This is a genomic window from Ruminococcus sp. 8Y-12 (assembly GCF_058119865.1).
On the sequence record NZ_CM176623.1, the window covers coordinates 230,685 to 288,355 of the forward strand.

Annotated in this window: 50 protein-coding genes, 1 tRNA gene and 1 riboswitch (2 of these 52 cut by a window edge); of the genes, 8 read left to right on the forward strand and 43 right to left on the reverse strand. The window is 46.2% G+C overall.

The window, feature by feature from the left end:
- The 7 genes from AC0THY_RS00870 to AC0THY_RS00900 all read right to left on the reverse strand — a co-directional run.
- Window positions 1–299, reverse strand: partial view of a class I SAM-dependent methyltransferase gene (locus tag AC0THY_RS00870; RefSeq protein ID WP_489992593.1) — the start only. The gene continues 307 nt to the left of window position 1, outside the view; the window shows 299 of its 606 coding nt (coding positions 1–299); its start codon is at window positions 297–299; its stop codon lies off the left edge, out of view.
- A 130-nt stretch (window positions 300–429) separates the two neighbouring features.
- Window positions 430–663: a polya polymerase gene (locus AC0THY_RS00875; RefSeq protein WP_489992594.1), complete on the reverse strand. Its 234-nt coding sequence runs from the start codon at window positions 661–663 to the stop codon at window positions 430–432.
- A 95-nt stretch (window positions 664–758) separates the two neighbouring features.
- On the reverse strand, window positions 759–1,595 hold the full coding sequence (locus tag AC0THY_RS00880; protein ID WP_489992595.1) for a CvfB family protein: 837 nt from the start codon (window positions 1,593–1,595) through the stop codon (window positions 759–761).
- A gap of 12 nt (window positions 1,596–1,607) precedes the next feature.
- Entirely contained in the window at window positions 1,608–2,315 is a 708-nt protein-coding gene (locus AC0THY_RS00885) for an acyl-[acyl-carrier-protein] thioesterase (RefSeq protein WP_489992596.1), read from the reverse strand.
- A gap of 126 nt (window positions 2,316–2,441) precedes the next feature.
- A tRNA-Gln gene (locus AC0THY_RS00890) sits at window positions 2,442–2,513 on the reverse strand.
- 75 nt (window positions 2,514–2,588) lie between these two features.
- Entirely contained in the window at window positions 2,589–3,101 is a 513-nt protein-coding gene (locus tag AC0THY_RS00895) for a hypothetical protein (protein ID WP_489992597.1), read from the reverse strand.
- A 9-nt stretch (window positions 3,102–3,110) separates the two neighbouring features.
- Window positions 3,111–3,524, reverse strand: a complete 414-nt coding sequence (locus tag AC0THY_RS00900; protein ID WP_489992598.1) for a DUF4430 domain-containing protein — start codon at window positions 3,522–3,524, stop codon at window positions 3,111–3,113.
- A gap of 157 nt (window positions 3,525–3,681) precedes the next feature.
- On the opposite strand from AC0THY_RS00900, the gene AC0THY_RS00905 reads away from it, so the two are divergent.
- The 3 genes from AC0THY_RS00905 to AC0THY_RS00915 all read left to right on the forward strand — a co-directional run bounded on the left by AC0THY_RS00905 (window position 3,682) and on the right by AC0THY_RS00915 (window position 7,036).
- Complete coding sequence (locus AC0THY_RS00905; RefSeq protein ID WP_489992599.1) at window positions 3,682–4,860, forward strand: cation diffusion facilitator family transporter; 1,179 nt, start codon at window positions 3,682–3,684, stop codon at window positions 4,858–4,860.
- 18 nt (window positions 4,861–4,878) lie between these two features.
- Entirely contained in the window at window positions 4,879–6,348 is a 1,470-nt protein-coding gene (locus AC0THY_RS00910) for a nicotinate phosphoribosyltransferase (protein ID WP_489992600.1), read from the forward strand.
- Window positions 6,349–6,460: 112 nt separating this feature from the next.
- Complete coding sequence (locus AC0THY_RS00915; RefSeq protein WP_489992601.1) at window positions 6,461–7,036, forward strand: M15 family metallopeptidase; 576 nt, start codon at window positions 6,461–6,463, stop codon at window positions 7,034–7,036.
- On the opposite strand, the gene spoVT is transcribed toward AC0THY_RS00915, so the two are convergent.
- From spoVT to pth, 10 genes are all read right to left on the reverse strand, one after another.
- Window positions 7,011–7,559, reverse strand: a complete 549-nt coding sequence (gene spoVT / locus AC0THY_RS00920; protein WP_489992602.1) for a stage V sporulation protein T — start codon at window positions 7,557–7,559, stop codon at window positions 7,011–7,013. The two genes, AC0THY_RS00915 and spoVT, sit on opposite strands and share 26 nt — an antisense overlap.
- A gap of 89 nt (window positions 7,560–7,648) precedes the next feature.
- A complete protein-coding gene (locus AC0THY_RS00925; RefSeq protein ID WP_489992603.1) occupies window positions 7,649–8,872 on the reverse strand; it encodes a hypothetical protein in 1,224 nt (407 codons plus the stop codon).
- A gap of 200 nt (window positions 8,873–9,072) precedes the next feature.
- Window positions 9,073–11,184, reverse strand: a complete 2,112-nt coding sequence (locus tag AC0THY_RS00930; protein ID WP_489992604.1) for a GGDEF/HDGYP domain-containing response regulator — start codon at window positions 11,182–11,184, stop codon at window positions 9,073–9,075.
- A gap of 13 nt (window positions 11,185–11,197) precedes the next feature.
- Window positions 11,198–11,554 (reverse strand): Hpt domain-containing protein, encoded by a 357-nt coding sequence (locus AC0THY_RS00935; protein WP_489992605.1) that lies wholly within the window; start codon window positions 11,552–11,554, stop codon window positions 11,198–11,200.
- A 137-nt stretch (window positions 11,555–11,691) separates the two neighbouring features.
- Window positions 11,692–12,537 carry a riboflavin kinase gene (locus tag AC0THY_RS00940; protein WP_489992606.1) on the reverse strand — a complete coding sequence of 282 codons (846 nt, stop codon included), beginning with the start codon at window positions 12,535–12,537 and terminating at the stop codon, window positions 11,692–11,694.
- Window positions 12,538–12,664: 127 nt separating this feature from the next.
- Entirely contained in the window at window positions 12,665–13,324 is a 660-nt protein-coding gene (locus AC0THY_RS00945) for an energy-coupled thiamine transporter ThiT (protein WP_489992607.1), read from the reverse strand.
- Window positions 13,325–13,412: 88 nt separating this feature from the next.
- Window positions 13,413–13,511, reverse strand: a riboswitch (TPP riboswitch).
- Window positions 13,512–13,997: 486 nt separating this feature from the next.
- The gene (locus tag AC0THY_RS00950) at window positions 13,998–14,558 is read right to left on the reverse strand and encodes a manganese efflux pump MntP (protein WP_489992608.1); all 561 of its coding nucleotides are present in this window, start codon (window positions 14,556–14,558) and stop codon (window positions 13,998–14,000) included.
- A gap of 324 nt (window positions 14,559–14,882) precedes the next feature.
- Window positions 14,883–16,040, reverse strand: a complete 1,158-nt coding sequence (locus AC0THY_RS00955) for a peptidylprolyl isomerase (RefSeq protein WP_489992609.1) — start codon at window positions 16,038–16,040, stop codon at window positions 14,883–14,885.
- Between the two features lie 93 nt (window positions 16,041–16,133).
- Entirely contained in the window at window positions 16,134–19,664 is a 3,531-nt protein-coding gene (gene mfd, locus AC0THY_RS00960) for a transcription-repair coupling factor (RefSeq protein WP_489992610.1), read from the reverse strand.
- Entirely contained in the window at window positions 19,661–20,236 is a 576-nt protein-coding gene (pth, locus tag AC0THY_RS00965) for an aminoacyl-tRNA hydrolase (protein ID WP_489992611.1), read from the reverse strand. The genes mfd and pth overlap by 4 nt, the downstream gene beginning before the upstream one ends.
- Window positions 20,237–20,660: 424 nt before the next feature.
- Here pth and AC0THY_RS00970 point away from each other — a divergent pair, with 424 nt between their 5' ends.
- Window positions 20,661–23,189 carry an FAD-dependent oxidoreductase gene (locus AC0THY_RS00970; RefSeq protein WP_489992612.1) on the forward strand — a complete coding sequence of 843 codons (2,529 nt, stop codon included), beginning with the start codon at window positions 20,661–20,663 and terminating at the stop codon, window positions 23,187–23,189.
- A gap of 232 nt (window positions 23,190–23,421) precedes the next feature.
- Here the strand turns inward: AC0THY_RS00970 and spoVG are convergent, their stop codons facing one another.
- The 3 genes from spoVG to AC0THY_RS00985 are packed head-to-tail and all read right to left on the reverse strand — an operon-like array spanning window position 23,422 to window position 26,128.
- Window positions 23,422–23,703 carry a septation regulator SpoVG gene (spoVG, locus tag AC0THY_RS00975; RefSeq protein ID WP_489992613.1) on the reverse strand — a complete coding sequence of 94 codons (282 nt, stop codon included), beginning with the start codon at window positions 23,701–23,703 and terminating at the stop codon, window positions 23,422–23,424.
- 35 nt (window positions 23,704–23,738) lie between these two features.
- Window positions 23,739–24,857 (reverse strand): glucose-1-phosphate adenylyltransferase subunit GlgD, encoded by a 1,119-nt coding sequence (gene glgD, locus AC0THY_RS00980; protein ID WP_489992614.1) that lies wholly within the window; start codon window positions 24,855–24,857, stop codon window positions 23,739–23,741.
- Window positions 24,854–26,128, reverse strand: a complete 1,275-nt coding sequence (locus AC0THY_RS00985) for a glucose-1-phosphate adenylyltransferase (RefSeq protein WP_489992615.1) — start codon at window positions 26,126–26,128, stop codon at window positions 24,854–24,856. The genes glgD and AC0THY_RS00985 overlap by 4 nt, the downstream gene beginning before the upstream one ends.
- A gap of 374 nt (window positions 26,129–26,502) precedes the next feature.
- Between AC0THY_RS00985 and murC the strand changes: the two genes are divergently transcribed.
- From murC to AC0THY_RS01005, 4 genes are all read left to right on the forward strand, one after another.
- A complete protein-coding gene (gene murC, locus AC0THY_RS00990; RefSeq protein WP_489992616.1) occupies window positions 26,503–27,876 on the forward strand; it encodes a UDP-N-acetylmuramate--L-alanine ligase in 1,374 nt (457 codons plus the stop codon).
- A 424-nt stretch (window positions 27,877–28,300) separates the two neighbouring features.
- Window positions 28,301–29,323, forward strand: a complete 1,023-nt coding sequence (locus tag AC0THY_RS00995; RefSeq protein ID WP_489992617.1) for a DnaD domain protein — start codon at window positions 28,301–28,303, stop codon at window positions 29,321–29,323.
- 20 nt (window positions 29,324–29,343) lie between these two features.
- Window positions 29,344–30,345 (forward strand): ATP-binding protein, encoded by a 1,002-nt coding sequence (locus AC0THY_RS01000; protein WP_489992618.1) that lies wholly within the window; start codon window positions 29,344–29,346, stop codon window positions 30,343–30,345.
- Between the two features lie 122 nt (window positions 30,346–30,467).
- Window positions 30,468–31,640: a ribose-phosphate pyrophosphokinase gene (locus AC0THY_RS01005; RefSeq protein WP_489992619.1), complete on the forward strand. Its 1,173-nt coding sequence runs from the start codon at window positions 30,468–30,470 to the stop codon at window positions 31,638–31,640.
- A gap of 63 nt (window positions 31,641–31,703) precedes the next feature.
- Here the strand turns inward: AC0THY_RS01005 and AC0THY_RS01010 are convergent, their stop codons facing one another.
- From AC0THY_RS01010 to ald, 23 genes are all read right to left on the reverse strand, one after another.
- Complete coding sequence (locus tag AC0THY_RS01010; RefSeq protein WP_489992620.1) at window positions 31,704–36,803, reverse strand: leucine-rich repeat protein; 5,100 nt, start codon at window positions 36,801–36,803, stop codon at window positions 31,704–31,706.
- 71 nt (window positions 36,804–36,874) lie between these two features.
- On the reverse strand, window positions 36,875–38,449 hold the full coding sequence (locus AC0THY_RS01015) for an ATP-binding protein (RefSeq protein ID WP_489992621.1): 1,575 nt from the start codon (window positions 38,447–38,449) through the stop codon (window positions 36,875–36,877).
- Between the two features lie 3 nt (window positions 38,450–38,452).
- Complete coding sequence (locus tag AC0THY_RS01020; protein ID WP_489992622.1) at window positions 38,453–39,505, reverse strand: metallophosphoesterase family protein; 1,053 nt, start codon at window positions 39,503–39,505, stop codon at window positions 38,453–38,455.
- 105 nt (window positions 39,506–39,610) lie between these two features.
- Window positions 39,611–40,891 carry an O-acetylhomoserine aminocarboxypropyltransferase/cysteine synthase family protein gene (locus tag AC0THY_RS01025; protein ID WP_489992623.1) on the reverse strand — a complete coding sequence of 427 codons (1,281 nt, stop codon included), beginning with the start codon at window positions 40,889–40,891 and terminating at the stop codon, window positions 39,611–39,613.
- Between the two features lie 48 nt (window positions 40,892–40,939).
- Window positions 40,940–41,872, reverse strand: coding sequence for a cysteine synthase A (gene cysK, locus AC0THY_RS01030; protein WP_489992624.1), 933 nt, complete (start codon window positions 41,870–41,872; stop codon window positions 40,940–40,942).
- Between the two features lie 65 nt (window positions 41,873–41,937).
- Entirely contained in the window at window positions 41,938–43,983 is a 2,046-nt protein-coding gene (locus AC0THY_RS01035) for a glycogen debranching protein (protein WP_489994126.1), read from the reverse strand.
- Between the two features lie 75 nt (window positions 43,984–44,058).
- Window positions 44,059–44,523: a low molecular weight protein-tyrosine-phosphatase gene (locus tag AC0THY_RS01040; protein WP_489992625.1), complete on the reverse strand. Its 465-nt coding sequence runs from the start codon at window positions 44,521–44,523 to the stop codon at window positions 44,059–44,061.
- A 218-nt stretch (window positions 44,524–44,741) separates the two neighbouring features.
- The gene (locus AC0THY_RS01045; protein WP_489992626.1) at window positions 44,742–45,119 is read right to left on the reverse strand and encodes a tyrosine-type recombinase/integrase; all 378 of its coding nucleotides are present in this window, start codon (window positions 45,117–45,119) and stop codon (window positions 44,742–44,744) included.
- A gap of 340 nt (window positions 45,120–45,459) precedes the next feature.
- Window positions 45,460–46,173, reverse strand: coding sequence for an ATP-binding protein (locus AC0THY_RS01050; protein ID WP_489992627.1), 714 nt, complete (start codon window positions 46,171–46,173; stop codon window positions 45,460–45,462).
- Window positions 46,174–46,187: 14 nt separating this feature from the next.
- On the reverse strand, window positions 46,188–46,445 hold the full coding sequence (locus AC0THY_RS01055) for a hypothetical protein (RefSeq protein WP_489992628.1): 258 nt from the start codon (window positions 46,443–46,445) through the stop codon (window positions 46,188–46,190).
- Window positions 46,446–46,860: 415 nt separating this feature from the next.
- The gene (locus tag AC0THY_RS01060; RefSeq protein WP_489992629.1) at window positions 46,861–47,421 is read right to left on the reverse strand and encodes an ATPase; all 561 of its coding nucleotides are present in this window, start codon (window positions 47,419–47,421) and stop codon (window positions 46,861–46,863) included.
- A complete protein-coding gene (locus tag AC0THY_RS01065) occupies window positions 47,421–47,600 on the reverse strand; it encodes a hypothetical protein (RefSeq protein ID WP_489992630.1) in 180 nt (59 codons plus the stop codon). Before AC0THY_RS01065 ends, AC0THY_RS01060 begins: the two co-directional genes overlap by 1 nt.
- Before the next feature lie 296 nt (window positions 47,601–47,896).
- Entirely contained in the window at window positions 47,897–48,349 is a 453-nt protein-coding gene (locus AC0THY_RS01070) for a hypothetical protein (RefSeq protein ID WP_489992631.1), read from the reverse strand.
- A gap of 69 nt (window positions 48,350–48,418) precedes the next feature.
- The gene (locus tag AC0THY_RS01075) at window positions 48,419–48,547 is read right to left on the reverse strand and encodes a hypothetical protein (protein ID WP_489992632.1); all 129 of its coding nucleotides are present in this window, start codon (window positions 48,545–48,547) and stop codon (window positions 48,419–48,421) included.
- Window positions 48,504–49,640, reverse strand: a complete 1,137-nt coding sequence (locus tag AC0THY_RS01080) for an AAA family ATPase (RefSeq protein WP_489992633.1) — start codon at window positions 49,638–49,640, stop codon at window positions 48,504–48,506. Before AC0THY_RS01080 ends, AC0THY_RS01075 begins: the two co-directional genes overlap by 44 nt.
- A gap of 140 nt (window positions 49,641–49,780) precedes the next feature.
- On the reverse strand, window positions 49,781–50,458 hold the full coding sequence (locus AC0THY_RS01085; protein WP_489992634.1) for a transposase: 678 nt from the start codon (window positions 50,456–50,458) through the stop codon (window positions 49,781–49,783).
- Window positions 50,459–50,671: 213 nt separating this feature from the next.
- Window positions 50,672–51,163, reverse strand: a complete 492-nt coding sequence (locus AC0THY_RS01090; protein ID WP_489992635.1) for a PDDEXK nuclease domain-containing protein — start codon at window positions 51,161–51,163, stop codon at window positions 50,672–50,674.
- 166 nt (window positions 51,164–51,329) lie between these two features.
- The gene (locus AC0THY_RS01095; RefSeq protein WP_489992636.1) at window positions 51,330–51,629 is read right to left on the reverse strand and encodes a PDDEXK nuclease domain-containing protein; all 300 of its coding nucleotides are present in this window, start codon (window positions 51,627–51,629) and stop codon (window positions 51,330–51,332) included.
- Window positions 51,630–52,222: 593 nt separating this feature from the next.
- Window positions 52,223–53,482 (reverse strand): hypothetical protein, encoded by a 1,260-nt coding sequence (locus AC0THY_RS01100; RefSeq protein ID WP_489992637.1) that lies wholly within the window; start codon window positions 53,480–53,482, stop codon window positions 52,223–52,225.
- 30 nt (window positions 53,483–53,512) lie between these two features.
- Complete coding sequence (locus AC0THY_RS01105) at window positions 53,513–54,451, reverse strand: AAA family ATPase (protein WP_489992638.1); 939 nt, start codon at window positions 54,449–54,451, stop codon at window positions 53,513–53,515.
- A gap of 12 nt (window positions 54,452–54,463) precedes the next feature.
- Window positions 54,464–55,288, reverse strand: coding sequence for a hypothetical protein (locus tag AC0THY_RS01110; RefSeq protein WP_489992639.1), 825 nt, complete (start codon window positions 55,286–55,288; stop codon window positions 54,464–54,466).
- 4 nt (window positions 55,289–55,292) lie between these two features.
- Window positions 55,293–57,149, reverse strand: coding sequence for a DNA adenine methylase (locus tag AC0THY_RS01115; RefSeq protein ID WP_489992640.1), 1,857 nt, complete (start codon window positions 57,147–57,149; stop codon window positions 55,293–55,295).
- Between the two features lie 379 nt (window positions 57,150–57,528).
- Window positions 57,529–57,671, reverse strand: partial view of an alanine dehydrogenase gene (gene ald, locus AC0THY_RS01120; protein WP_489992641.1) — the 3' end only. It continues 982 nt past the right edge of the window; 143 of the gene's 1,125 nt are visible here — the last part of the coding sequence; its start codon lies beyond the right edge, outside the window; it ends in the stop codon at window positions 57,529–57,531.

Below are 57,671 nucleotides of genomic sequence, written 5' to 3' on the forward strand. Positions count from 1 at the left end.
CAGATGCCGTCAAATACCTCGTCAAAATCCATCTCCTCAAAGGTCATATTCAGCACCTCTTTGTCCGTGTGGATCTCAGCCAGCTTGCACATCTCCTTGGAGCCGTCCAGCAGGGTTGTATAGCAGCCCCTGTCCTCCAGATAAAGGCTGTCCCTTCCGGAACCGCAGCCTAAATCCAGCACCTCCGCATTTTCAGGGAGCAGATCCAAAAAACGGTCCAGAACCTCCCCCAGATCCAGGTCCGCCGTATTTTCATAGTATACGCCTGCATACCGTTCATAATAGTCTATCGAGTCCAATTTACCTCTCCTTCTAACTTTCTCTCGTAAAAATCTTTTGCTGCGTTCTGCTTGATACCGGTTGCCTTTACAATGGTAAAAAAGCTGCCAGGAAACAACGCCTCCGGGCAGCTAACTTGCCGATCACTTCTTAGTTATTTACCATAAAAGAAATCAATTTATCAATATCTTCTTTTTCATACGCGATGATCTCCAGCTCAGGGATCTCCCCGTTAGAGAAGATATTTGCCATGGAAACGTACTGGGAAAGTTTGGATTTCAGGTTCAGTCTGTCACCCTCCCCTGTAACCAGCTCTACCTTTCCCTCGCAGCTGTCGATCACTTTGAAAAACTTTTCAATATCTGTAATATTTTGCACTTTCATTGCTAAAACCCCTTTCTATAGAAATTCTGATGTTTTTATGTTTATTACCTATAATATAAACTATATACCATTATAAATCAAATATTTTTTCTGTTTTACTTCACTTTTTTTATGCGGTTCTCCAGAAGCTCGATTTTTCCCTGGCTGTACAGGCGGCCTACACCTCTCTTAAAAGCCGCTTTACTCATGCCGAACTCCCGCTTGATGATCTCCGGGGAGACCCGGTCTCCAAAGGGCAGGACGCCCTCATACTCCTCAATCACTTTCATGATCGCCTCTGCATCCCGGTCAATCTGCACCTCCACCTTCTCTCTGGCGCTCAGATCCAGCTTTCCATCCTGCTTCACTTCCGTGACACGCAGGGAAATGCTGTCCCCAATCCGGTACTGACCTGCAGCCTCTCTCTGAGGTATCAGACCGGAGTACCTGTTGTCCACTGCCACAAACACTCCGAATTCACTGCTGGTCTGGTAGATGGTTCCCTGCACCCGGTCATCCTTGCGGTATGGGGAATCCGTGCTCAGGTACTCATATACATTCATGGTGGCACACAGCCTCCCACTCTTATCCTGGTAAAGCGCCACCAGGCAGCTCTCCCCAGGGCGCACTTTCCTGGTCTGCTGTTTAAACGGCAGCAGCAGGTCTTTTTCCAGGCCCCAGTCCAAAAATGCTCCGATCCGGCCCACATCCGCCACCTTCAGCACAGCCAGGCCGCCCAGCTCCAGCACAGGCTCCCGCAGTGTGGCGATCATACGGTCTTGGGAGTCCATGTACAAAAACGCGCACAGCTTGGTTCCTGTATTGGCATCCTCAGGTACCTCTTTCTTTGGAAGAAGCACCTTGTCTGAGGCATCCATTGCCTCCGCAAGATAGACGCCGAAATTTACTTTTTTTACAATCACTAGATCCTGCTTTTTCCCAACCTGTAACATATTCCTCTCCTGTTATTCCTCAAATGAGACCACCGCGTATGGGGTCCTGTCCTCACCGCAGAGCACCACGGTACAGCTTTTTTCCTCTAGTTTCACCCATGGTACCAGATGATCGTGCAGTTTTGCCTGCTTCTTATACTCCGCACGCATCTGGCGCAGCACAAACTGCTCCGGAAGGAACTCGTAGGCCATCTGCACATACTGACCGTTGTTCACATGGTTGTTGGTGTCCAGATGATGATTCTGGACCGTAATCTGCCCCATCTCTTCCATCTGCTTTGGAAGAGCAATTTTCCTGGGCGCATATTTCATGGGAAGCTTCTCCTCCAGCACATATCCCCGAATCTGTTCCGGAGCAACCTTTACCGGCCTGCCTGTCCCTGCATCTAAAAAAGACCAAAGAGAATTGGCGCTGACCACACGCTTCCCCTCCTCATCCAGGAGGGCAAAGTTTCTGCTCCCCATAAACCCTTTAAAGTCATAGGGCCAAGTCTGCACAGTGATAGGTTCCCCGAACTTTAGGTTCCTGTGAATCACAATCTGCCAGGAGGATAGCACCCATGCTTTCTGATGTTCCTCCATATAAGAGAGTCCCAGGCCAATATGCTCTGAGTGGAAGGTGCTGCAGTCCTGAAAATAATTTATAATTGCATTTAGAGTCAGATTCTGGTGCCTGTCCACTTCACTGTAGCGCACACGGCTCTCAAACTGGTAAATCATTCTACGCTTCCTTTCTTCTAGGTAAAAATGAATCCCGCCCGGAGGGCTTTTTATATCATAGGGAATTCCGAAGGACTTTCCTATGATATAAACAAAAGGCTGCTTTTTTCAAAGCAGCCTTAGCAGCTGGGCTACAAGGATTCGAACCTTGAAATGACGGAGTCAGAGTCCGTTGCCTTACCATTTGGCGATAGCCCATCGTTCACAACAAAACGTATTATAAAGGATTCTTTTTAAAAATGCAAGTCCTTTTTTCAAATTTTTTCAATTTTTTCAAAAATTGTTTTTCATACCCGTCCTCTGTAAATCCGTCAGCCTTCTCAAAATCGCAGAGACAGGTTTATAGAGAACCAAAGTAACCCCCACATTTCCCACACAGTGCAGAATGTCGAATGGTATTCCGGTAACCCAGTAAGAAAATCCGGCCCCGGCCCCTCCGGTTATATAGTAGGGAATTGCACACAAAAACCCATAGGAGAGACCATAGATACCTGAAATGACAGCCCACACAGGAACAGGCTGTTTCTTTGGAACTAAAAGTACCACAACCGCCAATATACTCCATATATAGAGGTAATTGATCCACCATATTCCAAATCCGTATATTACACCCTCCAAAAACGCAAAGAGGTAAATGATCAAAAACACTTTTTTTCGATATAACTGTGTGTAGAGGATAACGAGCAGAGATACGATCTCAATATTGGGAAGAAAGGCCATCCCCACCTGTCCCACAAACATGATGGCAGTGAGGAAAGCCATAGTCACAAGCTCCCTGGTTTTCATGGCAGCACCTTAATATCCTTCTGTAAGCGTCAGTTCATAGGTATCTCCATCGCTGATGGGAGTCTGGTCCGCAGAAGTGTTGACCTGTTCCCCCTTTTTGGTGAGACACCACCACTGCTGCTTTGTGTCATCCGCCTTTTCACCGTCTACAGAGGTGATGAACATACCAAACTGCCCCTCATCCCCTTCCGCCAGCTTGTCCGCCTTCAGCACCGCACCCAGGTACTCCTCATCCGTCTGGTAAACAAAGGTCCTTTCTGTCTGATCCCCGTGTATTACCTTAACCGTAATCTTCTTGTCACCGCTCTGTCCCCCGGGCATAAAGGTCCGGTAAACCCAATAGAGCACAAGGATCGCCAGGACCAGGAATATCAGCCCCACCAGAATCTTTTTAAAGTTTTTCTGTTCCTTCGTCTGTTCCATCTTTTGCAGTCCCCTTCTTATATAATCCGCTGTCTACTATGCTACCATTGATTTTCTTCCCTGTCAATTTACAATAGAAAAGGAAAATTTTTATCCCATCCTGGCAGAATATGGAGTATAATCACATTGATATTATAAGTAGAACAGGAGCATAACCATGACGGATCTGTTAGTTAAACTTTTTGTAAAGGACTGGAAGGAAACCAACCGTATCTCCGTGCGCACAGCCTACGGTATACTGTCCAGCATTGTGGGTATTTTATGTAATGTACTGTTGTTTGTGGTCAAGTTCATCATCGGAATGGTATTGAACAGCATCTCTGTCACAGCGGATGCCTTCAACAATCTCTCGGATGCCGGTTCCTCCATTATCAGCTTCATCGGGGTAAGGATGGCCGGCAAGCCTGCAGATGAGGATCATCCCTTTGGGCATGGGCGTATTGAATATATCTGCGCTCTGGTTGTAGCCTTTTTGGTAATCCAGGTGGGCTTTTCCTTTTTCACGGATTCCATAAAAAAAATCATGAATCCGGAGGAACTCAACTTCAAGCTTGTGTCCATAGCCATTCTCGGTCTCTCCATCTGCGTCAAGCTCTGGCTGGGTGCCTTCAACCGCAGACTTGGAAAGCGCATCAACTCCCAGGTAATGCTGGCCACAGCGGCGGACGCTCTGGGGGATGTGTTTACCACAACCGCCACGATTGTATCCCTCCTGGTCTTCCACTTTCTGGGAATCAATGTGGATGGCATTGTGGGAGTGGTGGTGGCCGCTGTGGTGCTCTGGGCAGGTATCGGCATCGCCAAAGACACCCTTGCCCCGCTGATCGGCTCCCCGGCAGACCCGGGGCTTGCCAAAAAAATTTCTGTCCTCGTGGAGAGCTATCCGGGTATTATGGGCAGCCATGACCTGATCATACATAACTATGGTCCGGGCCGCAGCATGGCCTCCATACACGCTGAGGTTCCAAAGGATGCGGATATTCAGGAGATCCATGAGACCATTGACAGGATAGAGCGGGAGGTAGGACATGAACTGGGGCTTTTACTGGTCATCCATATGGACCCCATAGAGACCAGGGACGAGCATATCCTGGCTGTGCGCTCCCAACTGGATTCCGTTTTAAGGGAGGTAAACCCTGAACTTTCCATGCACGATTTCCGAATGGTGGACGGCAGGCAGCAGATCAACCTGATCTTTGATCTGGTTGTGCCCTACCAGTGCAGTCAAAGCGAGCAGGAGGAGCTTAGGCAGAAAATTACTGATAAAATATCAGTCTTGGATAAAAGGTACCAATGTGTTATAACTATAGAAAAGAGTTTTGTTGCCACAAAATAGAGAAACGGGGAAAATACTATGAGTACTATGAATTTGACGCTGTTAACAGATCTGTATGAACTGACGATGATGCAGGGCTATTTCAAAAGTCAGGCTCGTGAGACCGTAATCTTTGACGCTTTTTACCGGACCAATCCCTCCGGGGGCGGTTACGCCATTGCAGCAGGTCTGGATCAGGTGATTGACTATATTAAAAACCTGCATTTTTCCGGTGAGGATATCAGTTATCTGCGGGGACTGGGCATTTTTGAGGAGGATTTTCTGGAGTACCTCTCAAGCTTTCGCTTCTCAGGAAATATCTATGCCATTCCTGAGGGAACAGTGGTCTTCCCCAGGGAACCACTGATCAAGGTGGTTGCCCCCATCATGGAGGCACAGCTGGTGGAAACTGCCATACTGACCATCATAAACCACCAGAGCTTGATCGCCACCAAGGCTTCCCGTGTGGTTTACGCAGCTAAGGGAGACGGTATCATGGAGTTCGGGCTGCGCCGGGCCCAGGGTCCGGACGCCGGGGTGTACGGAGCCAGAGCCGCCATGATAGGAGGCTGTATCGGTACTTCCAATGTATTGGCCGGACAGCTCTTTGATGTCCCTGTAAAGGGAACCCACGCCCATAGCTGGATCATGAGTTTCCCAGACGAGTACACCGCTTTCAAAGCCTATGCATCCCTCTATCCGGATGCTTGCTGCCTCCTGGTAGACACCTATGACACCTTAAAGTCCGGTGTTCCAAACGCCATCCGGGTATTCCAGGAGATGAGAGACGCCGGCATTTCCCTGAAGAACTATGGAATCCGCCTGGACAGCGGAGATCTGGCCTACATGTCTAAGAAAGCCCGCGTTCTGCTGGATGAGGCTGGCTTTGAGGATGCCTACATCTCTGCCTCCAGCGACTTGGATGAGTACCTGATCGAGAGCCTGAAGCTCCAGGGCTGCAGGATTTCCTCCTGGGGTGTGGGGACCAATCTGATCACCTCCAGAGACTGCCCCGCATTCGGAGGTGTTTACAAGCTGGCAGCGATCAAAGACGAGAAGACACAGACCTTTATCCCCAAAATTAAGCTTTCCGAAAACACAGAGAAAATCACAAACCCCGGTGACAAAACCATTTTCCGCATTTACGACAAGACACACCGCAAGATTAAGGCGGACTTGATCGCACTCACAGACGAACAATTCGACACTGACAAAGACATGATTATCTTCGATCCCCTTGCCACATGGAAGAAGACCAAGATCCGGGGCGGCAGCTATACCCTGCGTAAACTGCTGGTTCCTGTCTTTCAAAATGGGGAGTGTGTCTACACTTCCCCCAGCGTGATGGATATCCGCAGTTACTGTCAGAAAGAGTTGGACACCCTCTGGGATGAAACCAGACGTTTCGTAAATCCCCAGGAGGTCTATGTGGATCTCTCTGATAAGCTCTACCGTCTCAAAACGAACCTGCTGGAGGAGATGAGTACGGAAGCGCTCAACAAAAACTAAGGTAACTGCGCAGACCTGCTGAATAATTACAAACTAAGCATAATTTACATCCCCCTCTCATAGTTATAGTACTACGCAGCTTTTATGCGATGACTGTGAAAGGGGGATTTTTATGTACTGTTTTGAATATGAAATGCTGGTCAACAAAGAACATCGGCTGGCACCTTCATATATTCCCGACAATCTGATGGAGCCCTCCATCCCGTTTATTGCCCCTGAGGGGGACCCGAAACGCCTTTTGGAATACCGTGCCGCAAAAGCCGCAGAACAGCTCTTCGCCGGGGCCCTGGGAGCGGGTCTGTCTCTCTATGGAATCTCTGGTTACCGCTCCTATGAAAGACAGCGGGAAATCTATGACAATGCGGCGGACACCAGTTACATTGCCCCGCCCGGCGGCAGCGAACACCAGACCGGGCTGGCCCTGGACGTCTCCTGTCCCGGTGTGGACCTGGATCTGATTGAAGAGTTTGCGGACACTGCCGAGGGAATCTGGCTTAAGCGTCATGCCCCTCTCTATGGATTTATTCTGCGTTATCCGAAAAGCAAAGAAAAAATTACCGGATATGCCTGCGAACCCTGGCATATCCGGTATGTCACCAGATCATTGGCCCTCTATCTGACGCTCACTGGGCTGACCCTGGAAGAATATCATGTCCAGACGCCTACTGTTCCATCTGGCGCCCCATAAAACCTGCCGCGCACCTGGCCAGAACCTGCTCAGTCTCACCCATTCTGCGTTTTGCGTCTTTACCAATCAGAATCACCGCCCCGATGGCGTCGCCTTCACAGAGGATAGGGCAGACCACCTGGGGAAGGCTCTCCTCACTCTCCTCACCGGTCACCTTCACATATTTGCTGTCATCTCCCGATGACAGTATCTGCTCACGATCGTTAATAGCGGTTTCCAGTTGTCTGCTGATGGGTTTCCCAATGTATTCTTTACGCATCCCGCCTGCGGCGGCAATGACCTGGTCCCTGTCCGTAATGCAGATCACATGCCCGGATGCCTGGGCCAGGGCCTCTGCATATTCCTTAGAAAAAGCGCTCAACTCCCCAATTGGAGAGTATTTTTTCAGAATGATTTCCCCTTCTCTGTCCGTAAAGATCTCAAGCGGAGCTCCCTCTTTAATGCGCAGTGTCCTGCGGATCTCTTTTGGTATCACCACTCGTCCGAGATCATCAATCCTCCTGACAATTCCTGTTGCCTTCATAAAAATTCCTCCATCTTACATTTATCATAATCCGTATTGCTTACCCGGAATTATTATCTGTAAAATGGAGGAAAATATTCAAAATTCTATTAATAGGGATAGAAATTTCCAGAAGAATCCGTCACGCCCGTATCCCCGAAGGTGTAAACCGTTCCGGCACTGTCCACCCAGTTGCCGTTGCTATCCTTGGTAACCGTCACATAATTTCCGTCTTTGTCATAAAAACCATTGCTTTCATCTGTCCCTTTGTAAGGGAAATAGTTTCCGGCATTGTCCGTCACTCCATTTTCGCCGAAGTAGTAAACCGTGCCGTAGCTGTCCACCCAGTTGCCATTGCTGTCCTTGGTCACTGCAATATAGTTGCCGCTCTGATCGTAAAATCCACTGGTCTCGCCGCTGCTGTTGGTTTCTTTATTGTCGTTGTCCGTATTGCTGTTGTTGTTGTCCGATGAGGAGCTGTCATAAGTATACCAGTAACCATCGCTTCCCAGGGCACCATACTGCTGCATTTCATAGGTCTTTCCATTGCTGTCCTTCCACACACCGCTGGCATCCTGTGTCACATAGATAGGATTTCCATTGCTGTCATAGATTACTGTGGTCTTCCCTGCTGACGAGGAACTGCTGTCCGTGGAGTCTGTACTCTCGGACTGGCCGGTGGTACTGCCGTTTTTCTTAGTGCTTGATGACTTTTTCAGTACCTGGAAGCTCTCCACAGATACCTGAATCTGACGCATCAGCTCTTCATCTTCCTCCTCAACCACGCCTGTCACAGAGTAGATATCCGTGTCAGACACAATATCGTACCCCACTGTGTATGCATATTTCTCCGTTGAATCCGTACACTTAACAATCGTATGGTATTTATCCGAGGTTCCCACTGTCTGCTTCGTAAAGTTGATCACCTCGTACTTTTTGATGTCTTTCCCTGCTGTTTCCAGATTATCCAGAACCTCCTCCTTGGTAGAGGGCAGCTTCACTTTGGAAATATCCGTACCGGTGATGTGATTCACCGTGATCGTACCCTTTCCATCAGACTCAAATTCCAGGGTATCATCCGCGTCCTTTGTATTCTTCCAGGATTCATCCGGCAGCTTTATAGACATTGTCTTATCCTTAGATGTATATGTTTTTGTGGTTGTGATCGCTGTTCCGGGTTTTTCTTCAACCTTTTCCGTTGGTTTCTCCGTCGTCAGTTCCGTCAGCTGATCAGCTACGGACTCTGTCTCCCCCTTTTTGCTGCATCCCATGAGCATAGCCGCCGCAGCCAACGCAGCAACCAGCAGTACAGCACTTTTCTTCATCCTATTCATTATTCATCCTCCATTGCTGCAGCCAAACCGAGCTCCCCCAGTCCGGCCTGCTCTTTGTTCCATTGCCTCTGGCTACACCCATGATTATATAATGCCCCTTGGGGTATGTCAAGTCAACAACCCCGCTGCTTTGCAGCGGGGTTGTCGACCAGTAACGTTAACCCATGCGCCAGCGGTTAAGCTGCCGCGCAAGCAATGATTTATTTCCCCTTTTCCAGCCATGAACTGCTGCACTCTATCTCTTCCAGCTCAGGGCTGTAAAACTCATAGCAGTTCTTTCCCCTATTTTTTGCAGCGTATAGCGCTTTATCCGCTTTTTCTAAAAGCACCTGCAGGTCCTTACCATCAGCGGGATATCTGGCAATTCCGATACTACAGGAAACCTGCTCGGAATTTCTGTTCTCGCAGATCAGGGTACGAATCCATTCCGCCTTGTTGGCAATCGCTTCCTCCCCTTTCATGCCCTCCAAAACCACAATAAATTCATCACCCCCAACCCTGGCCACAATATCGCTGGCCCTCACATTGTCCTGCAGAATTCTGGCAATCTGCTTTAAGACCCTGTCTCCTGTCAAATGCCCCATCGTGTCATTTATGTTCTTAAAGCCGTCCAAATCCATAAAGAGAATGGCAAACTCGTCCTGTATATCCCCTTTCAGCAACAGCTCCATCTGATTCCAAAGCGCATGGCGGTTCATAGCGCCTGTGAGATAGTCATGAAGCGCTCTCTGCCGCCACTGCTGGGTCTCTTTCTGGAATTTACGCACACTGACAATCTTCCCTATATATCCCGCACAGGCATACTCATCATGGGGGCTGCTCCCCCATATGACCCGCAGGTACAGTTCAAAAAGTTCTCCCTGGTGTTTCAGGGTATCCAGAGACAGTCTTGTCTTGTATAGAGGATTTTGGGGTGTCAGAAAAGCGACTTCCCTCTGTATCCGTTCCATATCTGTCCGGTCTGCAAAATTGCATCTCTCTATGTAATCCCTGGCATGATGAATGTGGGTGCACTCCCCAAAAACCTCATGAAATTTTTCTGTAAACTCAATCTCATCTATTATCTTATTGTAGTCAAACAGAATCTCTCCGGACATCTCATTAAACCACTGGGTCTTCTGGCGTTCCCTCTCAAACATCTCCAGGGCATAGTCGGAAAGGCAGGTCTGAACAGGCGCCTTTGCCGCAACCGGAACAGTCAGTCTGTGCAGAAAACCGGATTCCTGTTTATCCTCCTTTCCGTACAACTCCCTGTCCAACTCATCCGCCATGTTTAAAAAGCATTCCAGAATCTTGGGATTAAAGTTTCCGCATTCCCCATTTTGTATCATTGCAATGGCCTCTTGGTGGGTACAGGCTTTTTTGTATACCCGGTCAGAGACCAGGGCATCATACACATCCGCTATGGACACCACCTGGGCCGCCACAGGAATCTCCTCCCCCTTCAGGCCATCGGGATACCCCCGTCCGTCATAGCGCTCGTGATGGTGGCGGCAGATCTCATAGCCATAGCGAAAGGTGTCCTCCTCCCGGAAAAAGGGAATGCTGGCTATGATTTCACATCCGTATATGGTATGTTTTTTCATCTCATCAAACTCTTCTGCAGTAAGCTTTCCCGGCTTGTTCAATATATAATCCGGTATGGAAATCTTGCCCACATCGTGCATAGCTGACGCATTTGAGATCATCTCAATCTCCTCGTCCGTAAACGGGTACTCCTCATATTCCTGTCTCAGCTTCTGCAAAATTTTCCGGGTCACCATACGGATATGGCGCACATGCTGTCCTGACTCATTGCTTCGAAACTCAATCACGGAACTTAGAATGTCGATCATTGAAATATTGATTCCATTGAGTTTCTCTGTCTGCCTGCGAATGGTTTCCACCTGTCTGTCCACAAGATTCTGAAGATGGTTTTTGTTGCGAAACAGCTCCACCGCATTGTTCACACGCTTTCTTACAATTACCGGATTGATAATCGGTTTGTTGATGATATCCACAACACCGTTTTCATACCCCCGCAGGGCTGTGTCCACGGAAGTTTCAGCAGTGATGAGAAACACCGGAATCCGCTCCATCAGTCTGCGCTCATTCAGAAACCTGAGCACACTGAAGCCGTCCATTTCAGGCATCACAATATCCAAAAGAATCGCTGTAATCTCCTCTCCCTGCTCCTGGATCTTCTCAAGCGCCTCCCTGCCGTTCTCCGCTTCCTGTATCTCATACTCCTGGTAAAACAGTTCCGCCAGTATTGCCCGATTGAGCTCTGAATCATCTACAATAAGAATTTTTCCGGAATCCTTTCCCTCCATAATTGCGGACCTCTCAATTTCTGTTTTTTTCAATATCCTCCGTAACCCTTTTATACTCTCTCTGCACTCCGGTCCACTTCTCATCGACCAGTGACCACTCAGCGTCCGAGCGAAGGGCTTCCACAATCTCGCTGCACGCTCCAAACAACTGCTGAAATCCCAAATTTCCCGCAACGCCCTTCAGGGTATGGGCTTCCTCAAAAGCTCTTGTCTTCTGCCTGCTCTCCATTGCGCCTTGCAGTCCCTGGAAAGTCTGGTCTTCCAGGAACTTTACCGCAAACTTTTCCCACAGCTTTTCGTTATTCATAAAACGAAGCATTACCGCTTCCTTCTCCAACAGATTCGGGTTCATATTTTCAAATAGTGACATAAGCTTTTCCTCCATAACCCCGTGTATTTACGCCATTATAACATATACACAGAGCCTTTTCAATGTGTGACCCTAATATGACCAGCTTGTTTTCCCTAAAATTTTCTGTTCACTTCTTGACCGGCAGCAGTACGCAGCTACCGCTTGTCAAAATATTCTTTCACCTGCACAACGTCTCTCTGAACCTGCTCCCTCACTTCTTTTATGCCGGAGAATTTACGAATGTCCCGAATATGCTTATGTATCTCAAGCACCATGGGTTCCCCGTAGATTTCCCTGTCAAAATTTTGAATAAAGGTCTCTACCGTTATTTGGGGCAGGTCATCCACAGAGGGTCTGGGACCTATATTGGTAAGCCCCCGATAGACATGACCGTCCACTCTTGCCAAAGACGCGTAGACTCCGTTTGGGGGATACTGTTTTTCAGACGGCACTGCCAGATTTGCAGTGGGCATACCCACGGTTCTTCCGATGGCTTTTCCATGCACCACTCTGCCCATCATTATATAAGGATATCCGCAGAGCTGCGCTGTGTACTCCATATCTCCCAAAATAAGGGCCCTGCGCACCCGGTCGGTACTGATCCTTCCCTTCTCATCGCAGACCTCCCGAACTCTGCACAGATCTGTGCCCTGCAGTCCCGGCCCAGCCGTATTCCCGGAAACCACCAGGGAACTCCCCAGCCTGCGCAATATCTCTGTCTCCAGCTCGCCAGAGCCTTTTTCCAACTCTTCTATGTCCAAAAACACCATTACGTCCACGCCGATCTTCTCCATCAGCCACGCCTTTTCTTCCTGGTTGGTCAGCACCTTTTGCCCTTCTGTGCCTCCCTTCCAGGTCACTGCCACAGCCTCCCTTCCCCGCTTTCTGCTCTCCTCTACAAGCTGTCTGAGCACAGCCCTGTGCCCCAAGTGCATCCCATCAAACGCTCCTATGGCGGCACAAGTGTTTTTTCTATTGATTAAGTGATTATAAATCTGCATGCGTTATGATTCCTTACCTTTACCTTTTTTAATCGTATCTTTCTACATTTTACGCAATTCAAAGAAATTTATCAATGGTCCTTTCAAAAATAAAGAGCCTGGCTAAGCCAAGCTCTAACATGTTGTGTCACTCCACCGCCGTTCTTTTGACCTGGTCAAATCCGTGGGCCACTGCGGGGATTGCCAGGATAATCACTGTGACCACCCCCTCTGAAAATATGTACGCTCCGTTGTAAGCCAGAGAATAGGGAAGTGCTCCCCAGCCCTCCCAGGCATACTCGCCAAAGAAAATCCATCCTGAGATTACGGAAAACACATATCGCCCGCAGATCCCCAGCAAATAGCCTTTTACCAATCCATTTTTCGATCTGTAAAACAAGCCGGAAAGCCCCAGGGCTCCGAAGGCCAGTACATAATCTACCAGCACCTGGGCGGGGAACAGAATGTACGGATCAACTAAAAACTGCAGAACCCCATAGGCCACAGCAGTGAGTATCCCGGTAGCCGGGCCGTAAAAATAGCCGGCCAGACACACAAAAAGCATACTGAAAAGCGTCACTGCCCCGCCGAAGGGAAACTCAAAAACCTTCATCATAGAGGTGATGGTTCCCAGCGCAATTACCATAGCGCAGAACGCCAACTGCTTGGCATTCATCTTTTTTCTCTCTTTTTTCTTGGCTGCCAGCGCTGCTATCACAACCAGCGCTACCAGCAGAACGGCAACAAGGGCATACCCTGCAGTGGTAAGGGCATACCCCTCCTCCGATGCGGTTACAAAAAATGACATAAAAAAACCTCCTTTTCTCTGCACCCGGTTCCATTAAAGAGGGATATCCTTCTCTCTTTTGGGTAAACCGGACATATCCAGGAGGGGACTACTGATTATTTTGCTTCCTTACGCCGGTATGGTCCGGATCAAGTAGTGAGGGTCAACACAATGTTCTCTCAGCCCGAAGGCTCCCCTAGCTGAATCTTCTGTTATTTAATTTATCAAAAATATTGTATCATCCATGCGGAAAATGTCAAGCTTTTGCATAGAGGGAATTTGCTTTTATGGTATTTTATCGTAATTGTTCAGACGGGTCGTTACTACCCAGAGCGTTGCACGTGTTTGCGTGAGAGCTGCCAACGCCCAAGCGACTGCTTTCTCCAGAACCTAGTGGAACATAAAACTTCCCCAAAGCCGTTCAGAAATCGTCTGAGTGGCACCATCTCCCGCCTATAGGAAACAGCTTCCACCGGCGCAGGGCTATGCTTCGGGGACAATTGGCGTGCGTTTTTAATGAAGATGAGATCCTCTGCCTACGGAAACTTAGAGACGAAGGCTCTCCTGAGTCTCTTAGTTGTAGTTGGCAGATAGCTCATCGCAATGCTGCACGCGTCCCCGAAGCATAGCCCTGCGCCGGTGGAAGCGTCCCCCTCAGCCCAAAACGGACAGGCCCTGTCTAAACTGTTACATTTTATCCAAGAACCCCAAGGTGCTCTAGCAGGATTTTAAATCCCATAACAACCAGTACAATCCCACCCAGAAGCTCCGCCTTGGACTTGTACTTGCATCCGAATACATTCCCCACCACAATCCCTGCCCCGGAAAGCAAAAAGGTGGTAATTCCAATAAAGCTCACTGCCGAAAGAATGTCCACCTTCAGAAAAGCAAAGGTTACCCCCACAGCCAGGGCATCGATGCTGGTAGCCACTGCCAGGGGAAACATCTCTCTAGCTCCAAATCCCCCGTCTATCTTTTCATCCTCCCCCCTGGCTTCCCGGATCATATTGATCCCAATGAGAACCAACAGTACAAAGGCAATCCAATGGTCTACATTTACGATAAGCGCCTGAAATCGAACCCCCAGTATGTAACCGATCAAGGGCATCAGAGCCTGAAACCCTCCAAAATAGATTCCAACCGTCAGCACATGTACGGGTTTCACCTTGGGCACTGACAGTCCCTTGCAGACAGACACTGCAAAAGCATCCATTGAAAGCCCCACCGCAAGCACAAGCAACTCCCACAACCCCATCTCTTATCTCCTCCTGTTATCCATATTGGTTCATCCACTTTACAGTGTATTGTAAGTTCCTGAGAACTTTCCCCTGAAAGAAAAAAAGAGCCCTATCTGCCCAAAAAACAGATAAGTCTCGTCATTTAATCCAAAGCCAGGGAGATCTCTCCCAGTATGTTGGCTATGTCACGTTTTACGCTGACTACTCCCTTACATTGGAGGTATTATACTATGTATTGATAGAATTTGTCAATAACATTCCAGTATAAAAAAGGGACTATACAGAATGAAAGCTTCATTCTGCAACCGTCCCATTTTTGTTCAAACATAATTGGTTTTGTTCTATTTTGCCGCGGTTTCTGTCTCTGCGGCTGACTCACTCTGAGGTTCATCTGCTGCTGTCTCAGTAGTGGTCTCTGCTGCCTCTGTCTCACTGCCCGCTTCTGTAGCTGCCTGTGAAACCGCTTCGGTAGCCGATTCCGACCCTGCCTCTGTGGCAGCCTCCGTTGTCTTCACCTCAAAGGTATCTACAAAATCAATCTTTTCCAACAGCTTTTCATCTGTGGTAAAGGTCACTCCCTCTTTCCAGGCATTATAGACTTCCTCGAATTTGTCACTCTGTCGCTGTGAGACAATCGTTGCCTTCTGGTTCTGTGTTGCCTCCTCATCAAAGGTGGACTGCATCTGTACCACATAGTAGCCATTCTCTGTCTCTACCACACTGTCCGCAACCTGACCGTCCTCCAGGGCGTCCGCAGCTGTCTTGACCTCATCCGGGATGGTTCCGTTATCTGTTCCGTAGGAGGATGTGGAAGCGGCTTTACTCTCATCCACAGCCTTTGCGGCAGCGTCCAGCTCTTCCCCGCCCTTTACAGCATCCAACACCTGCTGGGCCTGTTCCTTCATTGCCGTCTTCTCCTCGTCTGTGAGAGTAACGGTATTGCCCTCTTCATCAGTGGAATCTGCTGTACTGAACAGTACGTACTGAATGGTCTTCTGGGCAGCCTCCTCATCAGAAACCTCCGTATCCACATCCGCAATAATAGCCTTCTGCATCTTGGACTGGATCAGTGTGAGTGTGAGCATACGCTCAATCGTCTCCTGGGAAGCGGTCATGGCATCCAGCACCTTTTCGTCATTGGTCTCCAAAAATTCCTTTGCAGCCTCGGTAATCTGTGCCTTCTCCTCATCGGATATGGTCACCTTGTATTCATCCATGTGCTTTTCCAGAATCAACTGCTGCTCAATTGTTTCCATGATGCCGCTCTTGGTTGTCTCTCCGTAGCTGCTCCACATATTGTCCCCGAACATTGCGCCGTAAGCGCTCTGCATCTGGGCCTGATTGTAACGCACCATAAAGTTAGCCAGGGCAAAATCCACTTTTTCTCCGTCAAGTGTGGCAATTGCCTTTCCCGCATTGGAACCGCACCCTGCCAGCAGGGCAGCTGTCATGGCAATACACAGTCCTGCTGTGAGCAGTCTTTTTCGTAGCTTAATCATAAACAAATTTCCTCCTAATCTCTTTATCCCATTTGCATATTATAGCCCTTTTTGAGCTCTGCCGCAACTTTTTTATGCAAATTAACAGTTTTTTCACACTTCATTTGACAAAAACCGCAGCTCTTCCAAAATATCCTTCACCACAGTCAGCACATCGTCATTATCCTTCAGGCTTTTCCTGGGTTTACTGTACAGAAAGTAGGGGTTGGTGTCCACGGTGAACTTCAGTCTTCCCCGGCTCCTCTTTACCAGCTCCTCGATTTTCTGTGGATCTGCTTTTGTCCTCTCAAACATGGTAAATTTGATAAAATCGCCCTTTTGCGAGACCTCCGTCACAAAGGCTTGGTGAGCTAAGGCCTTCAGATTGGCAATGGCCAGCAGATTCTGGACTGATCTGGGCGGCTCTCCGAACCGGTCCATCAGCTCCTCCAGCATGTCATCGTACTCCTCCTCATTTTCTATCCCTGCAATGCGCTTGTAGATATCCAGCTTCTGCGCCTCATTCCGGATATATTTTTCAGGAATAAAGGCATCGATATCCAGATCCACTGCGGTATCATAGGCCTCCTGGGGCTCTTTCTCCCCCTTCTGTTCCTTCACAGCCTCATTGAGCATTTTACAGTATAGGTCATATCCCACCGCCTCCATATGCCCGTGCTGCTGGGCCCCTAAAAGGTTTCCGGCACCGCGAATCTCTAAGTCCCGCATGGCAATCTTAAACCCGCTGCCCAGGTCCGTGAATTCCCTTATGGCGTGCAGCCTCTTTTCCGCCACTTCCTTGAGCATCTTATTGCGCTTATACATGAGAAAGGCGTAGGCAGTCCGGTTGGAACGTCCCACACGCCCCCTCAGCTGGTAGAGCTGGGACAGGCCCATGTTGTCCGCATCGTGGATGATCATCGTATTCACATTGGAGATATCCAGACCTGTCTCAATGATTGTGGTGGACACCAGCACATCGATCTCCCCGTTTATGAACTCATACATGATCTTCTCCAGCTCTCTCTCCCTCATCTGGCCATGGGCAAAAGCCACATTCGCCTCCGGAACCAGCTTGGCAATGGTGTTGGTCATCTCCACAATGGTGTTGACCCGGTTGTATACATAGTATACCTGCCCGCCTCTGGCCAGCTCACGGCTGATGGCCTCCCGCACCATCTCATCGTTGTATTCCATCACATAGGTCTGGATGGGCATACGCTCCATGGGGGCCTCCTCCAGAACGCTCATGTCCCGGATACCGATCAGGCTCATGTGCAGCGTCCTGGGGATGGGGGTTGCGGTCAAGGTCAGTACATCAATATTCTCCTTCAGCTTTTTAATTTTTTCCTTGTGTGCGACTCCGAAGCGCTGTTCCTCGTCAATAATCAGTACGCCCAGATCCTTATACTCCACATCCTTGGACAAAACTCTGTGGGTACCGATCACAATATCCACCAGACCCTTTTTCAGATCCGTGATCGTCTTTTTCTGTTCCGCCGCCGTCCGGAATCTGCAAAGCAGGTCCACACGCACCGGAAAGTCCTTCATCCTCTGTACAAAGGTGTTGTAGTGCTGCTGAGCCAGAATGGTAGTAGGCACCAGGTAAACCACCTGTTTCCCCTCCTGGACAGCTTTGAAGGCCACGCGGATAGCGATCTCAGTCTTTCCGTATCCCACATCCCCGCAGACCAGTCTGTCCATGATCTTGGTGCTCTCCATGTCCTTCTTGGCCGCCTCAATGGCCAAGAGCTGGTCCTCCGTCTCCTCAAAGGGGAAGGTTTCCTCAAACTCTTTCTGCCATACCGTGTCCTCCCCGTAGACAAAGCCCTCCTTCTGCTGGCGCACTGCATAAAGTTCCACCAGGTCTCTGGCAATATCCTTTACCGCTCCCCGGACTCTGGCCTTTGTCTTGCCCCACTCTTGGGTTCCCAGTTTGTTCAGCTTTGGCCTCTTTGCATCCGCGTCCGCATACTTCTGAATCACATCCAGCTGTGTAGCCAGTATATACAAATTGCTACCGCCTGCATACTCGATTTTCATGTAGTCCTTGATGACTTTGTCAACCTCTACCTTTTCTATTCCCCGGTAGACACCCAGTCCGTGATTTTCATGTACTACATAGTCCCCTATGGAAAGTTCGGTAAAGCTCTGGATCTTTTTGCCCTCATAGGTTTTCCGCTTCTTCTTTTTTCTCTTCTCTTTTCCAAAGATATCGCTCTCTGAGATAACCACAAACTTAATCAGGGGATACTCATACCCCCGATGTGCATTACCGTAGGCCACCAGGATTTCACCTGGCGCCACCTCCCGGTCCAGATCCTCTGTGTAGAAGCTGTTCAACTCATATTCCCGCAGATCTGCTGCCAGACGCCCCGCCCTGGTCCTGGAACCGGAGAGCAAAATCACCTGATACCCGTCCTTTTTCCATTTCTTTAGATCCTTGACCAGCAACTCAAAGCTATTGTTGTAAGGGTTTACTGCCCGTACATCCAGGCTGAACCGCTCCCCCACCTGCCAGTGGCCTTTGGGCGCTTCCAGGGTACACAGGCCCATACAGGCTGTCCTGTTCAGCCGCCCCACCGTGTCCTGGGCTCCAAAGAGAATATTCATCTGTCCGGGCAGCACATAGCCCTTTTCCAGGCGGTTTGACATACTCTCCCGAAATTCCTGCTCAATGGCCTGGGCCTCCTCCATCAGACGGTGAGGTTCGTCCAGCACAAACAATGCCTTTTTGTCCCGAAAATAGTCGATAAAAGACACCGTATCCTCATACAGGTAGTCTACCAGGGCATCCAGGCCCATGGTTCCCTGAAAATCCAGCAGCCTCTCCTTAGTCTCCTCCAGCAGTGTCTTCAGCCGAAAAGCTTCCTCCGTCTTCATCTCTCTGCGGAAGGTCTCGTACAGCCTTGCGACCTCCTTCTCCATCCTGGCTATGGCGCGGTCTATGCGTTCTCTGCCGCCGATCACCTCATTTGCGGGATAGATGTGCACCTGGTCCAGGTTTTCTATGGACCGCTGGCTCTCCACATCAAAGCTGCGGATGGAATCCACCTCATCCCCCCACAACTCAATGCGCACCGGATTCTCCTCAGTGAGAGGAAAAATATCCATGATTCCCCCGCGCACGGCAAACTGTCCGCTGCCTTCCACCTGGGAAACCCGCTCATACCCCATTTCCGTCAGTTTTATCTTTGCAGCGTCCATATCAAATGGACTGTCGCTCTCAATGTGCAATACCTCAGCCCCAAGACGCTCCAGCGGAAGCAGATGGTCCATGCATCCCCCCATGGTAGTGATGACTGTGACCGGCTCCCCCTGGGCCAGCGCCTTCAGGACTGTAATCCGCTGCTGCACAAGCAAATTGCTGTGGATATCCGCACTGTAGAAGATCAGGTCTTTTGCAGGGTACAATAGGGCGCCCCTGTCAAAAAACCTGTAGTTTTCATATAGTTCTTTAGCTCTCGTCTCACTGTAAGTGATAATGACCTTACAGGGAAAATCCACACCTGTCCCGTAGACAAAGTGCGCTTTCTGGGCGTCAATGCAGCCTGATACCTGCACCATCCCCTTTTCTCCCCCCAGAGCATTCCGGATTTCATTGTATTCAACCAGCTTTGTTAACGGTGAAATTAAGGCTTTCATTTTATTACCTTCTTATTATACTCATTCATAGCAGCGTCCATATCACCGGCAATGATCTTCACCACCGCGTCCGCCGCCCGCTCCAGTGACTCGCCCACCAGTTCCCTCTCTGCTTTGGAGAAACGGCTCAGCACATAATCCGCCAGATCAAAACCTCTCGGTTTCTCCCCGATTCCCACCTTTACGCGCTTAAAGACCTGTCCCCCCAGATGGGCAATAATATTTTTGATTCCATTGTGTCCCCCTGCACTCCCCTTTGCCCGAAGCCTGAGCTGCCCCGGTTCCAGACTGATATCGTCGTAAACCACAATCAGCTCCTCTGTCTCATCGATCTTATAAAAGTCTATGAGTTCTCTCACGCTTTCACCACTCAAATTCATGAACGTCTGGGGTTTCGCCAGAATGACCTTCTCCCCCTCAATCACGCCTCTGCCATACAGAGCCTTATGCTTCTTTGCGTCTACCGGTATCCTGTACCTGTCCGCGAGAACGTCAATGGTGTCAAATCCCACATTGTGCCTGGTATGGGCATACTGCCTTCCCGGATTCCCCAGACCTACAATAATATACATATTTTCACTTCCTTATCTTTATTATTCTCTCCTGTTCTGGCTTGGTCGAACATTGCCCGAATGTACCACCTATTTTACAGTATGGTTTAAAAAATGTCCATTCATTTGCATAACTGCCGTATATTTGTGGTAACAGTTCAGCCAACTGCCCTGTTACTGCATAAATCCATTAAAATCACCTGCGGTGATGGGATTTATGCACTCTTGAATCATGTTCTTGCGGTCTGCGCAGTAAATGCGGACACCTGTTTGAACTGTTACTATTTATCTGCAGGTCAAATAAATGGTTAAAAAATACCGGCATAGGTGAATAATACTAAGAGGGAAGGAGCGAATAATTTTTATAATAACAGTAATTATTACTGGTTTTTTACACATGGTTATGCTATAATAGAGAAAACGCAAATTATGAGGAGGGATTTATATGGATAGCCTGAAACTGAGGGATGATTTTTACTGGGTTGGTATCGTAGACCAGGATCTGCGGGTGTTTGACATTATCATGTATACTGAGTTTGGAACCACCTACAATTCCTATCTTTTGAAAACCGGGGATAAGACAGTCCTTTTTGAAACTGCAAAAGCCAAATTCTTTGATGAGTACATTGAAAAATTGAAGGAAATTACGGACATATCCACCATTGATTATCTGGTGGTCAGCCACACGGAGCCGGATCATGCGGGAAGTATTGAAGGTCTCTTAAACATGAATCCCAATATAAAAATTGTGGCCACCCCCTGTGCCATTGGATTTCTAAAGGAAATTGTAAACCGGGATTTTTACAGCATTCCGGTGAAGGACAACTACACTATGGAGATCGGGAACAAGACGCTGCGTTTCCTGGCAGTGCCCAATCTGCATTGGCCTGATACCATGTACACCTACATTGAGGAAGAGCAGATTCTGGTCACCTGTGATTCCTTTGGTTCCCACTATGCCTTTCCGGAGGTGTTGGTAAGCAAAGTGAAGGCGCACGAGGATTATATGAAGGCAACGCGCTATTACTTTGACTGTATCATCGGACCCTACAAGTCTTTTATGCGTACTGCCCTTGAGAGGGTTCGCAAGCTCAGCCTTTCCATGATCTGTACCGGACACGGCCCTGTATTGGATGACAATCTGGACTTTATTTTAAATACTTATGAGGACTGGTGCAGGTCGGATAATCCCAACCCCAGAAAGACTGTCATCATCCCCTATGTGAGCGCTTACGGCTACACCAGGGAACTGTCCCAGAAGATCGCGGAGGGTATCCGGGACAGCGGAGAGATTGATGTGAGAAGCTATGACCTGGTGGAAACCCAGCAGGATGAGGTGCTAAAAGAACTGGAGTTTGCAGACGGGATTCTCTTTGGAACGCCCACCATTTTAGGTGAGGCGCTCAAACCCATCTGGGACCTGACCACCTCCATTTACCCTCCCACCCACGGCGGCAAGCTGGCCAGCGCTTTTGGGAGCTACGGCTGGAGCGGCGAGGGGGTACCTCATATTCTGGAGCGCCTTCGCCAGTTGAAGCTAAAGGTGGTTGAGGGCTTCCGCGTCCGCTTCAAGCCGGATGACAACCAGCTTCGGGATGCCTATGAATACGGCTTTGACTTTGGCTGCACTCTCCTTGAAAAGGAAAATCCCAAGAAAGCTCCCTCCGGTGCCAGGAAGCTGGTTAAATGTCTGGTCTGCGGTGAAATCTTTGACTCCTCCCTGGAGATATGCCCGGTCTGCGGAGTAGGCAAGGAGCACTTTGTCCCCGTGGAGGAGGACTCCTCGGATTTCAGGAAGGATACAGATCACTTCTATGTGATCCTTGGAAACGGCGCCGCCGGGGTCAATGCGGCGGAAGCCATACGCAAACGGGACAAAACGGGTTCCATTGTCATGATCAGCGATGAGCCCTATTTCCCCTACAACCGCCCTATGCTCACCAAAACTATGATGGCCGGGCTGAGCCCGGAGCAGATTGCAATCCATGAGGAGAGCTGGTACGAGGACAATAAGATCATTCAGGTGCTGGGCAAAACCGTCACCTCCATTGACACGGACAGTCACGAGGTACTGCTGACGGACGGGACCAGGCTGCGGTACACGAAACTGATCTACGCCTTGGGCAGCGAGTGCTTTATCCCGCCGATTCCAGGCCGCGATAAGCCTGAGGTCATTGCTATCCGCCGTCTGGCTGATGCCAGGAAGGTGGGACATATGCTGGACAGTGTGAGGGAAGCCGTGGTCATCGGAGGCGGAGTGCTGGGCCTGGAAGCTGCCTGGGAGCTGAAAAAATCCGGCTGCAAGGTAACTGTTTTAGAGGCTGCCCCGCAGCTTATGGGACGTCAGTTGGATGAAGAGGCCGGAAATATGTTAAAGGCCATCAGCCAGGGGCAGGGTATCCGCATTCTGACCAGTGCATCCATTGAGCAGATCGAGGGAGAAGAGCATGTCACTGGGGTGAGGCTCTCAGCCGGGGAGGTCATCCCCGCCCAGTTAGTGATCGTCTCCGCCGGTGTCCGCCCCAACATCCGGATTGCACAGGAGGCTGGACTGTCTGTGGACCGTGGCGTGCTGGTAAACAGCAATATGCTCACCAACACTTTCGATGTTTACGCCTGCGGAGACTGTGCCCAGTTTGATGGAATTAACTATGCCATCTGGCCCCAGGCTGTGGAGCAGGGAAAGACAGCCGGTGCAAACGCTGCCGGGGAGACTGAGGAGTACACCACAGTCCCCGCTGCGCTCACCTTTAACAGCATGAATACCTCCCTATACGCCAACGGGGACACTGGAAAGAATCCCAACCTGATCTATAAGACTGTGGAGTTTAAGGATATGGGACGAAAGCAGTACGAAAAATGCTATTTTCTGAACAACAAGCTCTGCGGTGTGATTTTGATTGGAGACATCTCCAAAATGGCCAGATATGCGGAGGCGATGCAGAAGAAAGCTACCTTTAAAGAATTGTTCTAATGCAAATACGCCTCGGTGTATTTGCAGCAAAGGCTTTATCTTCCTTCAAGATGAAAAGAATCCCGCTCGCGGGATTCTCCGCCTGCGGCGGGTCGCTTTAGCGACATGATTCCTTTCCGCCCCAGTGCATATATCATAGGGAATTCCGAAGGACTTTCTTATGATATAATAAAGCGGCACAGCTGGTTATGGCTGTGCCGCTATTGCTCTTTTCATTCTATATATCTTATATCTACTCAGCCGCTTCCTCAGGCATCTGGGCTGCAGCAATCTCATACTGCTCCAGTATAATCTTTTGAATCCGCTCCCTGGTATCCGAATTGATGGGATGTGCAATGTCACGGTATTCCCCGTCAGAAGCCTTGCGGCTCGGCATTGCGATAAACAACCCTTTCTCCCCCTCGATTACCTTGATGTCATGAACTACAAATTCATCATCAATGGTAATGGAAACGACTGCTTTCATTTTTCCTTCTTTTGCAACTTTTCGCACTCTAACGTCTGTAATTTTCATAACTTTTGAGCCCCTTTCGCCAAATCGTCCTTATGCTATAGTACGTATCTCTCGTTCTTTTCTATAACAATCTTGATCCCATCCTCCCCTACATGGTGAGAGTTGGCACGAATCGTATCCCTGCTCTCCACGATGCAGTTTTCAATGTAGGTATTGTCTCCCAGATATACGTCATTTAAAATGATAGAATTCTTTATTACACAGTTTTCTCCCACAAACACTGTCTTAAAGAGAACAGAATTCTCCACATACCCATTGATGATACAGCCGCTGGATATCAGACTGTTCTTCACTTCAGATCCCGGATTGTACTTTGCGGGGGGAAGATCATCCACCTTGGAGTAAATGTCCGGATACTGGCGGAAGAAGTAATCCCGCACTTCCTTTTTCAGGAAATCCATATTTGTCTTATAATAGGACTCTACAGAGGCGATGTTGCTCCAGTAATCATTAATCTTATAACCATAGATTCTCTTCAGGTTCTTATAGCGGATTAAAATGTCCTTTACAAAGTCATGCCGGTCTTCCTGCGCACACCTCTCAACCAGCTCAATGAGCTGTCTTCTGCGGATAACATAGATTCCGGTAGAGATGGTATTGGAGGTGGAAACCATGGGTTTTTCCTCGAACTCTTCAATCCGGCTGTCCTCATTCATCTTCACCACACCAAATCTGGTCACATCCTCTTTGGCCGGCATCTCCTTGCAGACAACCGTGATATCTGCCTTTTTCTCAATATGGTATTCCAAAACCTTGTTGTAATCCAACTTATAAATTCCATCGCCGGATGCTATGATTACATAGGGCTCATGGCATTTTTTGAGAAAATCCAGATTCTGGTAGATAGCGTCCGCGGTTCCCCGGTACCAAAAACTGTTGTCCGAGGTGATTGTTGGTGTAAACACATACATACCGCCCTGTTTTCTGCCGAAATCCCACCATTTTGAGGAACTCAGATGTTCATTCAGGGATCTGGAATTATACTGAGTCAGTACAGCTACCTTCTGAATGGAAGAGTTGCTCATATTACTGAGTGCAAAGTCAATGGCGCGGTAGCTGCCAGCTACAGGCATTGCTGCGATAGCGCGTTTGTTTGAAAGTTCTCTCATCCGGTGGCTATTTCCACCCGCTAATATCATTCCTACTGCTCTCATGCTAAATCACCTGCCTTAATTAATGTCTCTCCGCTTTCCAGTACGCCATCTGGATAATCCTCTGCCGTGGTTTCGCCTGAAATAGCAGTATTCTTCCCTATCTTTACATTTGCAGGAATCTTTGTATTTTCTCCGATAGTTACCAGTCCAAAGGAATATACCTTTGGCTTCTCTTTGTTGGGAATGTCTTCACCGATTCCCAGAACTACATTATCTCCTATGGAGGCGTTCTCAGCCACAATGCCGCGGTCCATAACTACGCCGTCACCGATGGTGGCACCTTTCATAATGATGGAATCCCGCACAACGCTTCCCCTACCGATAGTAACCCCGGCTCCTATTACGGAATTGCTGACTTCCCCGTAAATCTCTGTGCCGTCACCAATAATGCTCTTATTAATCTTTGCTTCCGCCGCGATATACTGGGGCGGAATGATCTCACTGCTGGTGAAAATCTTCCAGAATTCCTCATAGAGGTTAAACTCCGGGATGATGTCGATCAGCTCCATATTTGCTTCCCAGTAGGAGCCTAAGGTTCCCACGTCCTTCCAGTAGCCGTTGTACTCATAGGCAACCAGTTTCTCGCCTTTTTCGTGGCAATAAGGGATGACATGCATACCAAAGTCACAGTTGCTCTGATCCTTCAAAGTAACCAGTGCCTCTTTCAGTGCCGGCCATGAGAATATGTAGATACCCATGGAGGCCAAATTGCTCTTGGGCTTATCCGGTTTTTCCTGAAACTCGGTGATTCTGTTCTGATCATCCGTCACCACAATGCCGAACCGGCTTGCCTCCTCCATGGGAACAGGCATCACTGCAATACTCACATCTGCATTGCTCGCCTTGTGGAAGTCCAGCATAACTTCATAATCCATTTTGTAGATGTGATCTCCGGAAAGGATGAGAACATATTCCGGGTTGTACATCTCCATATAACCCAGGTTCTGGTAGATGGCGTTTGCGGTACCTGTATACCATTCACTGTTTCCGCTCTTCTCATAAGGGGGAAGAACGGTAACTCCGCCAATGTTTCTATCCAAATCCCAAGGAATACCAATTCCGATATGCGTATTCAGTCTGAGGGGCTGATATTGCGTCAAAACACCCACTGTATCTACACCAGAATTAATACAGTTACTCAGCGGAAAATCGATTATTCTATATTTTCCGCCGAAAGCTACGGCCGGCTTTGCTACTTTTGAAGTTAGGACGCCAAGGCGGCTGCCTTGTCCACCTGCAAGTAACATTGCAATCATTTCTTTTTTAATCACGCTATCACCTCTTGTTGTATTATTTTTATGTTTTTTCATTATAACACATATTTCCATAATAGTGAACACATTTTACAATTATTTGAAATATTTTTCCTCCATTTTATAAATTTTATCATAATAAATTACCCAACCCAACATATCTCTTATATTTTTTCGACATTTCGCCAGCTTTCGACAATATTTTTTATACTAAACTTACAAATGACGGCACATTCCCAGCGGCATATGAAAAATAATCACGAAAATTGGTTTTTCCATTTTCTACCGTTTTTTAGGAATTTCTGCGGATTTCTAAGAAGCACTTTCCATTTTCAGAAAATGAGGGTATAATGAAACGAAATAAATCAATTGGATATAAAGGAGATTTTATTATGTATCAGATAGATTTCACCAAGCCTATCCATATTCATTTTATCGGTATCGGAGGAATCAGCATGAGCGGGCTCGCCTCCATTTTGCTGGACCAGAAGTTCAAGGTTTCTGGTTCGGATGCGAAGGAGTCCCCTCTCACCAAATGGATGGAGCAGGAAGGTGCCACCGTCTACTATGGTCAGAAGGCCTCTAATATAGAGGATGAACCGGACCTGGTTGTTTACACGGCAGCCATTCACCCGGACAATTCGGAGTTCGCCGCTGCGGTAAAGAAACAGATCCCCATGATCAGCCGCGCCGAACTGCTGGGGCAGCTTATGAAGAATTACAAGACTCCCATCGCCGTATCCGGAACCCACGGAAAGACCACCACTACCTCCATGGCGTCCCATATTCTGCTGGCTGCAGACTTGGACCCCACCATTTCCGTGGGTGGTATCTTGAAGGCGATTGACGGAAATATACGTGTGGGCGGGCACGACACGTTCATCACAGAAGCCTGCGAATACACCAACAGCTTTCTCCACTTTTATCCCAAAATCAGTCTCATCCTGAATATTGACGCGGATCATCTGGACTTTTTTAAAGACCTGGACGATATTCGCCACTCCTTCCGCCTCTTTGCAGAGCGCCTTCCCCAGGATGGTATCCTGATCATCAACAACGAGATTCCGGACTGTCAAAAGCTGGTGGAAGGTCTTTCCTGTAAGGTGATCACATATGGCAAAGGCGGCGATTATCAGGCTGCAGGTATTACCTATGATACCATGGCACATGGGGCTTTTGACCTGGTAAAAGGCGACAGCGTACTGGGGCATTTCTGCCTCAACGTACCTGGCGAGCACAATATTTCAAATGCTCTGGCTTCACTAGTCCTGGGAGACATCCTGGGCATTCCGGCAGAGACCATGGCAAAGGGACTGATGGAGTTTTCCGGCACGGACCGCCGGTTCGAGAAAAAGGGGGAAATTGGAGGGGTTACCATTATTGATGACTACGCCCACCACCCCACAGAGATCCGGGCCACGCTCACTGCCACGAAAAACTATCCACACAAATCTATCTGGTGCGTATTCCAGCCACACACCTATACACGCACCAAAGCCCTGATGGACGACTTTGCCGCAGCGCTCTCCCTGGCGGATAAAGTAGTTCTTGCGGATATCTACGCTGCTAGGGAGACGGACTGCCTTGGGATCAGTTCTAAGATGCTCATGGAAAAGGTCCAGGCGTTGGGAACGGATGCCTATTACTTTCCCTCCTTTGACGCCATTGAAAACTTTTTATTAGAAAATTGTATGCACGGCGACCTGTTGATAACTATGGGGGCCGGAGATGTTGTAAAAATTGGCGAGAGCCTGTTGGGAAAATAGTTATCCACATTATCCACATGCTTATACACATTTTTTTTGTGTAAGCATGTGGATTTTTTTGTGGACATGTTTGTTTACATAATTTTACCGACATAATTTTCTTTTTTTCTCTGTGCCTTGAATTTCCTGGACTTTTTTAGTTGCAGTTGAAAACTATTCACACTTTTATCCACATTATCCACATTTTCCACATTGGTTGTGTACACTTACCACTTTCCTCTGTGCCCGGAAAAACCGTATTCTCTTTTTAATGAAGATATGCTATACTAAAGCGTAAACGGCAGTGCTCTTTCAGCAAAAATAAGTGAGCACTCTCCCACTGACTTAAAGTCAATCAACGCATGGAAAGATGTACGTACGATGTTAGATTACCGAGCGTGGATTGAAACAATAGATTACATGAAAATGAGAAACAGGTGCCAATATGAGTGAAATTACTTTACATACCCCGGACAGTGCAGAAGTGACTGCGGTCCGAAACACATTTATTGACTGCTACATGCCCAGAGCCAACGGTGAGTACGTAAAGCTCTACCTCTACCTGCTGCGCCTCTCAGGCAGCAGCCAGGGAATTTCCATCAGCAAGATTGCTGAAATTTTTGAATATACCGAAAAGGATATCCTCCGCGCTTTGTCCTACTGGGAAAAGGAGGGTCTGATGAAGCTGTCCCACGGCGCCTCCGGGGAGCTGGATGGCATTTCTTTTGTGGAATTATCCACTGCAAATGCAGCTCCCACCCTGCAGACAGCGGAGACTGCAGTATCTGCTGAGGTTCCCGAAAAAGTGCCGCTTACAGCAGACCGTATGGCTCAGCTCTCGGAACAGGAGGATATCGCCCAGCTTCTCTTTATCGCTGCCCAATATCTGGGAAAAACCCTAAGTCCCACGGAAATCTCCAATATTCTATATTTTTATGACACTCTTCATTTTTCTACGGACTTAATCGAATACCTGGTGGAATACTGTGTCTCCAAAGGCAGCAAGAGCAGCCGCTATATGGAGAAGGTAGCTATGGAGTGGTCCAGAGAAGGGATCTCTACAGTGGAGCAGGCAAAAAACAGCACAAACCTATACAACCGAAACTACTACTCTATCCTGAATGCCTTTGGCATCAAGGGCAGGGGGCCTGCACAACCTGAGATTGACTTTATGAATCAGTGGCTGAACAGCTACCACTTTACTTTGGACATCATCAAGGAGGCCTGCAGCCGCACTGTGGCCCAGACTCAGCGCCCCAATTTCCAGTACGCCAACAAGATCCTGGAGGAGTGGCACAAAAATAATGTACACCATCTTTCAGACATTCAGGCCCTGGATGAACAGCACCTCAAAAAGAAAAAGACCGCTTCCCAAAAGCCCAGGCCTGCTGCAAATACGAAATTCAACAACTTTCACCAGCGGGATTATGATTTTGAGGAGCTGGAGAAGCAGCTGCTCAACCGCTGACACAATTAGGAGGAAAGATTTTGGCACTGAAAAATATCCAGTACGATACCATTATGCGGGAATACTACCGAAGACAGCTGGAAAATAAACGCCTTCAGGACGAGCGGGTAGCCGAAGCCTATACGTGTATACCAGACCTGTCCGAAATCGACAGCCGGGTGGCCTCCCTGGGCGTCAGTCAGGCCCGGAAACTTCTGGACGGGGACGATACTGCCCTGACGGTTCTGAGGGATGAGATAAAAAGCTTAGGACAGGAGCGATCACGTCTTCTTACTGAAAACGGATATCCTGCTGACTATCTGGAGATGAAATACCGTTGTCCTGACTGCCGGGACACCGGTTTTGTGGACAATAAAAAATGCCGCTGTTTTAAACAGGCTGTCATTGATCTGCTCTACACCCAGTCCAATATCCGGGAAGCGCTCAGAGAGGAGAATTTCGAAACCTTTTCCTTTGCCTACTACTCTGACACTATCATTAACCCGGCCACCGGACTGTCCGCACTGGCCACCATAAGACAGATTGTGGACGAGTGCAAGGACTTTATTCAACACTTTGATGACTCAGAGGAAAATTTCTTTTTCTACGGAGACACAGGTGTGGGCAAAACCTTTTTAACACACTGTATCTCAAAAGAACTGTTGGAGAGCGCCCGCTCTGTCATCTATTTTTCTGCCTTTGAACTGTTTGATCTCTTTTCAAAGACCACTTTTGGAAACAGCCAGGAGAATGAGAAGCTGCAGCAGATGCACTCGTACATTTTTGACTGTGACCTACTGATCATCGATGACCTGGGAACGGAGTTGACTAACTCTTTTGTGGCCTCACAGCTTTTTTTGTGTATCAATGAGCGCCTCATGCGCAGAAAATCCACGATTATCTCCACAAACCTTCCCATGGATGTATTTAGGGATACCTATTCTGAGCGTGTTTTTTCCCGCATATCCAGCAATTATCGAATGCGCAAACTGATTGGGGATGATATTCGCATTCAAAAAAGATTATCAGGAATTAAACCTTGACCTCTGGAAACTTTGTGGTAAACTATATGTGTCTATTGCGGACGGCTGCGCCCGCTATGAGGCATATTGCGTATATTTGTAGGGAAATCATATGAAAATGAAAATACAACGGAGGAGTTAACATGCAATCAACAGAAGAACGCAATCTGGAAACCATTCCGGTGGGACCTTTGGGAATCATTGCCCTGGATAGCTGCAAAACCCTGGGCAAAAAAATAAACAACTATCTGGTGGACTGGCGCCGGGAACGGGAGAGTGAACACAAATCCACGATTGCCTTTGAGGGCTATCAGAGAGATACCTATCTCTTAAACACAAAGGTTCCACGCTTTGGTTCCGGGGAGGCTAAGGGCATTATCAATGAGTCTGTGCGTGGAGATGACCTGTACATCTTAGTAGACGTGTGCAATTATTCCATGACTTATTCCCTGTGCGGAAAGACCAACCACATGTCCCCGGATGACCACTTTCAGGATTTAAAGCGCATTATCGCAGCAGTAGGCGGAAAGGCCAGAAGGATTTCCGTTATCATGCCTTTCCTGTATGAGAGCCGCCAGCACAAGCGCACCGGAAGGGAGTCCTTAGACTGTGCCCTTGCACTTCAGGAGCTGGTTAAGATGGGTGTGGACAATATCATTACCTTTGACGCCCACGATCCCCGTGTCCAGAACGCCATTCCGCTGAAGGGATTTGACACTGTACAGCCTGTTTACCAGTTTATCAAAGGACTTTACAAGGCAGTGCCGGATCTGCACATCAGCAAGGAGGACACCATGGTCATCAGCCCGGATGAGGGCGGTATGAGCCGTGCTGTGTACATGGCCAATGTGCTGGGTGTGGATATGGGTATGTTCTACAAGCGCCGCGACTATGCCACCATTGTAAACGGGACCAACCCCATTGTGGCCCACGAGTTCCTGGGCTCTGATGTCTCAGGCAAGGATGTGATTATTATTGATGACATGATCTCCTCCGGGGGCAGTGTGTTAGAGGTGGCCTCTGAACTGAAAAAGCGCAAGGCCAGAAGGGTGTTTGTGTGCTCTACCTTTGGTTTGTTCACCAATGGCATGGATGAATTTGACAGGGCAAACGCGGAGGGTAAGCTGGATTATGTGCTGACCACAAACCTGGTGTATCAGGCTCCGGAGCTTCTGGAAAAGCCATACTATATCAACTGCGATATGAGCAAATATCTGGCTTTTATCATTGACACGCTGAATCATGACGCATCCATCAGCAGTCTGTTGAATCCTCTGGAGAGGATTAATAGCTTTCTTGCAAAGCATAATAAATAGAATTATATGAGTATCCCCACTGGAAACCATTTTTAACAAAAATGGTTTCCAATGGGGATGTTTTTATCTGATGCGCAGTGTAACCGTTTTTTTCTTCCCGCTTCCGTCTGTTGCCCAGGCTGTAATTTTTACCCGTTTTCCCTTTCCTGCCTTTTTTGTCTTCACCTTTCCGGTACTTCCCACTGCGGCATATTTTGTATTGCTGCTGCTCCATTTAAGCTTTGTATTTGCCTTTTTGGATGCCTTTACCTTTGCTTTTAGTTTCAGACTTTTTCCTGCCTTTACCGATTTTGTCCCGGATACTGTAATCTTTTTGACAACGCCCTTCATGGAGGTGAGCTTGTACACTGCCTTGACTCCGCTTCCATCCTTTGCCTGGGCGGTGATGGTTACCTTTTTGCCTCCTGAGCCCCTTTTCATGGTGACCACGCCTTTGCTGTTCACGGCTGCCACTTTCAGGTTGCTGGACTTCCAGCTCAGTACTTTGCTGGATGCGTTCGCAGGGGAAACGCTGGCCTTTAAGGTGAATTTTTTTCCTGCAGCGATCTGTTTTGATATTCCTGACAAGCGTATCTGCCGCACCAGAACCGGTTTCTGAGGTTTCGGCTGATTCTGGTCCGCCGGCGGATCGGTCTTCGGGGAATCTGTCTGATCTTGGTCATCCGGATTTTCAATATAAAAGTTAAAAACCATAACTCCGCTATACTCACCAACTCCCCAGATTCTCACCTGCCCCGTTCCCACTTCTATATTATTTTCCATATCCATGCGGTAATCCCTGCCCTGAATAAGCTCTTGTCCATTGTAGAAAAGAGCCAGAACGGGAGTAATGGGCAGCCCTGTGTATTCATATTGAATCTCCCTGTATATCTGCGTCTCGTCTATATCCAGTCTTTTTTTCTCTCTATATACAAATACCCATTCTTCAGAGCTGCCCACTCTGATCTGTATTTCCTCATTTGTTGGGATATACCCCGGGATTTCCACTGCAAATTCAGTTTTGGTGCTGCCAAACATAGCCTGAGCAGTCTTGCCAGGGGCAAGTTTGGCTCCTGTTTCATCCTCATAGCGGATCTCATATGTCTCCAGCTCCTGTGGATCAGCCGTGATCTCTACCTGATAGGATACACATTTCCCTCCATAGATGAGCTGCACGGTATTTTGCCCAGCCTGTCTGCTTTCGGTTAATGCAGTAAATCCTCCCGTCACAATTTCACTGCTGCCGTCTTCGTAAACTGCCTTTAAACTGAGGCCTGTCAGATCCAGATGTTCTGAGGATAGAAAGGCCTGTTTATGGGACTGTGTATAAAGCTCCAGATTTACCAAAGACTTCTTTTCGCTGCGTGTGGATATTTCATTTTTCTGGGCATAGTTCTGAGCCAGGCTATCTGTGGGACACACCAAGACCAGATTCTCACAGTCCGCAAAAGCCTTTTCTCCGATAGCCTCCACACTGCCGGGAATCCGCACATCAGACAAAGCGCTGCACCCCGCAAAAGCATTTGCTCCGATTTCTGCAGTCTGATTTCCCAAAAATACCGTATTCAATCTCTCGCAGCCGCCAAACGCATTCTCCCCTATTTTTAGAACCGTATCAGGCAGTAAAATTCCCGCAACCGTGGAACTGCCGAAAAACGCAGAGCCGTCAACTCCGGTAACTATGTGCCCGTCGATGGTCTCCGGTATGCTGATTAAATCTCCGCCCGGACTTATACTCCTTGCACTGTAGGCGGCATTCTGCTCTATCCCGGTAATGACTGCGGTTCCGTCCTCATTCAGTTTATACACATACTTTTCTTCCAATGCCAGATTCATATTCTTCAGACAGGAATTGATATAGTTCTTGTAAGTAAGTTTGGGTGCAAATTTATCTATGCAAAATTGCAGCGTATCCTTTTTTCCATCCACTGCAATATTGCTGAGATTCTCCGCCTGTACCTTCAGCGCTGTCACATAAGCATTGTAAATAAATTTATACCGTTTTCTCTGAGCTTTGTCCGCGCTTGTACCTGTCTTTTTATAATGGCTGGCAATATTTCTTCTCTCATTTGCCAGCGCATTTCCCAATGCAGCAGCCGCACTCATACTGAAATTGGCTTTGATCAGATCATCGTAAGAGGGGGACGGCATACAGGTGCCCACAATCCAGAACCCTGCCTCCGCCAGCGCCAACGCCGAACTTACCCCCAAACCTGTACCGCCCGCAAACAGAGTGACCACTTTTTTTGCCCCAGTGGAAGCGATTCCCTTTGCAAGCAGTTCCCACACCTCGTCCTCCCCGAACTTTTTCATGAACTCGTCCACCACGTAGTCACCGCCCAGCCTTTTCTGAAGGCGCTTAAGCCCATTATAGAAGCTGCTCCCCTCCAGCGTCACATCCAGAAGCTTAGTCACCACCTCATACTGGAGATTCACCAGAGTGATCACTGTTACGGAAACACTCAAAAAGTCACCCACCACACCTGCCTTCTTGAATATCTGATCAATAGATTCCCACTCTTCTTCCACCTTTTCGATGATTTTGCTGGCCTGGACGGTAAGGTTAGGATTCGCCACGGCCTTTGCCACCTCCAGCTTCTCCTGATAGCTGATGCTCCGGGAGGCGCTGGCTTTTGAGAGAATCGTGTAGATTTTATCGGTCCATTCCAAAGTGTTGTTTAAGTCACTCACTGCTTCTTCCGCTATGCTGTCACTGTTTCCAATCTGGCGGACCAGTTCCACGGCCACCTGATCCTCGATCTCCTTTTCACTGAAATTGGCTCCGCTATAACCTCCCAATATCTCTTTGAGCGCTCTCACAGTTCCCCCGGAAAACAATGTCTTTAATGCAGACCAGCAGTCGTCTTCGTCTGTCCGTGATGCCAGCACCTCTGCTGCTGCGTCATAGATGGATGACTGCATGGATTTGTAAAACGGGTTGTCCAGGTAATCGTGGTAAGCTCCGAATAGTTCCTCTTCCCCAAGTGTATTCTTCTGATTTCTGATGTTTTCAGTGAGGTCATAAAAATAGTAAATGTCTCTGGATTCACTGGAGGGGAGAATAAGCACTGCGCAATTCAAAAAGTTCTGATAATTCTGACTATTACTCATCCTACCGTAATTGCCTTTTATCAGATATTCTCCATTTTTATTAATGACTCCGCTTTCGGAGTGATCATAATAACTGTTCATCACAAAAGCCATCCCATATCTCATATCTGATACATCTTCGTACTGAGGCTCTATCACCATATTTCCTTCTTTGTCGCAAAACCCCATAAACCCATCTTCACTCTCAGAGACTGCCATCAGATCCATGCAGCGATACCACCCCTCTTCCGTATATCGGTCCTGGATATATTGGGAAAGCGGTCTACCGTCCATATCATAGACTATGTAACTGCCGCCTCCAGTAAAAGCAATGTTTCCCTTATCCGTAAAATGGATTTCCCCATATGGGATATCACCGGTATCCAGTACGATCTTAAAATCTTCATTCATAATCTTATCCTGCCCAGGATCATAGAACAGGCATTTTTCTTCGTTTACATACTCCTTCCAGTCATCCATAGAAAAAGTCGAGGTCTCCCTGTTAAAACCGGAGAACTTTCCGTTTTGTGTATTGAAAAGACCATAGGCTTCAGGCGTCCCTTCATTATTTTTATACAGCTCAATCAAATGCTCCGTTGGCTGCCAGATGCTTTCATTGACCCAGGTTGGAGACACATTTTCCTGGTCAAAAACCAGCTTTTTGCCTGCAGTATCGTAGATTTTGGCAAAGTACCGCCCCTCCATGTCATTCACAGTGACGTATAGATATCGCTCATTGCAGTACGCAAGGGAGACAGACCTGACCTTTCCCAAACTCCATATGACATTCCCCTTTCTGTCCAAAACCGTATAATCATAAACGATATCATCCGGCAGAGAAGTGTCTCTCACTTTTTTCAGCCAGTAATTGCCCCCATAATTTTCGTACTCCGCTCCCTCATCATAAGGAAACATCTGATTTCCCTCATGGTCCATTGCCCCCATAAAGCTGGGCTTTTCTCCCCAAGCCCACCAGCCATAATCGTTTACATCATATTTTTCCATGCTGCCTATACTGATTCCGCATACGCCATCTTTCGGTGTATCCAAGACCTTGGAGTATTCTCCGCCATATTTTACATTCAAAGCCGTTATTCCACTGCGGGATACCAGACAGGTCTGCCACCGGTTCTTGTCCTGACCATCTGCTGACTCATAGATATACTGAGTGAGGGCTACCGTCCCCTTCCCCATATAGTAAGCCTTATTAAAGCTGCACGGAGCCAATTCCTCCCCGGTTTCCGCATCCAGCACGCCATACCCGTCATCCGTTTCGCAGATCACAACTGTGTCATCCTCATAGGATTGCACGCTCTCATATAAATATTCCCCGCTCAAGCTTCCCGCATCATTGAACAGCGCCTGCTTATACTGGCCATGCTCCTTTGAAGAACTTATATAGTGAGTTACACCTGCATTTGTAACACCTGCTACGGCCCGAATTTCCTCATATTTGGTCTCATAAATGATCTCTCCGTGCAAATTCATCAGCCCATATTTCCCGTCCTTAATGATACCCAGAGATCTGGTAGGTTTCCCATAGTAGGCCAGGGAATAGATGTCATCCAGGCCATACTCATAGTAAGCTCCGGTTGATGCGTTTAGAACATCGTATTTCCCGGTATCCGGATTGAGAATCTTGTAAAGAGTGTCACAGTATTCATCTTTATTAACCTCACTGTATGATTCTTGAAAATGAGCGGCAGATCTAAGGGTAGAGATCGCAGGTACACTGGACAGCCACCCGTAGTTGTTATCTGCAATCCAATTTTCATCTTTGGTTGACACCGTAAATTTTTTAATCAGGCCTGAATGACCCACCAAATAAATATTGGCAAATGCATCATCAACTTCCTGACGAAGTACCAGCAGGAATTGGTCGATCACCGCCTCCACCCAGGTATCCGAATCTGTGATCTCCAGTTTATTGGCAAGTACATCTGCGTTCTCCACTCCATACTTTGTGGGTAAAAAAGTAAACGGCAGGCTTTCCTCCCCACTTTTCGCCTGTGTAAAATCTGCTGCATAAGTCAGGCCGCTATTACTGCACAATATTGCAATGCATAAAATAAAACTCAATATCCTTTTCTTCATCTTTCCCTCCTGCTCTGTCCCCGCTTCGATCATTACAGAACCCCCTATTACCAAGTTATTTACATACTTTTTCACTTCTCTTCCATTTCCAAAATCTCTTCATAGATCTTCTGTTCTCTCTCATGACAGGTAAAGAGCAGCACCTGGCGCCCGGTATCCATTAGCCATTCGATGGTCTGACGAAGTCTTTCATCATCGTACATAGCAAATGCATCGTCCAGGATGATCGGCATAGGCTCCTTTTGGCTGATAAGCTCCCCGGCAGCCATACGCAGCGCAAAGTATATCTGATCCATGGTTCCTCTGCTCACCTGCTCTATGGTCAGCAATTTATTGGGCGTGTTGATTTTAATGCTTAGATCCTCATCTAAAAAGATACTGGTATATCTTCCCTCTGTAATCACACTCAAAATTTCTGAAATCCTTCGGTTCAGCTCATCGGCCAAGCGCTGATGGAGCTCTTTCGAAACCTTTTTTACGGTGGAAATCGCTAGTTTCACTGCCTCCAGCTCCTCTTGAAAATACCCCCTGCTGTAGCTTTCCTGCCCAATTTCCTCAATCATTTCCCTTAAATTGTCTCTGGCTGTCTCTTTCTCCCTTATCTCCTCCTTGAAATGCTCCAATTGCCACATAAGCCTCTGGCACTCCTGCCCCAAGGTCTGAACCTGCTGTGCTCCCTGTTGCCTCTGCAGCTCCTCCTGGCTCTCCAGATCCATCTCTTCCTCATTTTCCAGACTGCGTTTTCTCCTCCACCAAAAGATTCCAAACAATGCGAGCCATCCTGCCAGAGTCATCCCTTTCAACCAAATCCCCGGTACCAGGGCACTGGTTACAATAGCGGACAGCCCCAGAAGAAGCAACAGAAGTTCTCTCTTTCTCTTGCTATCCCTGCTCTCTGGTTCCTGCACTTGTGCCTTCCAAGCCTCCTGCTGATGTAAAGCCTCCTGCCATTCCTCCTGCGCCCGGCACACTGCCCTCTCTTTCTCCAGGGCTTCCTCATGAAGAGTCTGAATCTCCTGCTGTACATAGTCCAGCTTCATCTGGATCTCCCGGCACTTCCCGGATGCCCGCATAAGCTCTCGCTTTTGCTCCCCCTCCAGGGCTTTTCTCTGTTCATCCAGCTTCGCCAGCGCCCCGTTCACATCAATCTCACTGTCTCCCGCGCTCTGGAGATTTGCCATATAGCGTCTCACCTCATCTGCCAGCCCGGCCTTTGCCTCGCTTGAACCCTGGGTGATATAGATCGTGTTGCGAAAGGCTGTCTCACTCATTCCCTCCAACAGAACTGCAAGGTCGCCGTGCTCAATGGAGAGCTCCTCACCATCCGTCTCACATACCAGGGATGCCCGCTTTTCTCTGGTGTGAAAACTTCTCTCCAGACGAAAGATCTTCCCCCCGCTCTCAAAGTGCATTACGCCGGCAAAATATGCGGGATTTTCCCAAGGCTGTCTGAGACTGTATTCATCTCTCCCGGATGCTCTGCCTCTCTGTTTTTCGATTCCGTAAAACATACCGCAGATAAAGGAGACAATCGTTGTCTTTCCCGCTTCATTTGCACCAGTCATAATATTCATTCCCTGGTGAAACCGCAGTGTTTTGTCTGCGAATTTTCCAAAGTTTTTGATTTGTAATTCCAGTATCCGCATTTTTTATCCCTTCTGTCCCAGCAGGGCCTGCACTCCGTAGTACAGAGCCTTTTTTTCAGTACTTCCCATTCCGGGGCGATATAGCTCTTCAATGTATGCACCCACCAGATCTTCTCTGTGCGATTCCAAAAGCTTCCCGAAATCATAGGCAGGCTCCGAATCATCCAGAACTTCCACTATATTTCCCAGATCGGAATATACCTCTGTATGAAAAACTATATCGGGATCTCGAAATCCAGAAATCCTTATTTTGTAGATATGCTCTTTTCCCCTCTTCTCTATCATCTTAACAATTCTGTTTCTCATAGAGTAATCGGTCTGCCGCTCATCCGACCCAATCTCCAGAGAGACGTACTCTCTGCATGCCCAGGGCACAAAATCAAGGGAAAGGCGGCCTCCTTCCCATACGCCATCCAGATAGCCATGAGGTCCTGTATCGTTGCGCTCCAAAGGCTCCAGTGCTCCCGCATAAGCCGCGCGGCCCGGAACCAGCACCTGCGGCTTGTGAATATGCCCCAGGGCTATGTAGTCAAATCCGGATGTCATAAGCTTTCTCCTGTCAATCGGGATATGCTTCTCATCCCCTCCGTGTGCCAGAAGAATCTTAAAACACCTGTCACTTTCCACACATATACTGTCATACAGAGGTTCCCTGATTTCTCTGGAGGCATAGCTAAAGCCATAGATACTCGTTTCAATGTCTTTAAACTCCACGTGCCCACAGCGATCCTCCCCCAAAAACAACACATTTTCATTCCAGGAGAATCTGTGATAATACGAGTCCCTCTTCAAATAATCATGGTTTCCGGCGATCAGGACCACCTTGGTATGGCTAAGTCCAGAAAAAAGATAGTTTACCTCCTTTAATTCCCGCAGCAGCGGCTGCCTGTGAAAAAGGTCCCCTGCAATGAGAAGCAGATCGATCTGCTCCTCCTTTGCCTTACCAATCAACCTGCGAAAGCTCTCCCAGATCTCCTTTTCCCGCTCCCTGCTCCAAGCAAACCCCGTATCCGGTACAGCGCCCAGATGGATATCCGCTGTGTGAAAAAAACGCATTTCTCCCCCTCCTCTCCACTTTTACCATTTTGACCAGGTCATTTTTCAAAAACGACCGGGTCATTTTCGGAAATGACCCGGTCAAAAATGACAGCTCGTTAAAAATTAAACATTCTTCAGCGCCTGCTCTAAATCTGCAATAATATCCTGCACATTTTCTATCCCCACTGAGAAGCGGATCATTCCCGGAGAAACTCCCGCCTCAGCCAGCTGCTGGTCATTCATCTGTCTATGGGTATGGCTGGCCGGATGCAGTACGCTCGTGCGTGCATCCGCCACATGGGTGACAATGGCTGCCAGCTTCAGACTGTCCATAAAGCGCACTGCCCCCTCTCTTCCACCTGATACTTCAAAGGAAATGACACCGCAGGTTCCCTTTGGCATATATTTCTTTGCCAGCTCATAGTACTTATCTCCCGGAAGACCGGCATAGTTTACGTTTGTCACCTTCTCATGCGCCTGCAGATACTCTGCTACTTTCTGCGCATTGTAGCAGTGACGCTCCACCCTTAGCGGCAGGGTTTCTAATCCCACATTTAATAAAAAGCAGTTTTGCGGAGAGGGAATGGAGCCCAGATCTCTCATAAGCTGTACAGTAGCCTTTGTTATGTAAGCTGCTTTTCCAAACCGCTCGGTATATATGACCCCATGGTATGAGTCATCCGGCTGGGTGAGACCATGGTACTTGTCCCCATAAGCGTTCCAGTCAAAGTTTCCGCTGTCCACAATTGCCCCGCCAACCTGCATAGCGTGCCCGTCCATGTATTTGGTGGTGGAATGCGTCACAATATCTGCTCCCCACTCAAACGGTCTGCAGTTAACCGGGGTTGCAAATGTATTGTCAACAATCAATGGTACCTGATGGTCATGGGCCAGTTTGGCAAATTTTTCAATATCCAGCACCACAAGGGCGGGATTCGCGATTGTCTCCGCGAATACTACTTTCGTGTTGGAGCGGAACGCTTTCTCAATCTCCTCAGCAGGCGCATCCACATCCACAAAGGTGCACTCAATCCCCAGCTTTTTCATGGTCACCCCAAACAGGTTAAATGTCCCTCCATATACAGTAGCGCCGCACACAATGTGGTCCCCTGCCTCGCAAATATTAAAGACTGCATAGAAATTTGCCGCCTGGCCGGAGGAGGTGAGCATCCCTGCCACACCCCCTTCCAGGTCCGTAATCTTTGCCGCCACAGCGTCATTGGTGGGATTCTGAAGGCGTGTGTAAAAATACCCGTCCTCCTCCAGGTCAAAAAGCTTCCCCATCTCATCTGTAGTATCGTATTTAAAAGTGGTGCTCTGTACAATCGGAAGCACTCTTGGCTGTCCCTTCCCCGGCTGCCAGCCTGACTGGATACATTTTGTCTCAATCTGATAATTACTCATTTGCTTTTCTCCTTTGCTATTTAATATTCATCGTCCCGATAAAACCGCTTAATTCTCCTCAAACAATACGGTACTGAAATACCGCTCCCCGGTGTCCGGCAAAATAGTGACCACTGTTTTACCAGCCCCCAGCTTCTTAGCAAGTTTAATCGCTGCCGCCACATTGGACCCGCTGGAAATCCCGCAGAGCAGTCCTTCCTCTCTGGCCAGTCTTTTGGAAACTTCCAGCGCCTCCTCATCCGTGACCACACAGATATCCTCATAAATATCCATATTCAGGTTCTCCGGAATGAGTCCGTCGCCGATTCCCATCTGCAGATGGGTACCAATACTTCCCCCGGAAAGAATCGCCGCGTGTTCCGGTTCCACCGCCCAGATTGTGATATCCGGATACTGGTTTTTCAACACCTCCCCAATGCCAGAGAGCGTTCCCCCGGTTCCCACACCGGAGCAAAAGCCATGCACAGGCCCCTCTATCTGCTCCAGAATCTCCACAGCTGTATGGTACTTGTGAACCAGTGGGTTGTTGGGGTTGGTAAACTGCTGAGGGACAAAAACTTTGGGGTCCTCTCTCTCCATCCTAAGAGCGGTCTGAAGGCACTCATCAATGCACTTTCCAATGTCCCCGTCATCGTGAATCAACACCACTTCCGCCCCGTACTGCTGTACCAGCTTTCGCCGCTCCTCACTTACAGAGTCCGGCATAATGATTTTCACCTGGTAACCTTTCACTGCCCCTACCAGTGCGATTCCAATACCTTGGTTTCCGCTTGTGGGCTCCACGATAATAGAATCCTTTTTCAGTTTCCCCTCGTTTTCCGCAGCCTTAAGCATATTGTAGGCAGTCCTCGTTTTCACAGAACCGCCAATATTGACGCCTTCATATTTTACCAGAATCTCTGCGGAGTCCTCATCCGTCATTTTATTTAAGCGAATCATAGGCGTATGACCGATGGCCTCCAACACATTATTATAAATCACATTATTTTCCTCCTGAACCATTCTTTACTTATTATAATACAGCTTATGGGAAAAACAAAGTTTTTTTAAAATCTCCCCACTGCCTGCCACACAGCAACGCTTCGTGGTTCCATTCTCATCGCATCCCAGATTCCCCCAGTTTTTTTCTGCCCAGTGCAGGCGTACAGCTGCCAGCCCCATCCTTCAGAGAGGCCCGGAAGGATGATCTTTTGTTCCTCCCAGTAGACATTGATTGCAACATATACGATATCATCCATTCCCCTGTCACCATCATACCCGGCATACATGACACAGATAACCCTGGTTTCACTGGTAATATCCCCATTCCAGGGCTTTTGCGTGTGCGTGCTGACCTTCGGAAAACCGCATTTGGCAGGCTCCAGATCACGCCGCACAGCCGGATGCGCCCTGCGGAACCCGATCATCCGCTTAAAAAAATCAAATAATTCTCTATTCTTATCCAAGAGATTCCAATCCAGCCAGGAGATTTCATTGTCCTGACAATAGGCATTATTATTACCAAACTGGGTATTACCAAACTCATCTCCAGCCAGAAACATGGGAGTTCCCCGGCTGCACATGAGCACTGCGCAGGCATTCTTCATCAGCTTCATCCTCAGCTGATTGACATTCTCATCCTCTGTCATCCCCTCTGCTCCGCAGTTCCAGCTGCGATTGTCATCCGCGCCGTCCGTGTTATTCCATCCATTGGCATAGTTGTGCTTTTCATTATATGCGTACAGATCGTAGAGGGTGAATCCATCGTGGCAGGTCAGAAAATTCACGGAAGAATTGTATCCCTCATATCCCTTCTGATACAAATCCCAAGACCCTGTAATTCTCTTGATCGCCTCCGGAGCCATCCAATAATCCCCTTTGAGAAAGCTTCTCAGATCATCTCTGTATTTACCGTTCCACTCAGCCCACCTGTGCCACGCAGGAAAATTCCCTACCTGGTAAAGTCCACCCGCATCCCAGGCCTCAGCAATCAGTTTTACATTTCCAAGGATAGGGTCAAAGGCCAGGCGCTGAAGCAGGGGAGGGTCCTGCATAGGTGAACCGTCCTCGTTCCGCCCCAAAATGCTGGCCAGGTCAAACCGGAACCCGTCCACCCGGTAAGCTGTGGTCCAATAGCGCAGACACTCCACAATCATCTCCTGAACCACAGGATGATTGCAGTTCATGGTATTTCCGCAGCCGCTGAAATTATAGTAATGACCGTCAGGTGTCAGCATATAATAAATGTTATTGTCAAATCCCTTAAAGGAGATAAACGGACCTTCCTCGTTTCCCTCCGCAGTATGGTTGAACACCACATCCAGAATGACTTCGATCCCATTTGCATTGAGCTCCTTAATCAGCGTTTTTAGCTCTGTTCCCTCGCGGTTGTACTCCTCCGCAGCCGTATAACTGGTGTTGGGTGCAAAAAAACTCACGGTATTATACCCCCAATAGTCCAGAAGATTCTGGCCTTCCACCTGCCGCTTTCCCATAGTCTCATCAAACTCAAAAATGGGCATCAGCTCCACAGCAGTAATGCCCAGTTCCTTCAGATAGGGGATCTTCTCCATCAGTCCTGCGAAGGTTCCGGGATGGTTCACTCCCGAGGAATCATGCCTGGTAAATCCCCGCACATGCATTTCATAGATAATCAAATCACTCATGGGAAGCAGCGGCTGAACCGTATTTCCCCAGTCAAAATTGTTTTTTACCACACGTGCGTGGTAATTTTTATCCTTACTCTTTTTCTCTCCCCACACACTCTGCCCTGTGACCGCCTTGGCATACATATCCAGCAGCGTGTTATTTTTATCAAACAGAAGTCCCTTTTCCGGCATCCAGGGGCCGTCTAAACGGTAAGCATACTCAAATTCCCCAATATCAAGCCCAAAGACAATCATGGAATACACATTGCCTATTTTATAGTGCTTGGGAAACGCAAGAATAGCGTATGGTTCCTCCTCCTCCCTTCGGAACAGGAGCAATTCGCAGGATGTTGCATACTTGGAATGCACCGTGAAATTGACCGCACCCGTCAGCGCGGTAGCTCCATTTACATCATACATTCCCGGCCTCACTGGAAATCCCCCCACCACGTCCAGCGGTATCATCTGTTCATAAGTGTCTATGGTAATCAATTCTTCTCCTGGTCTCAAATCATGCCTCCGTTTCCCCTTCCATTCAGGCTAAATGCTCTGATTCCGGGCCAGATAATCCAAAAATGCCCTGCAGCCCTCGTCAATGTCCTGATAAGTAGTGTCAAAATCACCTGTGTGCCAGGGATCTGCAATGTCCCTTGGTTGTTCCGAAAAATCCAACAGACGCCATACCTTTTTCTGACTGTCACTGCCCAGTATCCGCAGCATGTTTCGAATGTTCCACTGCTCCATGCCGATCAGGTAATCGTAATTGTCATAGTCGCTCTTTTTAAGCTTTACCGCATATTTTCCATCCGTGGAAATCCCATATTCTCTTAGCTTTTTTCTTGTTCCGGGATGAACCGGATTGCCGATTTCCTCGGAGCTGGTGGCAGCGGATGCGATGTAAAATTCCTTGGCAATGCCCCTCTCCTTTACCATATGTTTCATAATGAATTCTGCCATGGGGGAGCGGCAGATATTGCCGTGGCAGACGAATAGTATTTTTATCATGATTTCTGTATCCTTTCCTAATTATTTTAAATTCCTGCAAATCTTGAATATATCAGCAATTTGTATTTTTCTTTCTTATAGTACCTCTTGCAAAAGGTGATATTCTTTTGCATAACTTTTTCACTGGAAGGTGCAAATCCAGGTGCACAGACATCTGATTTGCACCTGGATATTTTCAAACCTCTGAATGAAGATAATTTATTATCTGCCGTCTTTCCTCATTCTCCTGAGATTCTTTTTACTTCTACACTTGCTTCATCAAATCCAAAATGTGTATATGTATTAAGTGTAACCCCGATCTCACTGTGCCCCATAATGTATTGCAACGTCTTCGGATTCATTCTTGCTGCCGCCATTCTACTGCAAAATGTGTGTCGGCATACATGCGGCGTCACTTTTGGCATTTGTATCTTATAGGTACGTTTATATTTTTGACATATATGCTGAAAGTATTTCTCCCAATGCAGCGCAACCATTGGCATATTATTCTTATCAAGCCAAAGAAATCCTGTATACCCGTCAATTATTGGCTCCACCTTTGGATTCACCCTAGCCTGAATAATTCTTCTAAAACATTCCGCAACCTCCCTTGTCATGGGAATCTGCCTGATGCCGCTCTCTGTTTTAGGTTCAACATCTGATACCCCTTTTCATGGTATCTCTGTAATTGATGATCTACGTTGATCTTCATTCCTTTAAAATCAATATCACTCTTTGTCAGCCCTACAAATTCGGATATGCGAAGCCCTGTATAAAACAAAATATAAATACCATCATAGTATTTCTTAAAATGTGCTCTTCAAATAGCCACTTTTTGCGGACAACAGGGCCGCATTTCCCGGACAGTCCGGGCCATATTAGGCGGACAGGTTGGAGAGATCAGCAGGGCTGGGGTATCCCACCCTGCTAATCAGTATTAATCGTTGTCACTCAAGGCTATGTCCTCTCAATCAGTACGGTAAATCCTGTAGTCAGCCTTCGCCGGATTCCGTCAAGCTTACCGTAGCACTCCTTCTCGTCACTCAGCTGGTTTCTCCACTCATCTGGTAAATACTGACAGGTGAAGAGGGTGGAGGTTCCAAGGTCATCCCGAAGCTTTATGAGATGGTATAGGATCTTGATCCCTTCCTCGGAATACCGGCTGATAGCGAAGTCATCAATGAACAGCAGCTGGATCCGTGCATAGTATCTGATCCTCTTACGGTACTTATTCAGATCTTCCTGCCGGTTGAGAACAATCAGTTCGTCCAGCAGATCACTATAGTCTACAAACTTACAGCGGTAATTGCACCTGCATGCTTCTACACAACAGGCAAACAGGAAATAGGACTTGCCGGCACCGGTGACTCCATAGACCCCCACATTCTGCCGATTCTCAGCAAAGTGGAATGTCAGAACCCGTTCAACAGTGGCATCATTATAGATGCGCCCGTTACCGGTTTTCAGGTTCTCAGCCACAGCCCCTTTGGTGATCAGGCTGCTGAGCCGCAGATTTGTTTCAAACCGTTTATTGAGGGTTTCTATATACTGAGGCTCCAGGACTTTCACGAATGAACTGCAAAGCGGTATAGCTGCCGAATTCAGGGCTTTCAGACAGTTCCGCAAAGCGCTGGGCAGCCACCGGCAAAGATAGTGTGTCCAACATCTCATAGATATCGGTAGTCTCATTCTTCATTGCCAGCCTCCGTTTCCTGACGCTTCAGCAGGTTCTTAAGGGAATACTTGCTGTCGTCATCTTTGTAAGCACCGGACACGGCTGTTGCAGCCTCTTCTTTGGGTTTGCTCTGTGGTACCGTACTCTGCGCTGGCTCCTTATGGTAAGTTGAGATTGTGTTGCAGATATAGGAATAGTTGCATTTCCCGGCTAAGACAGAGTCTTTACAGCAACGTTCCAGGGCTTCCGGTGAGTACTTTTCCAGCATATTTCTGAATGACTGCATCGATCAAAGCACGGATGCTGGGGCCGATAGCGGACGCTTTCTGCTGGAAATAAGGTCCCGTCCAATAGCCATAGTCTTTGTATTCGGCGGGCATATCCGAGGGGATGATCACCCAGTCTTTCGGCGTGTAGCTGCGCTTATGCGTCCATGGTCAGCCAGCCTTCCGGATGACTGTCGCAGCAAATTTAAAAAGTAATAAACCAAAGTCCCCCAGAGATTTACTGGGGGATTTCATGTTTTGTAAAGGTACGGATGATTACCTACTTACTACAGTCTGACCGGACTGAATCAATCAGTCCGGCATTTTCATTTATCTATACTTCTTATTTTCAATTCTTTAAAACAACAGTTATGCAATATTAAAATAGTCTTCCTCATAAATTATCCTACCCCCTCACTAAATAATTTCCTTTTCCTCAATCCATTTTGGTAGCGTATGAGATAACCTGATTGCTTCACCATTTCGAAAAATAGCAAAACGCCGAAACTCTTCTGTATTATCATAAAAAGCTGCTAAGTCACAAATTTGCAGAATCTCTTTTAAATTTCGGAAAGTTTCTAAATAACGTTTTTCTATATCTGCTTCTGGGATTCCGTGTCCACCTTTACTTACTCTCTTTTTAACTCTTTCTTTTGCGATCTCAACACTATCTACACCTACATAATGCAATTCAATAAAATATCCCAGTTCTTTTGCTTTACTGATATTTCTTTGGATGGATTTTCCACATAATGTAGTTTCTTGGTTGAATGAAATCCCTTCCATCAAATAATGATTAAGCAGCTGAACCGCTTTTTTCCCTGCCTTCATCAAAACAGATGTATCCTGCCAATCTCCCATTTTTTTCACGATTTCATCAGTATTGATACGCGGCATATCTTTTAAAATGTCCAGCGTCTCATAAAGTGTAGATTTACCAGCGCCATTTACACCCGCTATCAGTATATATTTCTTCATTAAAAGAGATTCCTTTCAATAACTTCTCTCTGTTTTCTTTGAAGCAGAAAGTCTCCTACTACTTGATAAAATTCTCTCTGTTCTTCCGTTTCCGCTTCCATAACTAATTGTAAAGTATCTTCTGGCTTTAATCGCTTTATTTCCTGATATAATTTTTCATATTTTTTTACATCGCACATAACAATTCTCCTTGCTACTTGCATTTTCTTTTATCCTTATTATAACAAGCTCTTCTCAGTTCTACAACTCCTGTTTCCGCTACATCTTATGACCTCTTCCTACACCAATGCCAAAATCTATCAAATAAAAGCCCTTTCTATGATATAACGCAAATCAAGTGTAAACATCTTCATTCTGTTGGCATAAACTCTTTAAAACCGTATCTTTTATACTTATGGTTCATGTTGTCAAAACACCCTGCTTTATCACTTCTCAACTAATTAATTTATACTAAGCTGCTTCTCCAACCAAGAAATCACGATACCACAATAAGGCGTAAACATTTTTTGTTCTCTGGCAATGAACTAGCTTTACAATTTAAATTTAAAGTATCTTCTACGTCTGTTCTTATCCCTTTATCATTTGACGTAATATAACCATCTAAAGTATAACGGATTTTTCTAATCGAGTAAATGTCACGAGGATCTACGGTCAGCGGAATATTCCCTCTATGGGCATCGCAGGTCTTATCTTCCACTTTTATTCCTGGATGAAGGCTGTTCCCATAGCATACCCCCAGCATACTTTTATAGTCTAATGTATTTGCTGCATGATATGTTCCGCTTTTGGGATGTCTGGCACTGTAATGCTCAATTCTTACGTCTTCCGGGGGCTTTAATCTTACACATACAATATGCACACAGTCCTTTTTGTTCCTCCCACATTTGCCTGCGAATATCTTCACGTGGTTTCGATGGTAATTCTTCATATGATGCTTCCTGATTGCTTTTCCTATACTGTAATAGACTATCCGGTTCCTTCCCTCTCCGAATTAATATCACTGTGATTCCTCTTGCATTTTTTCAAAATCCAAAGTTACTCTTGCCCCACTTATTTCAGGGTCTGTATTTCCTATAATTTCTTCAATTTGATTCAACAATTCTTCTGCCTTCTTTACTTCTCCCATAGGTTTGCTCTGCAGGCATATAAACTTGTCCATTATCAAGAATCCGAATGTGCTCTTTCTCAACAGAATGAATGACAGCCGGAGCATATGAAGTGACAATAAACTGTACTTCCGGAAAAACGCTCTGCAGATCATTCAATATAGTCTGCTGCCATTCAGGATGAAGATGCAGGTCAATTTCATCAATCAAAATAATGCCCGGTGTCTTCTCCAGTACCTTCTCTCCCAGCTGAGGATTTAGTACTGCCATTCGGTAAGCTATATCGCTGATCACACTTAATGTATTCTTATATCCATCACTCATTTCATTAAGTGAAAATCTACATTTTTCTCTGGCATCATTTGTGTATTCCATTATGATCCGATGTGTATCAAGATCAAAAGAGATTTCAGGATCTTTCGCCCCACTAATTTTCTGAAAACATCTGCACACAGCTTTTTCAACTACTTTTAATTGTGTTATTTTTTCTATATTTCCAATCTTTTGCTGACTCTGCAGGCTTTTCAATGTCATTTTCTCAAACCAGTTCAGCATCATTTTTTCATTTGACTCGGCTGCCATACAGTCCAGGTATCCCACCTGGCGGTTAAATTTTTGAAGGGCTTTTAAATTTCTCTTTTCCTTTTTCTGGGCATAAAGCCTTCCTGTTCCATAGTAGGATAAAATAGGCAGAACAATTTCCGTATCTCCTATCATAATCTGTTTCTGCATCTGCTCCGCAATATCAATAATCTGACGGGCATCTTTTAATGTCGTTTTCCCTCCCGCTGAATTTAGAGAACGTGTCCATTCCAAGTCCTTTTTACCATTACATATGCCATATCCCGTAATTTCTACTGGAAATTGGTGCTGTGAATCAATAATGCCATCTAATTCATAAAAATTATATTTCGCATCTTCCTTCAGCATATTTCTGCTTGCAGTCCCCTCAATACCACACAAAAAAGAACTGATTGCTATTGCTATTGCATCCAGTATTGTGGACTTCCCAGCACCATTCTTACCGACAAACAATGTCAAATGATTATCTAAATCAATATTTGTATCCTTAAAACATCTATAATTTCTAATGTGGAGCTTATTCAATTCCATTTTTTTGCACCGCCTCACTTCTTATAATTGTGGTCTGCTCTAATCCAGTTGTTTGCACATCCAGTTAATGCTCCAATCCTTAGTTTCAAAAAAGTGCTTTATTGCCATAAATCTGGAATCATATCGTAACTTTCCTAACCTCACATCCTTTCGAATTCTTTCACTTTTTTTAACAGTTCTGTCAACATATCCTTTTCTTCAAGTTGTCGCTTTAACCTGAGATTTTCACGTCTTAGACGCTCTAATTCATCCACCTCATCATCTGTCTTATGATGACCTCGTTTATCTGTTAATGATTCTTCTCCGTTGACGTCATATTTCTTTACCCATGAATAAACCTGACTATAAGAAATATCATAAAGAGCTGCGGTATCTTTATAATTACGATTATGGTTAATACAATATTCAACGATTTCTTTACGTTCTTCGATAGTTGTTTTTCTTCTTGCTTCTGCCATATAGACCTCCCGTTTAGGACAGTAGTCCGTAAGTTCTCTATTGGCATTATAACATTCAATCCACTTGAGAAGAACAGAGTCAGAAGAAATATTATATTTGGCGCATATATCAAGCAAAGAACCCTTTCCAGAAATATATTCTTCAACACACTTGGTTTTGAAATCTCTTGAATAAGTGCAGTTACTTTTACCTTTTATAAAAGCTTCTATTCCGTATAACTCATATTTTCCAATCCATTTATATATGGTATCTGGATTCATTTTATAAATCTCTCTTAAATCCGAATGATTTAATTTACCTGACTGATATTCATTAATAATCTTTTCTTTTAATTCTGGACTGTATCGTGGTTTGGCCATAAAAATACCCCCTTAAGTAGATTTTGGTTATTTACCTTGTCTACTTAAGGGGTATCATATCACAAATCCTGCTTTCTTCTTTCTGTCATGCCTTATTTTTCTACCCTCTGTAAAGCACAGTTTGTATGTTGCCGTGGCAAATAATTTGTCGTGTGATTTAGGTAATGGATACCCTCTACTTCTCATTTTAAATCTTGCCACCTCCATTTGCTCTCAAAAATCTGAATGCTGCATAGAAAAAATTTCTTTCTGACGCTCAATCTCTGCTTTCAACTGCTCTTTTGTAGGCAAATAAGTCAGATATTTTGATATAAACAATCGGTTATTATCATGAAGTACTGAATATCTGGCAATATCCTCATAAGTTTCTGAACACAATAAAATTCCAATGGTGGGATTATCTCCATGCCCTCGCTTTAAATCATCATATATACGCACATACATATCAATCTGTCCCACATCCTGATGAGTAATTCTTCCCATCTTCAAATCAATTAGGACATAGCACTTAGGTTCAATATTATAAAAAACGTGATCTAAATAGTAATCCGAAGTTTCCGTTATAATATGTTGCTGACGAGCCACAAACGCAAATCCTCTGCCCAATTCCATCAAAAAATCTCTAATATGTGAAAGAATAGCAGATTCTAAATCTCCCTCTAAGTAAGTATCCTCATTTTTGAATCCAAGGAATTCTGCAATCACCGGACTCTTGATAAGTTAAACTGATTTTTCTGAAGTTCTGCTGTTTTCTGCTTCATTTCTTCAATTACAGTCTCTTTTTTCGGCGCCTGAAGTAGCCTATAATAATATTGCGTACTGATATTACGATCTAAGGTTCTAGAACTCCAGTTCTCGACAACAGCTTCTTTCATATACCAATAGCGTGCATTTTCGTCTGCATCTGGCCTATATCCTGATGCTTTAATCGTCCTATTTTTAAATTAAAGAGTACAAAGCAACGTAATAGACGATTAAAAAACACCAAATCTACTCTGTAATGCTCATCTTCAAAAGTGAATCTCACTTGTCTTCCAACAAAAGTAAATCCTCTTCCTAATTCCAGCACGAACTCCTGTAAATGATCAATTATCTTTGTTTCCAAATCCGTTTCTGAATATTTTACAAGTTCTGGCAAACCCGTAAACCCTATAATATATGTGTCTTTCAATCAATCTTCAGGTTTCTCAATTATTTGTCCTTCTGTTGATAACCGCTCTACCCCCTCTTTGTCTCTGCTCAATGCTAACCGTTCATATAATGCACTGTCATATTATCTTCCCAGTTCCTTTACGCCCCATCCATTCCTAACCGCCTCTATTCCATATAAGCTTCCTGCCATCCAGCAATTTTGCTGCGAAATTTCTTCCAGTCTTTCTCCGAAAATCTAATCATTAATCACAACACCCCTCAATCTTTGTGCCACACTTATCACATACTCTTTCTATAGCAGTTATCGTCATGTTCAAACTTCAGGAATTTCCGCATCTGTTCATGGTTGATTGCCTCTCTCCTTACGCTGTCATTAAACACCACCCCGGCAAGCTGAAAGTCAAGTTTCTACAATCACATTTGCACCGCATACTACGGTCTCGATACATCTCTATTTCACTATAAATGATTCGTTCCTGTAAAACAATATCCAATTTTATGGTTGCAAGCAAGTCAGAATCACGCTTATCATCATTTCCTTTTCTTCCGGATTAGATTCTGCAATCACAATGGTAAGAGCCACAAGGATATGATCATCAATCGTTTTCTATCCTAACTTTCCACATAATGCATCATAACCTTCTTAATATCCAAATACTGCTCAATAATCTGATGCGGCCCGCCCTTAAGACCTCCAAACTCTTTCTTAAGATCCAGATGAAGACCGCTGACTTTATTCCCAGGAAGCAAGAGCGCACTGTACGTTTTTATTCCTTTCGCTCCATATTTATAGCTGTCAACAACCATATTGTATGTAAATTGTTTGTAATTTAACTTATTCGGTTTATAATAATATTTAGAATCAAAAATATATTGTTCCCCTTTTTGTATCCCGTAATGGTCCAGCATTATCTTAAAACCATTTACAGAATTATCAATCTCGAAGGTAGCCTTATTAAAACTTACAGGCGATTTGGACAATGTCTCATCAAATACGATGCTGTCCCCGGACGCCTCTATTCCCGCAAAGCAATCATTCAGGTACTTATGAACCATAGCCTCCCATATTGCATCAAAGTAATTAATCTTTAAATGAATGGCACCTCCGTGTTTCAGGGAGTCGAACTCTTCAAAAAAATCAATCAGTGATGAAACCAGCTTTTTATGGATATCCTTAAATATATGGTTCCTTGTTTGATAGAGTGTTCTCAGCACATAGTCCCTGTTTCTAATAAAATCCTGCTCTTTATACTGCCCCGTTATGGGTTTGATTGAAAGAAAATAAGGGAAATTTCTTATTGTATGGTTGATAACGAAAATCATACAGTCACTGATAAATGCACTCTTTACATTTTTCTGTTTTGAATAGAGAGGGATATATACTATATTTCCTCCGCTGACAATTACATTAGAGCGCTGTATAGTGTGTTTCCACGATATTTTCCCCTTTTGACCAGCTGTTACAATATCCTCTTCTTCAAAATAAATCCCATACTTCGTATAATAGTCATACACATCAAAAAATGCCTGAAAAGGATAGTCCGACTCATATTCCTCTATGCTCCCAAGATATCTGTCTGCTTTTGCTTTCGATTTGGTGCTCTCTGTATATTTACGAAGCACTTGAAAGAGAAGCAAGATATCTTCATCTTTTACAGCCCCGGTCTTGTTTCGTATGGATAATTCGCTTTCACTAAAATAATGTTTGGGAAAAACAGCCAGAGTTTCCTTATCATGAATTACGAATCCCACAAAATCATAAACAGTCCGTTTCTCCTTCTTGATAAACCGGGTATCTCCCGGATGCAGGGATATCTTAACTGTAGGATCTTGTATCACATTTTCACTGTCCTGTCCGTATAATATTCGCATTTTTAACCATCCCCTTGCGCTCTTACGGGTTTATAACACCCCGGCTTTCCACTTATCGATACAGTCAAAAAACGTATCACTAAATATTTTTTTGTCGTTTTCAAACAGATCATAGAGCTGTGCAAAGTTTGAAACCGCATCATCGAACAGCGATACCTCCGATTTGTAGGAGGACTGCCCGATGTCAAACCAAAGGTAATGCAGCAACTTGTTTTTTACCTGCTTTTTATGGTCTGCCCAGCCTGTGCTCGTGTCAAATTCGATAAAGAACTGCCCGATCTGCTTGTCCTCCCCCAGGCCCAGCCACTTATCTGAGGAGATGAAGATATTTAATACACCATATAAATCAGTCCACATTAGGTCAATAGTTTTGCTGCCGTCAAAGAGAGCTATATTTATATTATTTTTATAAGGAGTCCCCACTGGTTTTGTGCTGATATACTCCCACTCAAATCTTCTCTTAAAAGCAGTATCCATAACATAGACATTTTGATCAGAGGTATTTACTGTTCCCAAAATAGACAAATTCGGAGGCAGCTTCACCCTGTCATCCGTTAAAGCCAAAATGTCTATTGCAATCATCTCATTGTTGATAAAGTATTTGCTGTACCCTTTATCCATTCCTGTCTTCTCTCTGTCTAGCAGCTGGAAAATATCCCCGAAAATAGCCGCGCAATTTCCTCTGGACATCTCCTCTAAAATGAGATATACCTCTTTGGAGGTATCTTCATACGCCTTTTCAATGGCCCGGGTAAAGACTCCTTTTGAGAAGGCGTAGGTAATATCCCCCTTGGATGGCCCGCTCTTTATCACAGTAGGGAGAAGTTGTCCCACAAAATCACTGTATGTGAAATCAGGATGGAAGGTGATACGAAAGATATACTCATCAGGAATCCCCTTTCCGGACAACATGTGATCGATCTCGTGGCTTTTTCCGGTGCCCGGTGCACCATAATATATTGTCTGCATTTTCTTTTCCTCCTATTTGTCCGCTTTCTCTGCAAAGTCCCGAAACGCGTTCAAGGTTTTATTACCGCGTTTTAATGTGTTGATTTGAGACAGATCAAACCGGTACCCCTCCGCTTTTGCCAAATAAGCTGCAGCATATGCCTTTAATGCAAACCAATAAGGTTCATTGTTTACATGGATACCATCCTTTAATCTTGTCGTTAAAAATGTTATCACCTTTTTTGCCTGGTCCAAAGAAAAGAACTCGTTGCATCCTGATTTATTTACTTTTGCAACCATGTCGTCATAATCAGCTACCGTCTTTATCTTCGGTTTCATACCATGGGACACCAGAACCGCATCTATGTTTCTGTCATACACATCCACGTAACGAAATCCAAGAATTTGACCACTGACGATATTTACCGCCGTAGCCGCTGTTAATCTGCACTCATTCAGGTTAATGATATAGACCGGCCTGTTGGTAATTCTTATGTCTTTTGAGTGATTCAATTTTGGTGTTATACCGGACATGACCGGAAACACTTGCTGGGCCAGCACTCCGGACCTCGTTTCATATTTGGGAGGGATAACAAACACATAGGCAAGAACCGTATTGTCCTCATTCTTAATCAAACCAAAATAGGTATTGGACTGCCCATACATCTCTACCGTTTTATTAAACATAAATTCTGTAATATTCAATTTTTCGAAGGCTGTATTTAACTTATCCACAGCCACTTCCATTAAATCCATATAGTCTGCAGCTCCAATGCTGTTCCAGGCATTTTTACTGTCTGCGGAAGATGAAATAAACTTATTTTCCAGATCTTGCGAAAAAACCAGTCTGTGTTCCATAATTTCACCTCTCAAAGTTTTTTATCAGCACTTCGTTCTTTGCATATCTCCACCCCGTAACACCTGCTTTAATGATATGAAACTGATGCTGAGCCACCCAATTTAGCAAAATCTCATGTTTCTTGCCTTTGTGCTCCACCACATTGGATAATATAAATTTTTGCCCATTGCTGTCAAGCCCGGTTAAAATGTCCAGCAATTCCAATTCCTCTTTGATGGTCCACCCTTTTCCCCCGCGCCTGCCATCATTATAGGCCGCGTTTGTTATATAATACGGCGGGTCGAAATAGAACACGGTATCGCTCGGAAATGATTCCCAGTCCAGGTTGACATAGTCCTGATTGATAAATTCTACCTGTTCACACTTGGCCACAAAGTGCTCTATTCTGCTTTTCATGTCATCACTGTATCCGGCCACTCCAATGGGTGTGTTGAATTTCTGGCTATTATTAAACCGGATCATATTTTGGAAGGCGTACATGTGCAAAACGAAAAGTTCCAGGCAAGTGCCCTGGAAATTGTAGTAATCTCTCAATTTCTTATACGGTTCTTCCAGCCCCTTGCCCAGTTGGTACTCATTGATGCAGCGCTCCACGCTTTCAATGATGTCCGATTTTTCAGACTGTGTCAGCCACCGTACTGTCTCGTATATGCGCCTGTCTATTTCATTATAAACCACCGTATTTGTAGCAAAGATATTCGCCCCCACATTAAACGCTCCGCCCAGAACATCCACAAAGGTATCGACCCTTGCCGGTAATTCCCGGTTAATCTTTTCAACCATGGTATCTTTGCTTCCGGAGTAGTTGAGGGGAGATTTATTTACCGATAAATCCTTTTTAAAATAAATGATCACTTCGTTTAGGTTCCTTCCGTTGCCCTTGTTACTGGAACGGTGATTTTGATATTCCTTATAATCAAAATGCTCTACGTGAACCTGGTGATTCACTGCAAATACCTCTGCCAGTTCCACAAGCTCTTCCAATGGTACCAGCCCCTGATTACTATAACTTATAATGACGTGCGTGAATTTGATCTGTCTGAACAAATCTTCAAACTGCGTTTTTGCACCTAATCTTCTGGCATACAAAGAGTTTTTGTCTCCTCTTCCCCTCTTGCCGCCAACCCCGGCAATATTCGGATAGTCGTACTTGGCAAGTGTCTCCAAAAGGTGATAGGCTGACACATATTGGGTGACGGTGTACGGGGGATCTATGTACGCAATGTCTCCCTCTATACGCCGCACCAGCTGGTTCGTATCCTCTGAGTAGGATACAAAACCGCGCAGCCCGTTGGTCTCGTTCATTGCCAGAGGTTCGATTATAAACTCATTTAAGGCCCGTGAGTCCCAGAATTTAAAAAACGCCTCATAGGTTCCCGAAGTATTTGAATATCTTGTGACGCTTTCTAATAGAGAGGCAATCAAAAAATTATACTCATCTTCATCTATAATTCTGTTGTTCTTCAGCTCTTCAATACTTTGACGAATCCCATCAATTCTTATGCCATTCTCTTCTGTAAAAAACATTCTGTCTCCAACTGGAGTATAGTTATTGTAAATAAAATATGTGGAATTAGGAGTATACTCCTGATGGTTCAGCCATTCGTAAATATCCATATGGTATCTGTCGTTAAATCTTCGAAACCGGGGAGTACTGGAATATTTTAATTTTGCCTTGCTCATAACGGCTGAATAGTACAAAAAATCGTTCGTCAATATATTATAGCGGTCTTTGAAAAAGTCTCCCACACATCCTGTTCCTGAAAACAAGTCCGCAAAGGTATCTCCCTCAATATGATATTTATCAATGACATCCTGAATTGCTGTCAATAGTTTCACTTTACTTCCAAGGTATCGCATTAATAAAAAGCTCCTTATCCATCATTTGTGCATACATTCACCACGATTACATTCTATAAGCTCCCTGCTCATACCCTGCTATTCCTTCTGATATCTCTTTGCATCTGCTCTTCTAATGTCCGTGGATGCCTATGCGCTACTCTATTATACCCTACAACCATTTTTTATGCCAGTGCAAAGCCATCACTTTCCCATGCCAATGCCATAACAACCTTGCCACCTTCCTGAATGATCAAATGGTGCAATGAATGGCATACTCTTCCGATTCCATTTTCTGTTTTAAAACATAAAAAGAGGCCATTGCTTCGGTAGATTAATTATCCACTTTTACAACAGCCCCTAATTTAAAAGCAGTATAGATTCTTAATAAAGGTAGGTCTTATATCCCCCCTCTTAACACCTCCGCCGCCGGAACATAGTCATACCCATATGCCTCAGCCACGGACGCAAAAGTAATTTTTCCCTTATATACATTCAAACCCGACCTCAGCCCTTCATCTGCTGACAGCGCCTCCTCCAGTC

What these genes read in the sequence shown, in the direction of transcription:
- AC0THY_RS01065 (WP_489992630.1), bottom strand. Translation starts at nt 47,600, where the DNA reads ATGTGCGATGTAAAAAAATATGAAAAATTATATCAGGAAATAAAGCGA.
- AC0THY_RS00955 (WP_489992609.1), bottom strand. Translation starts at nt 16,040, where the DNA reads ATGATTAAGCTACGAAAAAGACTGCTCACAGCAGGACTGTGTATTGCC.
- AC0THY_RS00930 (WP_489992604.1), bottom strand. Translation starts at nt 11,184, where the DNA reads ATGGAGGGAAAGGATTCCGGAAAAATTCTTATTGTAGATGATTCAGAG.
- AC0THY_RS00995 (WP_489992617.1), top strand. Translation starts at nt 28,301, where the DNA reads ATGAGTGAAATTACTTTACATACCCCGGACAGTGCAGAAGTGACTGCG.
- AC0THY_RS00900 (WP_489992598.1), bottom strand. Translation starts at nt 3,524, where the DNA reads ATGGAACAGACGAAGGAACAGAAAAACTTTAAAAAGATTCTGGTGGGG.
- AC0THY_RS00895 (WP_489992597.1), bottom strand. Translation starts at nt 3,101, where the DNA reads ATGAAAACCAGGGAGCTTGTGACTATGGCTTTCCTCACTGCCATCATG.
- AC0THY_RS00905 (WP_489992599.1), top strand. Translation starts at nt 3,682, where the DNA reads ATGACGGATCTGTTAGTTAAACTTTTTGTAAAGGACTGGAAGGAAACC.
- AC0THY_RS01040 (WP_489992625.1), bottom strand. Translation starts at nt 44,523, where the DNA reads ATGATAAAAATACTATTCGTCTGCCACGGCAATATCTGCCGCTCCCCC.
- AC0THY_RS00925 (WP_489992603.1), bottom strand. Translation starts at nt 8,872, where the DNA reads ATGAATAGGATGAAGAAAAGTGCTGTACTGCTGGTTGCTGCGTTGGCT.
- AC0THY_RS00950 (WP_489992608.1), bottom strand. Translation starts at nt 14,558, where the DNA reads ATGGGGTTGTGGGAGTTGCTTGTGCTTGCGGTGGGGCTTTCAATGGAT.
- AC0THY_RS01075 (WP_489992632.1), bottom strand. Translation starts at nt 48,547, where the DNA reads ATGGGAGAAGTAAAGAAGGCAGAAGAATTGTTGAATCAAATTGAAGAA.
- AC0THY_RS01070 (WP_489992631.1), bottom strand. Translation starts at nt 48,349, where the DNA reads ATGAAGAATTACCATCGAAACCACGTGAAGATATTCGCAGGCAAATGT.
- AC0THY_RS00935 (WP_489992605.1), bottom strand. Translation starts at nt 11,554, where the DNA reads ATGTCACTATTTGAAAATATGAACCCGAATCTGTTGGAGAAGGAAGCG.
- spoVT (WP_489992602.1), bottom strand. Translation starts at nt 7,559, where the DNA reads ATGAAGGCAACAGGAATTGTCAGGAGGATTGATGATCTCGGACGAGTG.
- AC0THY_RS00970 (WP_489992612.1), top strand. Translation starts at nt 20,661, where the DNA reads ATGGATAGCCTGAAACTGAGGGATGATTTTTACTGGGTTGGTATCGTA.
- AC0THY_RS01020 (WP_489992622.1), bottom strand. Translation starts at nt 39,505, where the DNA reads ATGCGTTTTTTTCACACAGCGGATATCCATCTGGGCGCTGTACCGGAT.
- AC0THY_RS00885 (WP_489992596.1), bottom strand. Translation starts at nt 2,315, where the DNA reads ATGATTTACCAGTTTGAGAGCCGTGTGCGCTACAGTGAAGTGGACAGG.
- AC0THY_RS01105 (WP_489992638.1), bottom strand. Translation starts at nt 54,451, where the DNA reads ATGCAGACAATATATTATGGTGCACCGGGCACCGGAAAAAGCCACGAG.
- AC0THY_RS00915 (WP_489992601.1), top strand. Translation starts at nt 6,461, where the DNA reads ATGTACTGTTTTGAATATGAAATGCTGGTCAACAAAGAACATCGGCTG.
- pth (WP_489992611.1), bottom strand. Translation starts at nt 20,236, where the DNA reads ATGTATATTATTGTAGGTCTGGGGAATCCGGGAAGGCAGTATGCCCAT.
- spoVG (WP_489992613.1), bottom strand. Translation starts at nt 23,703, where the DNA reads ATGAAAATTACAGACGTTAGAGTGCGAAAAGTTGCAAAAGAAGGAAAA.
- AC0THY_RS01085 (WP_489992634.1), bottom strand. Translation starts at nt 50,458, where the DNA reads ATGGCCAAACCACGATACAGTCCAGAATTAAAAGAAAAGATTATTAAT.
- AC0THY_RS00945 (WP_489992607.1), bottom strand. Translation starts at nt 13,324, where the DNA reads ATGTCATTTTTTGTAACCGCATCGGAGGAGGGGTATGCCCTTACCACT.
- AC0THY_RS01060 (WP_489992629.1), bottom strand. Translation starts at nt 47,421, where the DNA reads ATGAAGAAATATATACTGATAGCGGGTGTAAATGGCGCTGGTAAATCT.
- AC0THY_RS00940 (WP_489992606.1), bottom strand. Translation starts at nt 12,537, where the DNA reads ATGCAGATTTATAATCACTTAATCAATAGAAAAAACACTTGTGCCGCC.
- AC0THY_RS00875 (WP_489992594.1), bottom strand. Translation starts at nt 663, where the DNA reads ATGAAAGTGCAAAATATTACAGATATTGAAAAGTTTTTCAAAGTGATC.
- AC0THY_RS00880 (WP_489992595.1), bottom strand. Translation starts at nt 1,595, where the DNA reads ATGTTACAGGTTGGGAAAAAGCAGGATCTAGTGATTGTAAAAAAAGTA.
- AC0THY_RS01015 (WP_489992621.1), bottom strand. Translation starts at nt 38,449, where the DNA reads ATGCGGATACTGGAATTACAAATCAAAAACTTTGGAAAATTCGCAGAC.
- AC0THY_RS01115 (WP_489992640.1), bottom strand. Translation starts at nt 57,149, where the DNA reads ATGCGATACCTTGGAAGTAAAGTGAAACTATTGACAGCAATTCAGGAT.
- glgD (WP_489992614.1), bottom strand. Translation starts at nt 24,857, where the DNA reads ATGAGAGCAGTAGGAATGATATTAGCGGGTGGAAATAGCCACCGGATG.
- AC0THY_RS01045 (WP_489992626.1), bottom strand. Translation starts at nt 45,119, where the DNA reads ATGACAAGGGAGGTTGCGGAATGTTTTAGAAGAATTATTCAGGCTAGG.
- AC0THY_RS01035 (WP_489994126.1), bottom strand. Translation starts at nt 43,983, where the DNA reads ATGATACCGCTGGACGTGGTGGGGGGATTTCCAGTGAGGCCGGGAATG.
- AC0THY_RS01110 (WP_489992639.1), bottom strand. Translation starts at nt 55,288, where the DNA reads ATGGAACACAGACTGGTTTTTTCGCAAGATCTGGAAAATAAGTTTATT.
- AC0THY_RS01100 (WP_489992637.1), bottom strand. Translation starts at nt 53,482, where the DNA reads ATGCGAATATTATACGGACAGGACAGTGAAAATGTGATACAAGATCCT.
- murC (WP_489992616.1), top strand. Translation starts at nt 26,503, where the DNA reads ATGTATCAGATAGATTTCACCAAGCCTATCCATATTCATTTTATCGGT.
- AC0THY_RS01025 (WP_489992623.1), bottom strand. Translation starts at nt 40,891, where the DNA reads ATGAGTAATTATCAGATTGAGACAAAATGTATCCAGTCAGGCTGGCAG.
- AC0THY_RS00910 (WP_489992600.1), top strand. Translation starts at nt 4,879, where the DNA reads ATGAGTACTATGAATTTGACGCTGTTAACAGATCTGTATGAACTGACG.
- AC0THY_RS01055 (WP_489992628.1), bottom strand. Translation starts at nt 46,445, where the DNA reads ATGCTGGAAAAGTACTCACCGGAAGCCCTGGAACGTTGCTGTAAAGAC.
- AC0THY_RS01050 (WP_489992627.1), bottom strand. Translation starts at nt 46,173, where the DNA reads ATGAGATGTTGGACACACTATCTTTGCCGGTGGCTGCCCAGCGCTTTG.
- AC0THY_RS01010 (WP_489992620.1), bottom strand. Translation starts at nt 36,803, where the DNA reads ATGAAGAAAAGGATATTGAGTTTTATTTTATGCATTGCAATATTGTGC.
- mfd (WP_489992610.1), bottom strand. Translation starts at nt 19,664, where the DNA reads ATGAAAGCCTTAATTTCACCGTTAACAAAGCTGGTTGAATACAATGAA.
- AC0THY_RS01080 (WP_489992633.1), bottom strand. Translation starts at nt 49,640, where the DNA reads ATGGAATTGAATAAGCTCCACATTAGAAATTATAGATGTTTTAAGGAT.
- AC0THY_RS01005 (WP_489992619.1), top strand. Translation starts at nt 30,468, where the DNA reads ATGCAATCAACAGAAGAACGCAATCTGGAAACCATTCCGGTGGGACCT.